Genomic DNA, 55,880 nt, shown 5'->3' with positions numbered 1-55,880 from the left:
CCCATCAATTCGCTCGACTTGCATGTATTAGGCACGCCGCCAGCGTTCGTCCTGAGCCAGGATCAAACTCTCCAATAAAGTAGTGTTTGACTTGCTCATAGTTGTTTCGTTTTTGTACTATTATATAGTACGTTTTTGTTAATCGAAATTAACGTTGGCACGCTTGGTTTTGTTTAGTTTTCAAAGATCATATTGGAGCGGGTGAAGGGAATCGAACCCTCATCATCAGCTTGGAAGGCTGAGGTTTTACCACTAAACTACACCCGCGAAAGTGTCTCGACTGGTCGGGAAGACAGGATTCGAACCTGCGACCCCTTGGTCCCAAACCAAGTGCTCTACCAAGCTGAGCTACTTCCCGTCAATGGCGCGCCCGAGAGGAGTCGAACCCCTAACCTTTTGATCCGTAGTCAAACGCTCTATCCAATTGAGCTACGGGCGCAAATATTATTTTTAAGTTGTTGTTCCGAAGAAGCAACTTTTATATCATAACATTTCACATTCTAAAAGTCAACAACTTTTTTGAAATGTTTTTTTGGTGCGGCCGAGAGGACTTGAACCTCCACGGGGTCGCCCCCACTAGGCCCTCAACCTAGCGCGTCTGCCATTCCGCCACGACCGCGAAACATATGAAAGTTATTTTACTTTCGCAAAAAACTTTGGTGCGGGTGAAGGGACTTGAACCCCCACGTCACAAGGACACTAGATCCTAAGTCTAGCGCGTCTGCCAATTCCGCCACACCCGCATGGTGTGTAAATGGTGAGCCATGAAGGATTCGAACCTTCGACCCTCTGATTAAAAGTCAGATGCTCTACCAACTGAGCTAATGGCTCATTTTATATAGTACATAAAATGAATAAAAATGGCTGGGCTAGCTGGATTCGAACCAACGCATGTCGCAGTCAAAGTGCGATGCCTTACCGCTTGGCTATAGCCCATTAATATCCTTTCACTCTCAAAAGTGACAAGAGTTAAATAATATCATATCAAAACGGTTATCACAAGTGGAAATTGTTGCCAATAAATATAATGGCGGTCCGGACGGGACTCGAACCCGCGACCTCCTGCGTGACAGGCAGGCATTCTAACCAACTGAACTACCGGACCAAGTTTTTTTCGCGAAGCGAAAATAAACAACCTTGCTTTTGATCTTAATCTTGAAAACGAAGCGAAAATAAACACCCTTGCTTTTGATCTTAATCTTGAAAACGAAGTGAAAATAAACAACCTCACTCTACATCTTTAAAACCAAAGCAATAATAAATAATCTCACACTGCTTATCATCACATATCATTTCAGAAAGAAATAGGAGGCGAGCCACAAGTGCGCCCACTTCCTACCCTCTAAGATATACAATGACCCGTACGGGATTCGAACCCGTGTTACCGCCGTGAAAGGGCGGTGTCTTAACCGCTTGACCAACGGGCCATATTTTTATATGGCGGAGAAGGAGGGATTTGAACCCTCGCGCCGCTCGCGCGACCTACACCCTTAGCAGGGGCGCCTCTTCAGCCACTTGAGTACTTCCCCATATGGCTCCGCAGGTAGGACTCGAACCTACGACCGATCGGTTAACAGCCGATAGCTCTACCACTGAGCTACTGCGGAATAAATATTACAGACTTTCTTTATTATATTGATTGAGATAAGTCATGTCAAGACTCATAATCAATAATTTAAAGTAAGTTATTTCACCATCAGCGACGGCTTTTATAATTTAACATAGCCTCCTTGTCATAGTCAACCCCTATCAACAAGAGAGATTTTACCAGCACATTTACCGCAAACCAAGCGAGATGTATCCACTCGTCTTTTCCTCTTATACTCTTGACCACAACTAGTACATTTATAAATCAAACTAGCTTTTTGAGGTTTAGGTTTCTCAATTAATGGGGTACAGAACCTAGGAGCATCAACTTTGATAAGAAGATCTTTAAAATCTTTATCACCATGTTTATATCCTTTACCTTCTATATGAAGATGGTAATGACATAACTCATGTTTAATAATCCCGACCATTTCCTCAAGACCGTGTTCAACATAGTACTTCGGGTTAATATCAATATTGTGACTTCCAAGCATATACCTTCCACCTGTTGTTCTTAATCTTTTGTTAAAGGTTGCTTTATGATTGAATTTCTTGTTAAAAAGACTTAAAGAAAGATCTTCTACTAATTTCTGAAGTTTTAAATCATCCACGATAAATCCCCCGTTTTAAAATGGAACATAGCACTCGTCCATTGCATACATTATAAACACCTATACACCATTATAATGGTTAAGGAGGTATGAGCAAATGCCATCATGGTTACAAAATCAAATGCAACGTGCCTTTTTAGAAAAAAATCGTTATCAAATCAAGTTACTTAATCAATGTTGGTTTTTCTATAGAGAAAAAGAGGCAAATTCATAATAGTATGACCCCTTCAACAAACCATAAAATATGTAGCCCCTCTTCAAACAGAAGCTACCTTTATAGTAATTGAGGGGTCGTCATTTCATACTAACAGAACTATATTAAAGGCGTTTTCTGAAAGATTGTTGCTAAGTGGCTTAATATTAAATTATAGAAACATATCAAATAGCAACAATCCTTAGTAATTAATTGTTTAACATTGTCAGAGCCACTCTACCTTTTTTTGTATCAACTTCATCTACCCAAACGGTTACAACATCACCAACAGAGACAATATCTAACGGATGTTTGACAAATGTATTGCTTAATTTGGATATATGCACTAGTCCATCCTGTTTCACACCAATATCTACGAAAGCACCGAAATCGACTACATTCCTTACAGTGCCTTGTAGTTCCATTCCTTGCTTAAGATCTTCTAATTTAAGAATATCCTTTTTTAGCAAAGGCTTTGAAATTTCATCCCGAGGATCCCTCTCAGGTCTAACCAACGCATCACAAATATCCTTTAACGTTAGCTCACCTATAGAAAGTACTTCAGATACCTCTTTAAGATTTAAACTTTTTACCTTTTCATTTAATTCCGCAGACCCTAAATCTGCATCAGATGCATTTAATTGTTTTAGCAGCTTTTTCACTTCAGCATACCGCTCTGGGTGAATTCCTGTTCGATCAAGGAGCTGATCTCCATCTGCCACTCTTAAGAAACCAATACACTGCTCATAAGTTTTAGCACCTAGCCTAGGTATATCTTTAAGCTGTTTTCTATTTGTAAACCTTCCTAGCTCATCTCTTTTCTTCACAATATTATTTGCAACCGATTTACTTAAGCCCGCTACATATTGTAATAAAGAAGATGAAGCTGTGTTCACATTAACACCAACTTGATTTACAACTGTTTCTACAACAAATGTTAAAGAATCATTAAGCTTTTTTTGTGAAACATCATGCTGATATTGTCCTACCCCTACTGATTTCGGATCAATTTTCACTAACTCAGCTAATGGATCTTGTAATCTCCTTGCGATAGATACAGCACTTCTTTCCTCTACTTGTAGATCCGGAAACTCTTCTCTCGCTAAATCTGATGCCGAATAAACACTTGCTCCCGCTTCGTTAACAATTAAATAGGACACTTCTTCTTTTACTTCTTTCAAAATGTCTGCAATAAATTGTTCTGTTTCTCTTGATGCTGTTCCATTCCCAATCGCTACAACTTCTATTTGATAATCCTTTAATATAGCTACAACCGTCTCTTTTGCTTTTTCTTTTTTATTAACAGGTGGGTGTGGATAGATGACATCAATATGTAGCATTTTGCCTGTTTCATCAGCTACTGCCAATTTACAACCCGTTCGATAGGCAGGATCGACTCCTAAGACCATTCTTCCTTTTAATGGCGGTTGAAGTAACAAATTTCTTAAATTCTCTGAAAAAATGTGAATGGCACGATCTTCTGCTTTTTCTGATAATTCTTTTCTAATCTCTCTTTCTATCGATGGTTGAATCAATCTTTTATAGGCATCATCAATCGTTTCTATTAGAACATCCCTTACAATTGTTACATTGTTTTTTAATTCTTCTTTTATAAGGTAATCAACAACCTGATCATGTGGTGGTTTGACAGATATTCTTAAAATATCTTCCTTCTCCCCACGATTAATCGCAAGTATACGATGAGGTACTATCTTCTGAATGGGTTCTTCATAATCATAGTACATTTCAAAAACATTCTTTTCGTCTTTTTCCTCATCTTTCGCTGCAGAAGCGATGAATCCCCTTTTGAAGGTAATATCTCTTATCCATTGACGATATTTTGGCTCATCAGATATTTGTTCAGCTATAATATCTTTCGCTCCCTGGATCGCATCGTCAACAGAATTCACTTCTTTTTCTTCGTTGATGAACTCAAGCGCCTTCTTTTGTAAATCTCCTTGTTGAGGAAGTGAAGTAATCCATTCAGCGAGTGGCTCTAGACCCTTTTCTTTTGCAACTGTTGCTTTTGTTCTTCGTTTTTGTTTATACGGTCTATATAAATCTTCAACCTGCTGAAGCTTAAGTGATTTTTGAATTTCTTCTGAAAGCTCTTTTGTTAGCTTTCCTTGTTCTTCTATTAACCGCAACACTTCCTCTTTACGATTTTCTAGATTTTGTATGTATGTCCATTTATCAGATATATCACGAATTTGCACTTCATCAAGTGCTCCCGTTTGTTCTTTTCGATAACGTGCAATGAACGGTACTGTGTTACCGTCTTCTAGTAACTTAATTACACTAGCAACTTGCTTACCATTAATGGAAAGCTCTTTGCTAACTTGTTGCACCATTTTCTCTTGTTTTTCTATCATCTATAATCCTCCAAGTCAAAATTCCTTTTTAAAACTAACCAATGCATATTCAGTTTCCTTCATCATACATTCTAACATTTTACCAAATTTTAGCGCTCTATTAAAACAGTTACACAAACTCAATTTGTTTCTAAGGTTTATCCCCTTATGAAAGGCTTATGTTGAACGAATGTTGCTATGAAACTAAAATTTTGATTGAAAGCAGTGTTTTTTCACTATTATTGTACTATTTTATGAAGAAAAGATGCCACTAGACATAATACATTATTAATTGCATCGGGTATCTAAAAGCAACAAAGTTTGCGAAAACAGCCTTATGAAATGACCATTTTTCAAACAAAAAAGTCGATCAACTATTTTAAGAAATTAAAACAGTTGACCGACTATATAAGTCAAATCATCTTTTCGTGATAATGTAAATTCATCTAATAATCTTGATAAGTCTTCTACCGATTCGCCATTTCTTAAAAGCGATTTAATGGCGGGTAAAACTAATCCGTCTGTATGAATAATAAATTTAGAGCCCTCTTCATAAGAGTACGTATGAGTGCGATATTTTTGTGGTTTTCCTGATAAGTAGCCTAGTAGAGGTAGTGGATAGATAAATGATCCAGAAGGTGTACAGAGTATAAATCGAATATTTCCTACAGAACTGTACGTGAACTGCTTGCTTTTGAAAAAGAATTTCAATATAGAAACGGTTGCTCCACGTTTATCCTTCAATTCTTTATTACATAGGTCAATTAATACGTCTACATCTTCCGCATGATTATTTTCGACTAATGTACTAATTGCCGAAGAGGAATCATTTGCTCGTTCTCCACTACCTAAGCCATCAGCTAATGCACAGATATAATAATCGTCAGTTGCTTTTATGTAAAAACTGTCACCACAACATATTTTACCTTCTTTCGAAAGTTGAAAAGCCAATGTATCAATATTTTTATTTGATTCTTTTACTATCATTGTTTCATCTCCGATGGCATGTCTTTCGCTAGAGCCTCTCTTAGCTTTTGGATGGCTCTCCTTTGCAATCTCGACACATGCATCTGAGAGATACCCAGTTGTTCTCCAGTTTCCTTCTGACTTCTATTTTGTATAAAAGTACATTCAATAATTTCCATTTCTCTTTCTGATAAGACGTGTAAAACACTTTGCAACATAAGCTTTTGATTCACATTTTCAAATCCTTGATCTTGAGTACCAACAATATCAAGGATCGTCACAGTACTTCCATCTGAATCTGCTTCTATAGAATGGTCTACAGATAAAGCCTGATAGCTTTTACCCATTTCCATAGTTTCTAACACTTCTTCTTCTGTAACCCCTATATATTCAGCAATCTCTTGAACTTGAGGTGATCTTTCATTTTCATTTGTTAGGATATCAACAGCTGCCTTAATTTTTGGACCAAGTTCTTTAATCCTTCTCGGGACATGTACACTCCAAGTTTTATCCCTTAAAAATCGCTTGATTTCACCAATTATTGTAGGAATAGCAAATGCCTCAAAAGGTTTTCCAATAGTAGGGTCAAACCTTCTTATTGCACCTAACAAACCAATCATTCCAACCTGCCTAAGATCTTCGTGAAAGCTTTTCCCTTTAGAATACTTTTTAGCTAACGTTTCAACTAAACCAGTATAATGTTCAACAAGCGCTAATTGGGCACTTTTACTTTCCGTCTTCTGGAACTCAATTATAAGCTCACTTACTTGTTCTTTAGTTAGCTTCATGCTTTGAGATGGTTGTGCCATTTTCTATTCGCTCCCCGCTTAAATACTTAATCATGAAGACCGTTACACCTGAATTAACTAGGACACGGACTTCATCCATGAGCGTTTCCATCAAATAGAGACCTAACCCTCCCTCTGGTAACTGATCAACAGGACTTTGAGAGGAATATGGACCAAGATCATTTTTAGTTTTTTCGAAATCAAAGCTTTTCCCATTATCAGCAATCATGACTTCAAGGCGATCATCATAAAGACCAAACCCAATAACAACTTCGCCTTCTTCATTGTTTTTATAAGCATGCTGAACAGCATTTGTACACGCTTCACTCGTTGCAATTTTTAAATCCTCAATCTCATCATAAGAATAACCCATTCTACTCGCAATTCCTGAAAGTGTTAATCGAATGATACCCACAAACTCTGGCTTAGCCGGAACCTTCATTTCTATATAATCTACTAGTTGCTTCATTGTAACCCACCCTCTAATTTTGGAGATATATCAATGATGTCACTTAGTCCTGTTATACTAAACAATCGTTCCAAGCGATCTGTTAATTCCACTAAATTTAAACTACCATTATTTTTTCTTACATTTTTCAACAACCCTACAAATACTCCTAATCCCGTGCTATCCATATAGGAAACATTCTTTAAATTAACAGTAATATGAGGATTCTCTTCTTCCGCAAGTGGAATTAAAGCTTCTCTTAACTTTGGTGCAGTATAAGCATCTATTTCTCCAGCTACCATAACAATCGTTTTGTCATCTTCTTTATTTATTTCTATTTTCATATTCATCCGACATCACCTCTAAAGATCATTTATGCTAATAAATACCCAGTATTAATACTTATTAAACCAATCTTTTAATAATTATTAATGTGAAATCATCTTTTAGTTGAAGATCTTGAATTTTTTCAAAATATCGGTAGATCTTTTCAACAATTTCTTGTGAGGAAAGATCCTTATATTTCATAATAAGATCGGTAATTGCTGACCTCTCTACAAAGCCATCTTCTGTTCGGGACTCAGTTACTCCATCGGATAGCAGGACAACCATGTCTCCAACCTCAACCTTTTGTTGATATTGTATGTATTGAACATTATGATCTACACCAAGCACAAGTCCTTTAGTCATTAAATCCTCAAAGTGGTCTGTTTTTGAATGATAATAAAAACCAGGCTCATGTCCTGCTGAAGCATATGTGAAAATATGATCTACAACATTATACATTCCGTAGAACATGGTAATAAACATGCTGGGATCTACATTACGTTCAACAACTCTATTTAGATTTTCTAATATTTGATTAGGATTTTTACGTGATTCAGGAAAACTATCCATCGCATACTTAATCATAGACATACATAACGCTGCAGGTATACCCTTTCCAATAACATCAGCAACAGCAATACTGACACCTTGTTCATCATGAACAAAATGATGATAATCACCATTCATTTGTTTAGATGGCACACTTACTGCACCTATATCCAGTGCATCTATGCTTGGAACAGTCGTTTCTAACAGTGTTTTTTGTACATTTGCCGCAATTTCAATTTCAGATCTTATTTCTAATTGTTGATCACGTAAGCTTTGGTGTTCTTGGTAAGCTAAACCATACCCCATCATTACTTCAAGAAGAAAGTCTAAGGAAGAAAGAACTTCAGTTTGTATGTCAGGAAAGAGTTCCTGTAGAACTTTTCTATGTGCACTAATAATTTCTTCTGGTGGTATTTGATGCTCTATCGTTTTTCTACTAAACTTTTGTCCCTGATATAAAGCGGTTTCTGTTTGTTCATTTAAATAATTTCTTAACAGATCACGATATTTTGTCTCTAGAAAATCGCGAAATTCCATTTATGTCCTCCCCTATCGAAGCCACTTCACAGCTTGGATATTTGTCCCTTCACCCACTGTGGAAGTAATATCAAATCCATCCATTAAACGCTTAACACCTGGCAATCCAGCACCTAAGCCACCGGACGTTGAAAATCCATCCTCCATTACTCTTCGGATGTCAGAAATTCCTGGTCCATTATCAAGAGCTACTACTTTCAACCCTTTTTTACCAAGGTCATTTACGCGTTCTATTCGCATTTCACCTTGTCCTGCATATAGATATATATTACGAGCTAATTCGGAAATAGCAGTTGTAATTCTCGCTTGATCAACTGTGCCAAATCCAAGCTCTTTTGCAACATTTCGACCAAGTTGTCGAGCTGCAACTATGTCCCATTCAGTGACAATTTTAACACAGGATTGGTTTTCCATGGTTACTCCCCCAACTCCTGTTGTAATGTTTCAAGACCTTTTTCTAAATCCAATGCTGTTTTGACATCCTCAAGCTGAATGCCTAATTCAATTAACGTAATGGCTACAGCTGGCTGAATTCCCGTTAATACTACTTTTGCCCCCATCAGCCTTGACATACTAATAACATCTCCAAGTACCTTAGCAATAAACGAGTCTATAACATCAACAGAGGTCAAATCAATCACTACACCATTTGCTCCGGTTTCATGTATTTTATGCAAAAGATCTTCTTGAAATTGAAGGGCCGTTTGATCATCTAATTCCCATTGAATTGAAATGAGCAAACAATTATGTAATTTTAAAATTGGTATTCTAGGATTCATATGCTATACCTCCATTGACACAATTTGTCGATTGGTCATTTCTAATGCTGATTCGATTCCCTTTTGAAGACTATTCTTCGTAATCACTTGACTTAAGTCAATTCCAAGATTAACAATTGTTTGTGCAATTTCTGGTCTAATTCCAACTAGCAAGCATTTTGCACCGACAAGTCTTACTGCTTCAGAGGCTTGAATAATATGATGAGCAACCATTGTATCCACGACAGGCACACCAGTAATATCAATTAACACGACCTCTGCACGATGCTTCACTACACCTTGAAGAAGGTTTTCCATAATACGTTTTGCTCGCTCTGTATCAATCGTTCCCACAAGGGGCATAACCGTTATATTTTCAAATACAGGTATTAATGGTGCGGAGAGCTCCTGTAAAGCAATCTTTTGTAAAGATACTGTTCTTTCCCATGAAGATGCATATTGATAGAGTACCTCACTATTTATTGGTGAAATCCACTTATCAAAAGACCATACTAAGCTCATTTTTTCCTCTTCTGTATCTTCAACAGTCATTTCAAAAAACAAAAGTTTATTGAATTCAGATAAACTTGTGGAAATATATCGTAATGACCACCCTTGTTGAACAATTCGTTGAGAGAAATCAGATATTTTACTAGTAATCTCTTTATCTTCACCTCTAAAAGAACTAAATAATAAATTAATATATTCATTACACGTATTTGTATACACTTGATCTGAAATAACAGAGGAAACTTTTGGATCATCTAAAGCTTTCATTGTATCTGTCCATTTAGTTAGCAGATCTTCTCTGTTGTTTTGTATAAACGTTAAAAATGGATTTGACGATGTATTCATCTTGCTTTACTCCTCCTTAATATCATTCAAACTCTTATCTTCTTTTATTATACCGATTCTATTGCACAAAAAAAAGGAATTCAAAAGGAATACAACAACGCACGCCATTTAATACAGATATATAAATGGTGGTATTCATTAAACTAACTTGAAAAATAATAAGTTCAACTAATAAAAAAAGTTGCTTTTTCAGCAACCTTTTTTGTTTTTTATGTTATTTTTTAGTTAGTTGTTATTAGTTAAAAATCAATAAGTCCTAAACTTATTTGCAAGGCTTCATCCACTTTATCCATCATCTCATCATCTAGATGAGTGATTTTATCAGTTAACCTTTGCTTGTCAATTGTTCGTATCTGTTCGAGCAGGATAACCGAATCCCTTTCAAACCCGTAACGCTTTGCATCGATCTCAACATGAGTTGGCAATTTTGCTTTTTGAATTTGGGCCGTAATTGCCGCTATTATAACTGTAGGACTAAAGCGGTTTCCGATATCATTTTGGATAATTAATACAGGACGTACGCCACCTTGCTCCGAACCTACAACTGGGGATAAATCAGCAAAATACACGTCGCCTCGTTTAACAATCAAATGATTAACCCCCGCTTACTAAGCGTTCAACGGTATGGTCAGCCTCAGATTCTGCCAAAAATGCTTCGGATGCAATGTTAAGATTAATTTTCGCCATTTCCATGTAACCACGTCTCATAGATTCGCGAATCTGGCGCTTTTTACGCTCACGAATGTACATTTTAGTTGCTTGATAAATAAGCTCGTTTCTGTTTCCGTTCTCCTGTTTTACTAGTCCATCTAATTCTGATACTAATGCTTGAGGTAACTGAATTAAGATTTCTGTTGTCGCGCTGGATTCAGACACAAACACACACCTCCACCAAACTTACCACCTATTATTCATTCCAACTTTAATAATAACATCTACAGCTCGAGAAGCAAAGTCTTTTCCTTAGAAACATAAGGCTCTTAGACCAAATCTTCATAAACTAAAGCCCAATGATACATTTAATTCTTGAATAAGATTCATACATTCCCACTTTAAGATCATCAGATTACTGCAAGTTCCATTTTTTAAACAATCTTATTAGCCGAAACATTACCCTTCAATATTATCGTCATGTAAAGGGTAATTATTCATAAACATGATTTTATTTCTCAAGTTAACAATGTTTGGATAGAAAAGCACAAGCGCCTTGGTCAGCCTCGACAAGCATAAGACGATTTGACATGGAAGGCGTTCTTGGCCTTCAAAGGTAAATTGGCTTATGACCTCGAGGGGCTAGGTGCTGGAGCTAGACACCAAAATATGTGCAGAATTTTTATACTTTCTGATCTTATAAGTAAAGCACAAACGCCTAAATAGATTTAAGATACATATATGATCACAGGAAACTAGGCACTTCTGCAAAACAACAAACTGTTTCACAACCGCTTAATATTTATCTTTTTAAAATAGGATTAACCTTTTCAATTATACTCATATTTTCCAAAAAAATACGCGGAACTCGTGAAGTTATCATACACGGAACTTCATAATTGATTGTATCAAGATAATTCGCAACATCATCAATGGAAATGATCTGGTCATGTTGTTGACCAATTAACGTCACTTGCGTACCTATAGGCAGATGATGAGGAAGTTTTACCATACATTGATCCATACAGATTCTTCCTACTAATGGTACTCTTTTATTCTCCACCAACACTTCAAAATCCTTCAAGTGCCTCGCCCAACCGTCAGCATATCCAATTGGGATTGTTCCAATCCATTCATCATCTTTAGCTTCGTATGTTGCACCATAACTTACCTTTTCACCTTTTGTTATCTTTTTAACATGAACCAGCTTTGACTGTAATGAGAATGCTTCTTGTAGTTCATATGGTAACTTTTTCTTCATTTCTATTGATGGAGTTAAACCATACATTGATATACCTAATCGTATGGCATTATATAATTTCCGTTGATATTTTAATGCAGTAGCACTATTCGCACAATGCACAACAAGCTTTTGATGTGGAACACTCGCTAATAGTGTTTCAAACTTTCCATATTGTTCATCAAAATATCCAGAATCTGTTTCGTCCGCAGTTGCAAAATGAGTGAATATCCCATCTATAACAAAGTGAGGTGATTGATTGGCATGAACAAACATACTCTTTAATTCAGCTTCATCTCTTACACCTAAACGTCCCATTCCAGTATCTAACTTAATGTGAAAATGTAGCTCCTCATTCGTAATATATCTTTCAGCGTCCTTTAGCCAATCGATCGAAAAAACTGTTAAAGTGACATTATATTGAATGGCCACATTAACATCACTTGGACGTGTTGCTCCCATGACTAAAATTGGCGCATTAATCTCTGCATTTCTTAGTGAAATCGCCTCATCTAAAAAGGCTACAGCTAGCATTGTTGCACCAGCATCAATAGCTGCTTTAGCAACCTGTTCAGCTCCATGACCATAGCCATTTGCCTTTACAACAGCAATAATATCTATCTCGTCACCAATATGCCGTTTCATTGATACAACATTTTGTTTTATCGCATCTAAATTTACTTCTACCCATGTATCTCGGTAAAACCCAGACTGCATCCTAATCCACTTCCTCATCCTGCTTACTATTGAAATAATTATCTCGACTATACTATAGAATTGTCAAATGGTGACGCAAAAAAATAATGAGTAATTGGATACATGACTGGTTGAGTTCAGTAGATAAATGCTGCTTCCTTTATTAAACCATCAAAAAAAGGGTGGATTGTACCACCCCATTTTTCTTGTTATTTTGCTGTTTGACCTTGTACTGACTTAGCTACCATTAGCAATTCATCTGTTGTTAAATCTTCAGATGCTAACATATAATCAACTCCATCATGTGTCCATGTTAGAGATGTGTCAGACATTGCACCAATAGTGAATCCTAAATCAGCTGGTGTACCATTTACATATGTTGAAGTTGAAGCTGAAGCCGGTGTAGCAATTTCAGCACTTTCTTGGATGAGAGTAAATGACTTTTCTCCATCAAATGTTAAAATTACTCTTTTACCATTTTCAGTATCAATCTCTGTTTCCTTTACTAATTTAACTCCGTTAGGCTGTTCTAATGGATATTTCACAGCGAATGGCTCACGATCACCTGTTGCCATAGTTGGAACTTCGATTTGTGCACTAGACATGTTTTTCTCAACATCAAATGAGTTATCATCAAATGAAGCGTTGAATTCAAAGCTAGAAAATTCTACTACAACAAGTGGATTGCGATCTGTATCCATGACTTTTACCATAGAAGGAGCTAAGCTCTTTTTATCAAAAGTGATTTCCTGGATAGGGAGCATTTTGTTATTTTGATAATTTGTTTTTGTTTCAAAAACATATTGATTTTCAGCTGAACTAAACTTCGCCTCTGCTCCATCTTTTAAGATATCCTTTACTAAAGACTCATAAAGATAAGCTTGGCTACTGTTTTGTGGCCAGTCACTTTGGAAACGGAAACTTTTATTAAGTGCTGGAGTTAAAACAAAAACACCTTCATCATTTCGCAAAATCATTTGGCTTTGTTCTTTTTGAGAATTTTTAAGGTTCACACGATAATATGTTGGTCCCTTATGCCAAATTTCAATTTCATATTCCTGTGGTTCACTTCCCGTTTGAAGAGTCATTTTCCCCTTCGCTTTATACCCAGACATTTCTTCAATCTTCTTTTCTAACGCTTGAACGACATCAGCTTGTGATTTCTCACCGCACCCAGCTAGAGCAACTACTGCTAAAAGCCCTACTAAAAATAACACAAAGCTTTTTTTCAACTTTTTCAACCCCTTTGCTTCATATAACGTTAAAAAGGAAGATCGTTATTGCTAGACTCATCTCATTTAGCTACATCTTTCTATTAAATTATTAAAAAGACAAAAGAAATAGATGATTCTTAAAACAACAACTTGTCTTCCCTATCGCATTACCAAATATATGAGACAAACTTTCCAAATATGCAGACTAGCTTTAAAATTTACTAATATTACCCGAGGATCCTTATTATTTAGCTCTGTTAGACTTTGTTGTTGATTTCCGTTACAGGCATTCACTTTAGAAACACCTAAAACTTATGCGCTGAATTTTTCGTGTTTAACATATAAATCGCTAGGAGAAAAAGGCTTGGACTTGAACTTGAGAAGAATAGCCGAAATGTAAAGGTAGAGTTTGCAGAGGGAAATAAGATCATTCATGTTAAAATAAGCATTTATTATACGATAAAGAGCCACCCATAAAGTATCGATAAATATGAGTGGCTAATGCCTTTAAACGATCTTATTGCTCTAAAATTACTTGCGCAGCAGCATATTGCCGAGTATGTGTGATGGTAACATGTGTAGAGACTTCTTCCTGCTTGTCATTTAAAATTTTAATAACAGGCTTTCCTTTGTCATCATTTATTACTTCTATATCTTGAAAGCTTATTTCCTCTCCTATTCCTGTCCCTAAGGCTTTGGAGTATGCCTCTTTTACAGCAAATCTTCCTGCTAAAAATTCAACTTTTCGTTCTTTTGAAAGAGAAGCGAATTTTTCTATTTCATTTAAAGTCAAAATTCGTTTGATAAATCCCGGTTGCCGATCAACGATCCTTCTTATTCGATCAAGTTCAATAATGTCTAAACCAATCCCCATAATCATTATGTAAACAACACCTTCCAATAAGCCTTTTATAGTACTATTTTATACAACTTGTACATATTCATGTTAGTATAAAGTGAGATTTCCACAATGTGATTTTACTCGTGGTAAAAATCACACTTTATAGCTTCTTAATAATTAGATAATAAATAGAGAAAATAATGAAAAGGAGCAAAAAGTTATGTTTACTAGAACAGAAAGTTTCCAATCCTTTCTTCGATTATATCCAGTCGTTTCGGTCATAGTCGGTATTCATCTATTTTTTTGGTTGTTATTTCAAATCCCTCTTCCTTCTATACAAATATCTTTACGTTTATTAGAAGGATATAACACTGGGATTGCATATGGTGAATATTGGAGATTAATTACGCCGATCTTTCTTCACATTAGTTTTGGTCATGTTTTCTTTAATACCATTTCACTTATCTTATTCGCACCAGCATTAGAAAGATTTTTAAAAAAGACAAAATTCATTATTTTATATGTAGGTGCGGGCATCATTGCTAATATTGCGACCTTTCTCTTCGAACCATTACAATATGTTCATATCGGGGCATCTGGAGCTATTTTCGGGTTATTTGGTACATATCTATTCATGGTTTACTTTAGAAAGGGAACAATTGATAAAGCGAACTCACAAATCATTATTAGCATTTTAGTCATAGGCTTAATCATGACTTTTCTCAATACAAATATAAATGTCATTGCCCATATTTTCGGATTTATCGGAGGATTTATTTTAGCACCATTATTTATTAAAAAGAGAACTCACTTTGTCCATGAAACAACTTATACTTCAACAAGAAGCTCAACACCATTTCAATGGAAATTGGGGAAATGGACCTTTAAGGGAGTTTTTTGGGTGATTTTCTTCATGATCATTTTAATAGGGGTTTTATCTCGATTTCTTTAAATCATTGTGAAAAATAGAAGCGGATATTGACATTATCATCCCTTCAGCTTCCACTCGCTGATAGTCCCAATCTAGACACTAAAAGCATATTTTAAACAAAACCAGACACTTAGAGATTGTGTCTGGTTTTGTTTTCTGAGGAATAAGAATACCAAGATAATAACTTTTCCACATCTTGATCATCCATATCTTTAATTGAAAAGCTTTTCCCGACTATGCCGGATTTTATTGATACTCTAAACGTTTTTAGTGATTTTTTTTCCTGAAAAAAGGTTTTCGTATGATTAATAGATTGAATTCTGTTTCTCCGAACTAAAATTGTCGACTTTGAAACAAATCGATAAGCTAATTGCAACTGATTGTCTACGATATACCACCCTGTATCTTTAAAGGTTTGATATCCCCAAAGAATTCCAACTAGCAGTAATAGTATTGACAACAGCCCCCACGGAAAAAGAAGATAACTTACTGGTACAATGACGATCAACGCTAAGAGAGCTTTTCTTATTATATATCTACTCATTGAGCGTTTAGGCAAAGAATACACTTCTTCATTTAGCTTAAAATTAGGAAGATATGTATCTAAAAGATTCATCAAATCTTTTTTTTGAATAACAGGAAATACAATGGTAGAAGATCCTCCATCATCACCCGCTGTCCCTCCTGCACTTTCAATATACACAGTTGAGTAGCCTAATAATTGTCTTAAGGGATTTTGCACAACTTTAATTGCTTGGATACGAGTTAACGGAATAGATATTTGCCTTTTTTCAAAAATTCCTCTAGAAATTTTAATTTCATCATCAATCTTAGTTACAGTGAAAAATGCATATTTTAAAAGAACACCGATCACACTTAATACCCATGCAATGAAAAAGCCAAAAAACACTAATATCGCGTATAGCGTAAAGCTAGCATTTGCTAGAAAATCAAAGCGATCTAACAACTTTTCATAAGGTATAAACTCATCAAATTGCGATAGAAATGCCGCTACTGCAGAAATGATTACGCCAATACCACTTGAAGTAGATGCCGCCACAAATAATTCCTTAGGTTTTATTTTATAGGAAGGATAATCCGGCTTTTCGATTAATTCATCTTCTTCTATAGGCTCTTCAGTTAGTTGATGCTTATAAGAAGCAAGAGCTTGTTCAATCGCTTCAGCTTCACTTTTACTTATTGCTGTTAAAACTGCTTCTGCCTCCATACCACCACCAGCAGTTTCTATTTGTACCTTTACTAAACGAAAGATTTGTTGAATAATACCGGCACTGCTATTAATTGATTGAATTCTTTCGATTGGAATATAGCGCTTCTTCTTTACAATAACACCATACTCAATTCTAAATTCTCCATCTTCAATCCAGTAGGTGAACTTTAACCATCCTAGCACACTAACAATGACAATGATTAAAACTAAACAAATACCACCAATGATAAAATATAAATTAAATGACTCCTCTACAACGACAAAAAAGAAAACAATGGCAGGTATGATATATGATTTAATCATTTTCACAAACGATAGGATCATTCCTACAGGATGAATTCGCTTTGGCTTAAACATCATCATCAGTCACCCTAGCTAGCTTCGAGATATAATCCCTCAGAACATCAGCTTCTTCAATCTCTAATGCAGGTATTTCATGTTTAGTAGCAGCAGTAGAAATCTCTATGGAAGCTAATTTATGTTTCCTTAATAAAGGTCCTTGATGTGTATCAACATGCTGCACTCTCACCATGGGTATTAATACTCGTTTAATGATGAAGAGCCCATATTGAAGATCAATTTCATGTTCATGAACCTCATATCTCCACATACGATGTTTAAGTTTTGGAATAATAACGATCGTCACAACTGAGTAAACACACCATAGTAGAGCCGAAGCTATCGTAATCCAGTAGGAAAACCCAAGGAAGTATACACCAACTCCCCCAGCAATAATAATAAGTAAAAATATACTTGCAGAAATCACTGCACTTATTCTCCAAACCTTCAGTGCCTGCAAGCTAATCTGATTTTTCGGTAATTCTCTCACAATTCTCCCCCCCATATCTTATATCAAAACAAATGGAAACCAAATCAGTTATACACGTAATACATGGATCATGAATTTACTACGTTAGATTAACCACTGGATAAAAGGAACCAATACTTTTCATAGATAATTAATGAAATAATTGCTCAATCCAAGTTAAGACGATAGCTTTACACTTTATATTTTCTCATCGTACAAAAAGAAAATAATCCCATTTGATTATAGCATACTGGAATTATTTTCATGATTTTAATATAAATTTTTAACATGTAGTTTGTGCTGAAATTTTCAAATAACATATAAAATAATCATTACTTACACTATTTAATTGATATGAAAAGAGGCCTTATCGATCCATTCTATTTCTGAATATCTTTTAAGATCATGAACTAATTGAAACAGTGCATTGTCTTTTTGCTTCGCTTCAATCATACAATCAAGTTCCTTCGTTTCACCTTTAACTGTATTCAAAAATTCCATAAACATCTCAACATCAATATAATCCGCATGGGCTCGGAATTCCTTCTCGCTTTTAGGGCTAGAAATATGCATTTTTACAGGCAAAGAAGAATTCTTCCATGTATTCAAAATTCTTTTCCAATGAGGTTCCCAATTTAAGTCTTCGTAATATGCTAGATGATGATGATAATCAAATATTTGCGGCACACCTAGTTTTTCACACAAATAGAGAGCATCATTTACATGAAATGTAGTATCATCATTTTCAAGCATTAACATTCGTTGAATAGAAACGGGGATTAGTCCCCAATTATGAATAAACTGTTCTAGTGCTTTTTCCTTGTTATCATACGCTCCTCCAATATGTAACACACAACGATGCTCAGGATTGACATTCATTCCTTTTAATAGTAATTCATGCATTCGCAATGTTTTTAACGACATTTTAAAAATATCTGGCTGCTGAGAATTTAATACAACAAAATGATCGGGATGAAAACCTACTCGCATCGGGTGATCTGCAATAAATTCAGCAATATCCATTAATGGATCCTCCAAATTATTCATATACTTCCAATCATGAAGTTCATCATGATTGGCTAGTGGAATAAGCTTAGAGCTAAACCGGAAAAATTTAATATCATTTGCTTCATTATGCCTTAACAACCTTAAGCAATTTTGCAGGTTCGACTTCGCAATTTTTTCGAGCTTTGCTATTGCTGCTTCGCGATCCTTTATTTTACTAAATTGAGCAAAAGTCATGGTTTGAGAAGGAGAACAGTTTTGAAGATTCATACTCATCGCTACATACCCTAATCGAACGACCGTCATTAAACATCACCTCTACATGTAGTTTCACCAACTGTAATGATTTCAATAAGATATTTTCTACATAAGAAAAGCACAAGCGCCTTGGTCAGCCCCGACAAGCATAAGACGATTTGACATGGAAGGCGTTCTTGGCCTTCCATGGCAAATTGGCTTATGACCTCGAGGGGCTAGGCGCTGGAGCTAGACATCCAAACTACGTACAAAACATATAAATTCTGATATATTAAGAAAACAAACAAAAAAATCGAACCCATAACTGGATTCGATTTTTGTTACTATTTCGGATTAGAGTAGCGACGTTTGCTGCTACTTTGGCCACCGCTACCGCTCTTAGCTCTATCGCGGTTACCGTATGAACGATTTTTTTGTCCACTACCGCCACCACTACTACGGTTATCGCCTCTTCTTCTATTGTTAGATGAAGATGAAGAACGACCTTTGTTTTTCGATCTATACATAGGTGCTTCTTCTGTAAGTTTAATTTCTACAGAATTTGGCTCTTTTGTCATATATTTAATAGCTGCTGCAACAACAACTTGTGCATCAAACTCTTCTAACAATTCTTCAGCAGTACGCTTGTAGAAAGCAAGGTTATCACTTTCAACGATAGAACGGATCTTTTCAACTGTCATTTGTTGTTGACTTTCAATTGCTTCATCAACAGTTGGTGGTTTCATACGATCCATTTTGCGATTTGTTGTACGCTCGATATTTTTAACAATGTCAATTTCTCTTGGAGTAACAAAAGTCATTGCCATACCTGTTTTACCAGCACGCCCTGTACGACCGATACGGTGAACATAGCTTTCTGGATCTTGAGGCACATCAAAGTTATAAACATGAGTAACACCAGAAATATCAAGTCCACGTGCAGCAACATCTGTAGCAACTAGTACTTCAATTGTGCCTTCTTTGAACTTGCGTAGAGTTGACATACGTTTTGCTTGAGTTAAGTCACCATGAATTCCTTCAGCAGTATAACCTCTTAAAGTTAATGCTTCAGATAACTCATCAACACGACGTTTTGTACGACCAAAAACAATGGCAAGCTCTGGAGATTGAATATCAAGCAATCTTGTTAATACGTCAAATTTCTTTCTTTCATGTGTTTCTAAGTAGTATTGAGTGATGTTTGGAACTGTCATTTCTTTTGCTTTCACTTTAACTAGCTCAGGGTCTTTCATGAATTTCTCAGCAATTCGGCGAATTGGATCTGGCATTGTTGCAGAGAAAAGTAATGTTTGACGATCACTTGGAACGTTAGAAAGGATTGATTCGATATCCTCAATAAAGCCCATGTTTAACATTTCATCTGCTTCATCTAAAACCATAGTATGAACTGCGTTTAATTTCACAGTTTTACGATTAATATGGTCTAATAAACGTCCCGGAGTACCAACAATAATATGTGGATTCTTCTTTAATGAACGCATTTGACGGTTAATATCTTGCCCACCGTAAATTGGAAGCACGCGAGAGCGCTTATGGTAACCGATTTTGTACAATTCTTCAGATACTTGGATTGCAAGCTCACGTGTTGGTGCTACAACGACAGCCTGAATACTGTTACTGTTTACGTCGATTTTCTCAATAAGTGGAATACCAAATGCAGCTGTTTTACCTGTACCAGTTTGCGCTTGTCCAATTACATCCTTGTTTTGTAGACCAAGTGGAATTGTTTGAGCCTGTATTGGTGATGGCTCTTCAAACCCCATTTTACTTATTGATTCCATTAATGACGAACTTAAACCTAATTCTTGAAACGTTAATGTCAATGTTTTCATACTCCTTCTATATATCGTTTGCTGTAAATATTTACAGACCTTATAGGTAATTTTATTATCGTCTTCATCATGAAACGATGTTTATCCAATCCTTATAAGCTATTGGCATGAAGCCTAAGAAGCTACAAGTAAATTATCAACTGTTGTGTCATCATGAAAAACAGTCAGATGTAAGAAACCGTTCTGATTTATTGTTTACAATACGGCTATGGCTTAAAGATGCCAACATCTAAATGAAGGAAAAACTGAGTATCGCCGAAACCCTTATATACGTTAGCATAGCGAACGAAGTACGACTAAACACATGGCAAAATCATTTTTATTTAATGCATATGCAACATCTTTAGCGTTTCTTCGTCTCCATTTCCTTCACACAAAAAATACCCTTCAACAACCAAGGGCAGCAGTTTACCTTATTTAAAGCCCGCAAACACTTTAAATGTAATCATACCACTACCACTAGCTTATTTCAACTTATTGTAAGATATATTCCTGTCCTCAAAAGACCAAAATCACTTACGAGAAGCATGTAAGCTCTTACTTTTACAGAATATTTATTTAGTGACTTGGATTCACATGTTTTACCTCATGATTATGGTCATGTAAGAAATCCTCTACAAGTTTCTTTAAATGTTCATAATCCTCTCCATGACAAACAAGATGCTTCGAGCATGGAAGTAAGCGTAATTCTTTCATCTTAGACGGAATCTTGTTATACAGGTAGTGAGCGCTTTTCACTGGTACAATACCATCACACTCACCCTGTACAATAAGCACAGGTAACGTTATTTTTTCTAAATAAGGCTTCATTACTTTAACTAACTTTTGAAATTCCAATGTTGAGCTTAGAGGAGTTTGAGCAATCTTTTTCTTATAGCGATTAAATAATTCATTTTCATAAATACTTCCCTTTACTAAATCTTTCATCATATCTTTAAGGTCAACCATAATCTGCTTCGGATTAACATAGTAAGCAGCAGCACTTAACAAAATCAACTTGCTCACATTGTAATTCGCAGCGAGATAAGAAGCGATGATTCCACCCATTGAAAAACCAATGATGTATACTTCATCAACTTCTTCCATCAGTTTAAGAAGCTCCCTTTCAGCATGTGAAACCCAGTCATTATATGTATGCCCTTTTAACGTGAGAGTTACTCCATGTCCCGGAAGGGTTGGAACTCTAATTACCCAATTTGTCGTTTCCTTTATATAATTCGCTAATGGCTCAACTTCGTATGGGGCCCCAGTAAAGCCATGTATAAAGAGACATCCTTTCAACATTTCTCCCTCCTTTACTAAAAGCGTATTCCACAAATTACAAACAAGTCACTGAGAAAAATGTAAAGCTTCTTACTCGGAAGAATTGCAGTTAGAAAAAGCCTGTAGTTGGGCTTTTTCATTAATCTTCCCTAGGAAAAATGCCTGGAACGGAAAACAACAACAAAGTTTAACATAGCCTTTATACAAAGGCTTTATTAATGACCTTAAATCAATCCGTCCACAACCTCTTCTAATTTCATTCCTCGAGATGCTTTTACAAGAACTACATCATTTTTGTTCATCACCGATTCTAGATGTTGTATTAATTGTTGTTTATCTTCAAAATGATGCACAAAATCTGCAGATTGATTCTCCCTTGCACCAATAGATATTTCCTTCCCAAGTTTTCCATAAGTTAAAATATGAGGTATGACATCTTTGTTTATCGATCGACCTACTTGACGATGAAATTCCTTTTCTTCGTTTCCTAATTCCAACATATCTCCGAGCACAACAAATTTGTTATCAAAACCTCTTAAATCTTCTAGTAAAGTGATAGCAGCTTGCATTGAAGTAGGACTTGCATTATATGCATCATTTATAATTGAAAAACCCTTCTTCGATTTAAGTAACTCTAAACGCATACCTGTAACCTTAATTGATTGAAATCCTTTTTTAATAGCATCTTTCTGTACATTAAAAGCTTCAGCCACTGCATATGCTGCTAATGCATTACTAACATTATGCTTACCTAAAACAGGGATGAAATAATCCTCTTCTTTAACTTTAAAAGAGGTTCCTGTTAATTCTTGACTTATATTTGTTGCATAGTAATCATTTTGACTATTTTCTCCGAAAGTCATTTTTGCCTTTTGAATCGTTGGTACTTTTTCTTGCAAAAGTGGTTCATCACCATGATATATTAACAAACCATCTTCTTTAAGTCCTTCTGCTATCTCAAGCTTCGCTTCTGCAATAGCATCTCTAGAACCTAAATCAAGCAAATGGGCCTCACCAATATTAGTAATAACCGCAACATCAGGATGTGCCATTTTAGAAAGGAGTTCAATTTCCCCTCGACCACTCATTCCCATCTCTAAGATAGCAACTTCCGTTTCTTCTTTCATGCTCAAAATCGTTAATGGCAAACCAATATGATTATTAAAATTACCCTTTGTTTTATGTACTTTAAACGTGGTTTCTAAAACTGCAGCGACCATATCCTTTGTTGTCGTTTTACCATTACTTCCTGTAATACCAACTACTTTTACATCTAATTGTTCATTATAATTCTTTGCAAGTGATTGAAGAGCAAGAAGTGTATCTTCAACGAAAATTACAGGTACCTCATTTGGCGGATTAACTTCGGATTTCTCCCAAATGACCGCAGCTGCTCCATTTTTTATCGCTTTTTCTACAAATTCATGTCCATTATAAACATCACCGACTAATGGAAAAAACAAATTACCCCCTTCAACCTGGCGAGAATCTGTAGTTACTCCTGATATGGATATGTTTCTTTGCTCGTCATTTAATCCAGAACCATTTACCATTTTTTCTATATGAGCTAATGTTTTCTTTATCATATGTAATGCTCCTTTCCTTTTAAAAAATCATCATTACTACACAATGGACTAAAAAGAGGAACTGATTTTAATGCATTCAGTTCCTCTTCTAGTCAGATCTTACATAACGTTCATTTCCTGTCACTTGCAGTAAACTTCATTGAAAAGCTTTATTAATCTAAAAACCAAGATTTATTTTTTTAAATAATTAAACCGTATGTTTAATTTTCTGTTTTTGCTCAAACCGTTCTAAAGCAAGCTTAACAAGCTTTTCTATTAATTGAGGGTATTCCAAGCCTGTATGCTTCCACATTAATGGGAACATACTAAATGGTGTGAACCCAGGCATCGTATTTACTTCATTAATCAATGCCTTTCCATCTTGTGTTAAGAAAAAGTCAGCACGTACTAAGCCAGATCCATCAATTGCTTTAAATGAAGTGATCGCCATCTCTTCAATCAATTTATACTCCGCTTCTGTAATATTTCCCGGAATTATTAAGTCCGTGTCACCATCTTCATATTTTGCTTTATAATCATAGAATGCTTTTTTAGGAGCTATTTCTCCAACAACAGAACAAATTGGATCATCATTTCCTATCACTGCAATCTCAATTTCTCGTCCTGAAATACCTTCTTCAATAATAATTTTTCGGTCATATTCAAAAGCTTCTTTTATAGCAGCTTCTAAACCTTGTCGATCATCACATTTATTTATACCAACACTAGACCCTAAATTAGCAGGCTTTACAAAACAAGGATAACCTAGTGAATTTTCAACTTCCTCATACACTTCTAGTGGTGATTCATCATAATCCTTTTTAATAAAATGTACATATTTAGCTTGCGCAAGGCCGGCTTGTGCGAATAAATTTTTCATCACAACCTTATCCATTCCTGCAGCAGATGCAAGTACACCATTCCCAACATAAGGGATATTCATTAATTCAAGTAATCCTTGAACTGTTCCATCTTCACCATTTGGTCCATGAAGTAATGGAAAAATCACATCAATTTTTTCGGAATTCTCCACTTTTGTTGGAAACAAATCTGCGTTTAAAGAAACTGGCGAAATCAAATTTCCACTGTTTTCTAATTTTAATGTATTAACTTCCTTAACAGGCTCTTGTATTGCTTGACCTCTTATCCATTCACCGTTTTCTTTAATATATATTGGATGAATATCGAATTTACTCATATCTAACGCATTTATAACCGCAAGGGCTGTTTGCAGAGAAACATTATGTTCCGCAGACTTCCCACCATATATTAGACCTAATTTCATTTTCATGTAGGTTTCCTCCTCAGTACTTTCATCATTCCTATTTTATCACTTTAGTGCAAAATTGTTATTAATGATTCATTTATTTCTTAATAAATTTCCATCCTTTTCTAGAAAGGCTGGTTTCGTAAACTTTGTTGCTTTTAAATACTTGATGGAAACAGCACTATATAAAGTCTAGTGGCATCTTTTCTAATAGAATAGTACCTTTTATGCGATGTAAACACTGTTTCTAATAAAGAATTATGTCAATTAGCAACAATCTTTCAGAAAAGAGCCTCTAGAAAAATCATAAAATATACTAATGAGGAATTTTGTATAGTGAAAACTCATATAACTTTCTTAATGTCTAGCGCTCTTTATAAGTCTCATTATTTCTTTTTGGCAACAAACGTGAAAACCTCACAATTCGAAAAATCTTCCTCATTCTCCACTTGATAATCACCAATAACTGTTACCTCGCTAAAACCAATTCTTTCAAGAATTAATTTAAATTCCTTCATACCAAACCAAATAAACGAATGAAGCTTTCGTTCCTTTGCTTTCAACTCTCCATCTTGCCAATTTTCAATTGAAAGCAAGTAACTTGCTGTTTGCTGAAAAAAATCAATTTCACGAATAGAGGATTCTAATATAGTTAGTTTTTCATTTTCACCATGTATCTTTTCTTCACTTTTGTTTACAAAGAGTTCCTTCTGAATGAATAGATCAACAATCATTTCTCCATCAACTTTCAAAGAATCATAAAGGCTTTTCAAAGCTTTAATTGCTTTTTTTCTTTCAGACATCGTCAACACCCCTCCAACTGGAATGAAAATGACATCATATAATAAAGGGAGTTTGAGCCTGTTAATTGATGCTTTATAGATGGAACCATTATCATTTTTCTCTACCAAGACATTGTTTTTAGGTGTTGTTTCCTCACCTTCTAAGAGTATTAATTTATCTACTTTATAATCACTGGCTTGAAGTAATTGCTGTTGATGGTTTATAACCACCTCTAATAATCTACCGCGTATTTTCTTTATCTTCTGTTCATAAAATTCAAAAGGAGCATTCTCTCCTTTTGTACTTAGTAACTCATTACTGTTTTTCATCACGAACCAACGAAAATCAACGATCATCTTTATCTCTCCTAAATAACATTCATATGTATCCATTTTCTCTCTTATTCATGAAAATTATGTAAATATTATTCAAGACAAAAGTGTCTTGCTGTTCCAATGATGATTTGTAAAATTTAAAAAAGTTATTGTTTTCAAACGATACAAAACAAACTACACTAAAAAAGGTATAGAAGTCATTGCTATTACTTTATTTAATCTTTCCAAAACCTAAAAGGATGTGGATTTCAATGAAACGAATTAGTGTTTTTTGTGGATCAAGTACTGGTGCATCTCCTTTATATGCTGAATCAGCTAAGCGTCTTGGTACACAGATAGCAAAAGAAGGATTAACACTTGTATATGGTGGTTCCAAAGTTGGAATCATGGGCGTTGTTGCAAATGCAGCCTTAGATGCTGGCGGCGAGGTGATTGGTGTTATACCTAAAATGTTAATGGAACGTGAAATAGCACATACAGAAATTTCAGAATTAATTGTTGTTAATACAATGCATGAACGAAAAGCAAAAATGGAAGAGCTCTCAGATGGATTTGTTGTTTTACCAGGTGGACCTGGCACAATGGAGGAATTCTTCGAAGTATACACATGGGCACAATTAGGTGAACATAAAAAACCAATTGGTATCTTGAATAGCAATCATTATTATGATAAATTACTTACCTTTTTTGACCATATGATTCAAGAACAATTTCTTAAACCTGAATATCATTCAATGATTATTGTTGAGGAAGACCCAAAGCCATTGATTGAAAAGTTCTTCACTTATGATCCTCCTCCACTAACTAAATGGATTACACGTCAACAAACTTAATCAAGATAGACCACCTTTTCGCTTCTCGCCATTAAGAATTGCTTATGAATGGAAGGCAAGAATACCTTCTATTCATAGCCTATTTTTATTCTAGGATTAAATAACCTTGGAGCTTTCTCTTTCTCTGTACCTAAGCTACCTAGCTACAGCAGTCTAATACATCTCCAAACCCCAAGGTGCTTTCATTATCTTCAACTGTACCGTAGTTTGTAAAAACGGATCGCATTGTTTATTGTTACTTTAAAAACAGAGTAAACTGGGATAACGATTAAGATTCCAATGAATCCATACATGCTTCCTGCTGCGAGTAATAGTAGGATAATAGTCAATGGATGCAATTTCAAACGATTTCCTATTACTAAAGGGGAAACTAAATTACCCTCTAATTGTTGCACGATGAGTAGGACAATACCAATTTTAACAAGCATAAAAGGATCGTACATTAACCCAACAAATAGAGCAGGTAACACACCTAACAATGGCCCTAAGATTGGGACAATCGCTGTGATCACAACAAACAGAGCTAATACTAATGCATAATCAAGTCCAATAATTAAATAACCAATATACATTAATACTCCATTGACACACGCAACAATCATTTGCCCAACAATATAAGTAGATAGAGTTGTATGAATATCTGATAAAATTCGTTTACCTTCTTTTTCATGATTTTCTGGGATAAATTTTAATAAGTATGGTGAAAAGCGATCATCATCCTTTAATAAATAAAACAAAATGAAAGGAACAATAATTAACACCGTAGCAAAATTTGCTATGGCTGAAAGAACATCTACAATATGACTGCTTAGATTTTCAACAGAATCGGTTAAATATGAAAAGACAGTTTCCCTTACATTCTCAGTTTCTAGAAAAGGAATATTATTTTCATTAATGTATTTCTCTGTTTTGCCAACAGATTCTTCGAATGTACTAGGTAACTCAGTGGTGATTTGATTAATCTGAGTTTGCACAACATCACCCATCGAATAAACTAAACCCGTTAATCCTCCTACAATCAAACCAAACACTAAAAATATACTAACAGGCCTGTTAATAAAGCGCGGTTTCTCTACAAATAAAACAACTGGACGAATGAGATAATAAAAAAACCCTGCTATTAATATCGGAAGGAATAACGTCTCAATTAATGTTAAAATTGGTTCAACTAAATAATCGAGTTTACCTAATAAAAGCAAAACGATTAACACTAAAATAGCCGCTGTTAAATATTTAAAAAACGAATGTTTAATCCACATTTATTTTCTCCTTTCATCTATGTATACTCATCCTTTTCCCTTCTCTTTTACACTTGAACCATTTATTTCAAATCGATTATTTTGCGGGAAATAATTTGTCAAAATATGACGAAGTATTTATAACCTCTACTTGAACGATTAAATTTTTTTTAATTGCTTTTCATAAATGGAATATAGAAATGAATTTGATGAACACTACTAGTAGAGGGGTGAGTATGATGAATCGAGGAATTTGGACAGCTCTTTCTGGTATTGGCATTGCTCAAGGTTTAAAGGTGTTTACAAATAAAAAAGTAAATAACGAATGGGATTGGCGACCAATATTTCAAACAGGTGGTATGCCTAGCTCTCATTCTGCCGGGGTTTCTGCATTAGCTACGTATGTAGCGACAAAAAAAGGATTTAATTCTACCGATACAGCACTAGCCGTTATTTTTGGGATTATCGTTATGTATGATGCTCAAGGAATAAGAAGACACACTGGAGAAATCGCTAAAATAGTAAATGATATTGATGCAGATATTGAAGTGTTGTCTGGTCATATGCCTGGACTTTTTCATGTAAAACAAGAAAAAGAATTAAATGAATTGCTAGGGCATCAACCTGCAGAGGTTGCTGGAGGAGCATTACTAGGCATTTTAATAGGTCTTGTAAGCTCAGCACTTGAAAAGTAAGTATATCTCTATAAAAGGCCACAACACAGCGGAATATTTTGTTTAGCTTGTAGAAAAATAATGGTAAGCCCTTCAGACTGATTGAAACACTTGCTTTTCTAAAGTAAGTCTTTGTTCAATACGTGTGCTAAAAAATGCGCACCATAACAAAGTACAAATTGAAAAAGCAAACGTTTATAAACAGTCTGAAAAGGGTCAGCCTGATATTATTCACCTTTAACTGCTGTCACGCAAACAGCTAATTCCGGGCGAATCCGTTTAAATTGCACCTTTATATCTAAAAAACCACACGTTGTTAAATCATTAAAAATCTGTTTGGCAAACATCCTAGTTTTTGCAGAGCTTGCATTTTCTTCTCGAGGCTGCATAGTTATCGCAATTTTACCTTTTGGTTTTAAAGAATCGTAAAGATTAGCCAATCCTTTCTCTGGATGATCCCAAATTGTGTAGTTATTCACTGTCATGATTTTATTGTATGTACAAGGATTTAAGTTAACTTTTTCTACATCACCTATCATTAGGTGTACTTTTTGATTTTTGATATCATGATCTAATCTTTTCGCTGCTTGTTTCTGCATCGTTTCTGAAACATCAATACCATCAATCATAATGTTTTTATGTTGCTTCAAGATTTTCTCCATACTCATTCCACTACCATATCCAATTTCAAGGACTACATCATGATCTTTTATCCCTAACGACGAGATGGTCCAAGAATTTAATTTCCTATTCTCCAAAGCCATAATCTTTCCAGCAATCACTCCTAAAAATCCATCAGGTTTACTAAATTGCTTCTTAAAGGATTTAATCATTTTTCCCACCTCATTCATTATCATATAAATAGCACTTTTTTGATAAAAGTAAACCTATTAGGTGGATTTTTAACATTTAGGAAGAATGATATAAACAGATTCATGTGGCACTTTGCAAATGTACTTGATATAACCAAGATTATAGTTATAAAGGAGAAATGAAAGAAAACAACGAATAAGTATAGAGGAAATTCGGTACTCTAAAAAAATGCTTTTGAAGTCATCACAGGGGATGTTGTTACTTATAACAGGCATTCATTACTATCCCTACCACTATTTAAAGTCTGCTAAAAAGGCAAAGTTATCATATCAAGAGGTTTGGAGAGATTGTTATGGAGGATATATATTTACAAGCTGCGGCAATTGTAGTTGCTGTTATTTCAGTTTTAATTGCTATTTTTCAATTTATGCTTTTCTTAGGTTTACCATTGGCAGACTACAGCTGGGGCGGTAAATATCAAGGTGTACTACCGAAAAGAATGCGATACCTAAGCTTGCCCTCAGCATTGCTATTACTTTCATTTGGTTTTATTTTTTTAATTCATACTAGAATTTTTTCATTTGAGTTCGATTTACCTACGAACTTTTTTGTGTGGACGATTACTATTTTTATGGGGTTAAATACTTTGGGAAATCTAGCTTCAAAAAGTACAAAAGAAAGAATAGTGATGACCCCTTTAGCTTGTACAATGTTTATATCTTGCTTATTTGTTTTAATTTTTAGCAAGTAATTTTTTTGTGGTCTAAGAGGCTAGGACAAAATTTTAAAAAACATCGAAAATAACGAATAACCCGAAATAGTAGGCATTAATTAAACATCACCTAATAATTCGGATTTATCGTTAGCTTAAATACTTATATCCCGGTTTCCCTAGAGAAGCCAACTAAACTTATTAAACTACGCAGATTAAATGGAACATAAAATTTTAAGGCTCTGTTAAACTTTTTGGTTGATTTCCGTTACAGGCATTCGCTTTCCCGGGAAAAAAGTATCTTTTTTCCTAGGTCCGGAAGCCTCCTCGGCGCAAGCGCCTGTGGGGTCTCCCTTCGACACGCTTCTCTAAGCAGGAGTCTCATGCCTTTCACTCCAATCAACCAAGTGCTAAAAATCAACCATAAGCTTTAACATAGCCAATCTTAAATACATTCTTTTAATGCACTTGCACTAATTTAATATGTTCAATATGATGTTTTCCATGCCATGAATAAAGTGCAGTATTTATCATCAATGACATTTCTTTTTTACTTTCCGGATGATAGAAAGTTTGATTAAAATCATTGAATGACATTGATCTTAACAAGTAAGACCAACGCTTGTGAAGGGAATGAAGTAAATCAAGAGAGAACTCAACTGGTTGAAGTGTAGAATCAGGTAACTCAGCCCATATTTTCTCATCATACGGTTTTATTGTTGGCTTATCTTCTGTAAGAGCTAATTTAAAACGGATATAGCTATTCATATGGCTATCGGCCAAATGGTGAACAATTTGTCTTGCTGTCCAGCCCCCAGGTCTATAGGAGGTATCAATTAAAGATTCTGATAAAGCATCAAGTGCTTTTGTTAATTGACCTGGCATTTGTTCAATATCATTTATCCATTGATTAATATCTTCTTTACTGATTTGCTTTGGAACAACAAACTCACCAATTGGATACTGAAGATTTTTTCTCAATATGTTCACTCCCCTAAAAACTGTTTTGGATCTTCATTGCCAACATTTGTGTTGAGGGTTAAAGATGTAGTATCATTCGAACTGTTTTTAGCATATGACCATCAAATAAATCATCATATTCTGTTTCAATAACAAATCCTCTAGCTTTATAAAAAGATAGGCCACTTTCATTTTCTTTCTCAACATTTACATATACTTTTTTCACATTTGGAAATAGCTTTATCCCTTCATCTAATAGGGCTGTGCCGATCCCTTTTTCTTGATACTCTTTATATAAATAAATTGCGCCTAACTCTACCTTAGATTCATTTTTTAAAGGTATAAAATTAACAAACCCAATAATTTCTCCGTCTATTTCAGCTACTAAAAATACCGTGTTTAACAGACGTTTTTCTAGCATTTCATCAGAATATGCCGTATGTATAAAGTTCTCTTGTATTTCGACAGGAATGATTCCCTCGTAGGTAGTGTTCCAACTAGTTTTTGCAACACGTTGAACACTTTGAATATCTTGTTTTGTCATACTACGAACATTTATATTCACTTTATCAACCTCATTTAAAACAGTTTTATATTACAAATTATAACATTTATTCTTCTAACTTTGTTAAACTTTGTTATAGATTAACATGACAGTTCGAGCTTTAACATAGCTATTCTTGTAGATGTGAACATTCTTTAAAATCGAACAAAACACTACTTAGTAACATTTATCATAGGATTAAATTGTTTAGAGATATTTCTAAATCTATTTGAGTTTATGTCGAACATAATGGAGAAAAGCTAAAATTAAAGTGTTTACAAAACAGTGGATAACTATATGATTTTGGGGATAACTTGTGGATAACCAGGTTAGTTATCCACCATTATGATCTATAGAACACGAACTTCACTAGTTTTAATGCATTCATTATCTTCTAAAATGTTTATATTCTTGTGGATAGAATCCACGATAAGTGGAGCATCATAATCCATTGAAGCCACATGATATGAATTTTCTAAAACAATTTGTTTTTTATTCTTTGAAGTAACATTGTTCAATATAAAGTCTGAGTTTGAAGGAGATACAACATTATCAATTGCAGATTTAAAGATGACAGCAGGACAAGTAACTTGTTCAACTTTTTTCTTTGTGTCTTCCATTAGAGATAACAATTGCTGTATTGCGTTTAGCGGAACTTTATCATAAGTAATTTCAAACACGGAATCCTTTTTTATATCTGGAGAATCCTCATCAATAAATCTTGGTGTTTTGCTATCTATTAAATCCTGATAAGCAACTTCTGTAACTGCCGCATTTATAAGAAATACCCCATTAATATGTTGATTTCTTGCTGCAAGTTGCAATGTTAAAGCCCCACCCATAGATTGACCTACAATATACACAGTAGAGCAAGAAGTTTTTAATTGTTCATACGCTGTTTGTAAATCAGAAATCCAATCATTATACGTACAATCTTCCATCTCCAGATAATACGTTCCATGTCCTGATAACCTTGGAATCGATATTGTGTAACCATAAGTAGATAATTGTTCACCTATAAATTGCATACTCTGTGGCGTTCCATTAAATCCATGACATAGCAAGATTCCTATATGATTTCCAGAGAAGTATATGCTTTCCGCTCCATTGATCACAGGATAATGATTACTTTTCATCTTACTTCCCCCTATTCTTTTTGAAACATTTATTTGAATATAATTAATATAATAATTCTTATGAGTTTACTTGGTTTTATTTTACATCATATTTTCTTACAAGACAATACCACTTTAATACAAAATAAAAAAAGCTAAAAGTCGTTAAACCTTAGCCCTATCATATAGCAAATGGGATTTATTTTTTTCCACGAGAGCTATTAGTTGAAACTAGACAACCTTACATGCATGTGAATGTTTATACTTCTTAGTTCAATAATACATGAGGCTGGGACATAAGTATTAAAGCTAACGATAAACCCGAATTATTAGGTGATTATTTCAATTAATCATTCTCCTAATGATTCGGGTTTTTATTTGCTGTCTTCAATTATAATTTTTGATTTTGTATACTTATTCTAAGAACTAGTGGAATGGAGCGGAAGACAATCGACTCCTACGGGAATAGAGGAAAGGCTAAGACCCCGCAGGCATGCCGAGGAGGCTTAGCTTCCTCCCCGTGGAAAGCGAGTGTCTGCAGCGCAATGGAACGAACTTATTTCTTTCAGCTTAACTGAATTTAGACTTATTCGTCTTTTTGTATGACTCCTTTAATCATGCCCCAGCCTCTCTCATTTACTTCATGAATAAACAGGATAACCAGTATATCTAAAATCTTTACCAATTTTGTTTATTTCCAGTTCCTCAAGTTCTATAGCATTTGCCATTTTTTCGATCCCTTCACCTGCAAAAAAACTAGGTGATTGTTTTCCACCAATTAATTTAGGAGCAACATATAACACAAGCTTGTCCACCAATTGTTCATTAAGGAAAGATGCATTCACTTCTCCTCCACCTTCAATTAGTACAGATGCAACATTTTGCTCGCCTAAAATATTCAATGTATCTTGTAAATCAACGCGATTTTTTCCTTTTGTGACAAATACTTTCACACCTAGATTTTCTAACTCTCGCTTCACTTCATGATTGAAATTTTCCGATGTAAATATCCATGTGTCAGCTTTTTGATCTGTAAGTACTTTACTCTTTAGAGGTATACGTAGTGTGCTATCTAAAATAATTCTAAGGGGGTTTCGACCATTAGGTATTCTTGTGGTCAACTCAGGATCATCTTTTATTACCGTATGAACACCTACCAAGATGCCTGTGTTTTCATTTCGTAAATGATGAACATCAAGACGTGCTTCTTCAGAAGTAATCCATTTGCTGTCCCATGTATAAGAGGAAATTTTCCCATCTAAAGTTGTTGCTGCTTTTAATGTCATAAACGGCTGTTTTTTCACAATAAACTTATTGAAAACTTCGTTCATTTTTCTTGACTCTTCTTCACAAACTCCAACAATAACTTCAATATTTGCTTTCTCTAAAATGCTTACACCATTTCCCGCTACAATAGGGTTAGGATCAAGGGTGGCAATGATGACTTTTTTTATCCCTGCTGCCACTAGTGCTTCAGCACAAGGACCTGTTCGACCGTGATGTGAACAAGGCTCAAGAGTGACATAAATTGTTCCCCCCTTCGCTAGCTCACCAGCCATGCGTAATGCATGAATTTCTGCATGAGGTCCTCCAGCTTTTAAATGGGCACCAACACCAACAATTCGATGATCATTCACTATAACTGCACCAACAAGTGGATTAGGATCTGTTTGTCCTTTCATTGCCTTTGCATTGTCTAAAGCGAGTCTCATATAAAATTCATGTTCACTCAAATTGGATATCCTCCTCGGAAATGTCCTGCTTTCTCCATTTTAGTTTCAAGATAGTGTTTATTATACATTGAAATATCCCCCCATAAAGAAACCCTTCCAGAAACATTTGCACCAGATTTTTTTAATGCTTCTAACTTATTAGGGTTGTTTGTTATTAATGTAACTGGTAACTCACGAAGGAATTTCAATACTCTAATTGGTTCATCATAATTACGGCTATCATCTTCAAATCCTAAATATTCATTCGCCTCAACAGTATCTAGACCTTCTTCTTGTAGAAGATATGCCATCGCTTTGCTAAATAAACCTATACCTCTACCTTCATGATTTGCAAGATAAAAAATCGCTCCAGATCCATGCTCAGAAATCATTTTCATCGAATTTTTCAATTGAAATCCACAGTCACAACGTTTACTTCCAAAAATATCACCAGTATGACAAATACTATGCATGCGGATCAAAGCTTCTTCACTAGTTTCAAAGTCACCATAAGTTAATACACTTGATTGCTGACTATTTGCTAAATTTGCTGTTGCTAAGCTCTTTATTAAAAGATCCTTTTGTTCCTCTAAAGGAAGGTCCAAAGAATTCTCCACCTCTAACCAACTGTACCAGTTAAAATTCACTGTTTCTCCATCTAATTGAACTGGTAATTTAATAGGGCCAACAATAAATGTATGACCTGAATCATGAGAAATACCATTTATCTTCTTTTTCAAAGCTATCAATGATGGTTGTTCAGTTGCTTCTATCATTATTTTTCCTCCTAATATATTTGTTAAATGATCTATTATAAAAAAAGTTTAAATTTTATGGTTACTTATTGTAAGTAAGTTTAAATTCGCTAGTTCAATAAGTCAATTTTCTATGCTTATTTTCTCTAAAAAAATGATACAGCTAAATGTAGTAATATCCCATAACACAAAATTTGGCTATTATTTATATATGCGATACAAATTTTCTTGAAACTAGCATATATCAATACCTTTAATTTATATATAATTAGGGTAAAATAGGAATCGAGGTGATATTAATGGAACACGTAAAAACTGAAGAGAAATTCAAAGATTTAATAAATAGTAATGAACCCGTTGTTTTAAAATTCTTTACAGATTGGTGTCCTGATTGTAAAAGAATGGACATGTTTTTACCAACTGTTTTTGAAGAAGTGGAAAATGTCTCAATGTATGAAATTAATAAAGATGATTTACCCGAAATTGCTGAAAAATACAATGTAATGGGTATTCCAAGCTTACTAGTTTTTAAGAACGGTGAAAAACAAGCACATTTACATAGCGCAAATGCAAAAACACCTGATCAAGTAATCGAATTTCTTACTAACTCAATAAAATAATTAAAAAGAGAGACTGGGACATAATTAAAGAAGTCATACAAAAAGACGAATAAATCTAAATTCAGTTAAGCTGAAAGAAATAAGTTCGTTCCATTGCGCTGCAGACACTCGCGTTCCAGGGGAGGAAGCTGAGCCTCCTGATATGAACGAAACTGTCAAGGCCCCCACTCAACTATAGGATTTGGTTTATTTTTGGGAAGCTTTAAGTAGAGAAGCTCTTTTTGGCTTCTTTGCTTTGTTGTCTAATAGTCTTCTGACTAGAGTATCTCCTTCTTTAGCTTACCAACCCAACCTCAATTCTTAGAATGGCTGTCAAGTGCTCTCCTTGACTGCTATTCTAAGAATTGAGAGACTGTTTTAAGCTAAGGAAGAAAGTGAGCATCTATCATTCCTCCAAAATTAGTTAGGTGAATAGATGGTAAGAACACGGCACGAAGGCAAAAATCTCTACTGCGGTTAGTATCCTGATATTCGTGGGTTATCACATTTTATCTTTCCGTATAAAGGACTTATCCACTAACTCGGCGCGTGCGTTAACCTATTGAAGATTAGCACAGAGGAGGCAAGTGGGTTTTCCTTTCCGGTATTACTCTTTGCCTTCGAGTCCTATTCTCATCGATCTATTTTAAAATTCAACCTCGTAACTATAGTCATATCTTTTTTATATTTCACTTAGTCATTCCGTAGTCATCCATTTTTACATGGTAACCCAGTCCTAGAAGCCTCTTTTACTTCTTGTGTAATCGCCCAAATAAAGCCTGCCAACTCTCTTGCCACTGCGGTAACTACTTTTCCGCCTTCTTTCCCTTTAGATAATAGTCGGTAGTATCTTTGATGGAGCCTGTTTTGAGCTTTCCAAGATATCGCTTGAATTGTTGGATCTAGTCCATTTTGTCGTCTCTTTAACTCTCCTTTGACTGCGGGTTTATATCGATAACTCCATGCAGACTCAATTAATAAGCGTCTAACATGGCGATTTCCTGTTTTCGTAATCTCGCCTTGACTTCTTCTATCACCACTAGAGGATTCACTCGGAATAAGTCCAACATAGGCCATAAACTTTTTAGCAGTTGGGAAACGTTTAAAAGAACCTATTTCTGCCACAAGACTTGTCGCAGTTATAAGGGCAACACCCCTTAATGATTGTAAAGCTTGAATCGTTGGTGCATGGATACCTTCAGTTGCTTCTACTTTAATTTCCTTTTCAAGTCTTAAAATACGTTGTTCTAACTCTTTTATTTGATGATAATACTCTTGAAACACCATTGTTAAAGATGACTTTTCAAATTTCAATGCATTCAGCCACTCACGATACCTTTTTGTCCATCTATTTACTCCAGCTGGTGGTTTAATATTATGACGTAATAAAAATTTAGTTAAACGATGTTTAGCTCTTAACTCATCTTCTTTTGCATCTTCACGTGCTCTAACAAGATCCCGAAGAGCTTCATCTTCTGAATTTGGAACATATATAGAAGTTAACTCACCCGAACGATATAAATGAGCGAGTCGTATGGAATCTCTACGGTCAGTTTTTATTCGCTCACCTGGTCTTTGTGGAATTAGAGATGGTGCAATCACTTCACAATGAACTCCCAAAGTAGTTAACAATCTATATAATGGGTACCCAGTTGGACCAGCTTCATAACAAAATCTTAGAGTGTGAGTCTCCCCAAGTTTTTTGACTAACTTCCTCATTGCTTCTGGTGTGTGAGGAATCATACCATAGTATCTTGGTTCTTCACGACCCTCTTCAGCAATAGCAACTGCAATTTTATCTTTTGACACGTCTAAACCTACGTATTTTATGGTATCCTTCATAATAACTAGCTCCTTCCGTAATGTAGCTCTGATTTGGTTTTTTGTTTACTGTTCATAAACATTATGACCAAAGTAACCTACGAATTTACGAGTAAGGAGCTAGTTTCGTTCATGATAACTCGGCAAGCCTGTGGGGTCTCAGCCTTTCCTCAATTCTAAGTAGGTGCCCTAGTGTCTTCCGCTCCATTCCACTAAGTTCTTAAAAATAGTATTCAAAATCAAAAAAACTATTAAAGACGGCAAATAAAAACCCGAACTATTGGGCGAATGTTTAATTGACATATCACCTTATAATTCGGGTTTATCATTAGTTTAAACACTTCTGTCTCAGCCTCTTTTTTTGATACTTCTTTCACTTACACTACTTATATATAGAATTTCACCTGATTTGCCACAAATCCCCTTGTTACAATACTCAAGATATTCCTTTTCCGTCCCTTTCCTTTCATCGTTAATCTACATTTGTAAGTATTTTCTTTTGCTTTTATTTCATTACTCTATGTATAATACCTTTACATGATTAAAGACCTATTACAAAAGAACTAAACTCACTGGGGGAAATATAAATGAATGTACATAATTTTTCAGCTGTTGCAATGAATGGACAGGAAAAATCATTAGAAGATTATAAAGGTAAAGTGTTATTAATTGTTAACACAGCTGGGCGCTGTGGATTTACCTACCAATACGAAGACTTACAAAAACTATATGATCGATATAAAGATAAAGGATTTGTTATATTAGGATTTCCTTGTAATCAATTCGATCATCAAGAGCCTGACGAGAACGAACAAATTCAAGCGAACTGTCTATTAAATTATGGAGTTAACTTTCCATTATTCCAGAAAACAAATGTCCGTGATGAAAACGTTCATCCATTATTTGATTATCTTTCACAACAAAAAGCATTCCAAGGATTTAATAAATTTCACCCTGTCGCAAAAATCTTAATACCTTTACTAAACGAAAAACACCCTGAATATTTAACAGATGATCATTCAATCAAATGGAATTTCACAAAATTCCTTATTGATCCTAATGGTGAAGTGATTCAAAGGTTTGAATGTACAACAGATCCAATCGATATGGAACAAGATATTGAAAAATTATTAGAAACGGTTACGGTCTAAAATAAATGAGGATCTGTTCCTCAGCAGCACTTTAATACGCCGAGGAACAGACCCCTAAAAACATCTTAGAATTCAAACCATTTGTTAGCAATTGTTTGTTTATACCAATAGAAGCTGTCTTTTTTCGTCCGCTTTTGTGTTATATAGTCAACATATACAATACCAAATCTCTTACTATATCCTTCTGCCCATTCAAAGTTATCGAGAAGTGACCATGTAAGATAGCCTTTAATATTTACACCTGCATCAATACTTCTGCTTAATGCCGTTAAATGTTGTTTTAAATATTTCGTTCGAGCTGCATCCTTTACTCTTCCATCAACTGGTTCATCATTATAACATGATCCATTTTCAGTAATATATATTGGAACATTGCCATAACGATCGTTAATATATGTTAAAACTTTATAAAAGCCCTCTGGATATACCGGCCAATCGATATCTGTACGCTCATATCCCATCTCAACATATTCCCAATCAAATAAACCTTCATCTTCTTTATAACGTGCTACATGACCTGTATAATAGTTTATTCCTAAGAAATCAATTGGCTGATGAATAGCTTCAAGATCACCATCTTCTATGTTCAATTCAACACCCTTTTTCTTAAACCAATCTACCATAAACTGAGGATATTCTCCTTTAAAAACAGGGTCCATAAACCATTCTATAAAGTAAGCATTCTCTCTACGACATGCATCGATATCTTCTTGTTTATTTGAATAAGGCTCTAACCATGTTGTGTTTGGTGCAAAACCTATCTCTCCCTCAATGTCTAATTCTCTAAATTTCTTAACTGTTTTCCCATGTGCAACTAATAAATGATGAGAGATTTGTGTTGCTAATTGTAAATCTGTATATCCTGGAGCATGTGCACCTATATAATTTGAAAGAAATGAAATACACCATGGTTCATTCAATGTAATCCAATACTTTATTTTCCCTTTAAATTCGTTGAACATGGTTTCTGCATAATTGACAAAAGCATCAATTGTTTCACGATTATCCCAACCACCTTCATCCTGCAGTGCTTGTGGTAAATCCCAGTGATACAAAGTACACATTGGTTCAATACCACTTTCAATTAACTTATCAACTAGATCATGATAATACGCTAAACCCTTTGGATTTATTTCACCTGTTCCATTCGGGAAAATTCGTGGCCAGGAAACTGAAAAGCGGTACATATCAATTCCTAAGTCTTTCATTATTTCTATATCTTCTTCATAACGATGATAACTGTCACAGGCAACGTCCCCATTGTCTCCTCCAACTACTTTTCCTGGAGTATGTGAAAATGTATCCCATATCGACAGCCCACGACCATCTTTAAAAGCAGCACCTTCAATTTGATATGATGCCGTTGCAGATCCCCATTTCATATCTTTTGGAAATTGTATTATCGCCATATGTAAATCCTCCACTATTTTAGTTTGGTTAACTCGTTTATCGACTTTCATTCACGAAGTCAAAAGCTTCTTTAAAGATTCCACCTGATCTTTGACACTCATTTTTCGTAGAGTATCCTATTTACTTTTCATCTGTTTCTAGATCCATTCTAAGTTTTTATAAAGTTAAAAACCTTTTAAACGCTTTATCTGAAAGATGTGGTAAAAATTCATGTCCAAACTCATGATATAGCAGCATCTCTTTTTCTGAGGTGATTTTGTTATATGCTGCAAACTGTGAAGAAGGTGGGCAGATTTCATCAATCATCCCTGTAACCCATAAAGTTTTAGCTTTAATTCGGTCAGCGAAATTTTGAATATCTATATATCCTAGCTTCGTAAATATTTCTTCTTCTCGTTCATGGTGAGGATCAAAATGACGAAAATATTCGGCTATTTCGGCATATGCCGAATTGTTCATATCCATATCCCATACTCTTTTGTAATCAGATAAAAACGGATAAATCGCTACTAAGTTTTTGATCCTTGGCTCTAGTGCAGCACATACTGTCGCCAATGCCCCTCCTTGAGAGATACCGAAAGCACCAATTCTATCTGGATCAACACCATCCATAGACATAAGGACTTTCACTGTTTGAACAGTATCTAGAAAAACTTGTCGATAGTATAAAGAATCACTATTTGGATCATCTAGGCCTCTAATTATATGTCCACGAAGTGTATTTCCTTTAACAACTAAGTTATCTTCAGACAAACCACCTTGCCCTCTGCAATCTAACGCTAAAACTGTAAAGCCATGTGATGCATATGCAATTTTATCAAGCCAATCTCCACTATCTACTGAATATCCATGAAACATAACAACTCCTGGACCGCTACCATTCATCTTCTTTGGTCTAACTAACTTACAATGAACCTTTGCTCCTCCAACTCCTTTAAAATACAAGTGAAAACATTCTACCTCGTTTGTTTGAAGATCAGCTGGTACTAATTCATAATCTAAAGATCGTTGACCAAGCTCATTTAGACCTCTTTCCCAATATTGATCAAAATCAGTTGGTTTAGGGCTACTCCCCATATATTCCTTTAATTGTGATAAAGGCATATCAATATTCATCATTTTCCTCCTAGTATTTTTTTTGGGTCCACTAAAGATATATTTAATTTAAAACCTATAACATTCTTACTACTTCTTATCGTCATTGAATTATTGATTTTTATTGGTATGGAAGAAACTTAAAATTAGTGAGAACAACCAATAAAAAACAAGAAAAGCGCAAAGTTCTGCACTTTTCTTGTTTCAAAGTCTATTTACTCACCTACAATTTTATCGTAAGCTTCATTCCATTCTGCATTGATTTCCTTCATGATATCCTCAAATGATTCATCACGATTTCCAATTGCAGCTTCTACGATTCTCTTAGGAGTATCTTCTAACCATAAACCAACTTCTGCTTCTTTGTCGATTTTATCAAGTAATCCTTCTTGACCTTCTTTAGCAGGAGTTAACAATTCAAATGTCACACCTTGTTCTTCGTATTTCTTTAGATCTTCTGGTAGTGGAACGTCTTTTGCAGCACTAATACCACCAGCTTGTTCTACTGAATAACCTGAATCATGGATAAACCAGTCAACCCAAGCTAAAGCCGCATCTTTATTGTCACTGTTTTTGTTCACACCCATTTGGAAGTCAGCACCTAATGGAAAAATCACTTTATCTGCATTTGTTGGGAATGGCATATAACCAATGTCATCTGGATTTTCAGCAACGCCTTTGATTTGATCAATTGCCCATGATCCTAATACCATCGTCGCAATTTCACCTTTACCCATCATTGCTTTTGAAGACTCCCAATCCGTTGTTAATGGATCAGCTTCAATTAAATCTTTGTTCGCTACATCATACATAAGATTCCATAATTCATATTGAGGTTTTCCTTCAACGAAAGGATCTTTTTCATTCACCATTGTTTGATTGTAATACGCAGGATCTCCAGCTACAGTAGTAAATGCGCCTTCCCACTGAGTTAACGGCCATCCAGCTGCATAGTTTGAGTACAATGGCACTGCATCTGTATTTTCTTTAATTTTTTCTAATGCTGCTATAAATTCATCCATTGTTCTTGGTGTTTCTGTTACACCAGCTTCTTCATATACTTTTTTGTTATAAACAACACCTGTGTAAGTAACAGCAATCGGAATACCATAAACAGTACCATCAACCGCTCTCTCTTCTACACCCATGTATTTTGGACCCATTTCATCAAGTTTTCCAAGTGGCTCAAAGAAATTTGGAAGATCTTCGATTGGAACTTGAGTTGGAAGTAATAAAACATCACCATAATCTTCTGTATTCATACGTGGTGTAATTTGACCACCATAATCAGTTAACGCTTCAAAATTCACTTCTACGTTCGGATATTTCTTCTGAAATTCTTTTTCATATTCAGGGAAAACTGTGTCAACGATATCTGTTCTTTGAGAAATGAACGTGATTTCCCCTTCAATTTCTTCTGGATCTTTATCTTTCCAACTAGTATTCGCTTCATTATTAGTTGAACCATTATCAGTTGTTTCTTTTTCTGTTTTAGAAGAACAACCCGTAAGAGCAGCAAGAACAACTAGAACCACAACCATAAGTAGACTTAATAATCTCTGTCTTTTCATTTAACTTCCCCCTTATTACTGTTAAGTTATCGTGTAGCTTACAAACCCATTGTAAGATGATAACGCTTACTTGTCAACAATATTTGGAATATTATTTTTAATTACCCTTTTCTTTTTCTAACCCATTCATATAATCCCCTTACTTTTTGTTAAGAAAGATCATTTACTTTCCTTTTTTATGTTTGTTTTCTATAAAAATTGGAAAATACATTTTCATTTCGATATTATCTTCATATAATTGAACATTTTCACTATTTTTTTCTTTTTTTGAATTAAATAACATACGTTTTTACAAACATGCTATAATCTAAAAAAGTAATATTACCTATTCGATAACTTTATCAAAAGACATCTATAACTCTGAACTAATTAAAGTTTATTAAACTCACAAACGGTTAGGATTTTACTTTAGAGCTTTCAAAATCGGAAAACATTTAGACGTTATTGAAGCTTGATGTTGATTCTTCACACAATATTGGTGGTTGATTGGTCGGAGCGAATCTCATTAATGCAAGATCCATAGGAAGAATGATTCTACACGTTTCTTTCCTCGTAAATGTATTCTTGTATCGTTTTAACAGCAATATGTTTTACTAGAACAAAATCTTAATTATAGAGGTGAATCTTCATGCCAATAAAATTTAATAGGGAAACGATGGAATTTCATTTGTTTAATGAAAATATTAGCTATCTATTCAGAGTGTTAGAAAAAAGCAACTATTTAGAGCATTTATATTATGGAAAAAAAATAAACCACCGACACTCATTTCACCATTTAATCGAAAGGGACGTGCGTCCTTCGAGTAATATGTTTGAAAATGACCACACATCATCTTTAGAACATATTAAACAAGAATATCCTAGTTATGGATCAACAGATTTTAGGTATCCTGCTCATATGATTAAAAATAACTTAGGTAGTCACATCACAGACTTCCAATATGAAAGCTACAAAATTTTCAAAGGCAAATCTCAGCTTGAAAACCTTCCTGCTACATATGTAGAAGATCTTGAGGAAGCTGACACACTTGAAATCACTTTATATGACACGATAATTAAAACAAAATTGATTTTAAGTTATACCATTTATGCAGATCGAAATGTTATTACTAGAAATGCACGATTTATTAATGAAAATGATGATGCTGTTTATATCAATAACGCTATGAGCACTAGTATTGATTTACCAGACGATCAATATGAAATGGTTCACCTTAATGGTGCTTGGGCTCGTGAAACACATATGGACACACAGAAATTATCTAAAGGTGTTCAATCAATCTATAGCACTAGAGGTGCAAGTAGTCATGTTCACAATCCATTTCTAGCTCTAAAACGATTTGATGCAAATGAACATTCTGGAGAAGCCATTGGTTTTAGCTTAGTTTATAGTGGCAATTTCATAGGGCAGGTTGAAGTAGATACATACGGTATTAGTCGAGTCATGATGGGGATTAATCCGTTTCAATTCACATGGAAATTAACACCACAAGAAACCTTTCAAACTCCTGAATGTGTGATGGTATATTCAGAGAATGGTTTAAATGGATTAAGCCAAACATATCACGATTTATATCGTAAGCGTTTAGCTAGAGGGAAATGGCGTGATCAAATTCGTCCTATTTTAATTAATAATTGGGAAGCAACTTACTTCAATTTTGATGAAGAAAAAATCCTTAATATCGTAAAATCCTCTAGAGATTTAGGAATTGAATTGTTTGTTCTTGATGATGGTTGGTTTGGAAAGCGTGACGATGATTCTAGTTCTCTAGGTGACTGGTTTGAATATGATCAGAAACTTCCTAACGGAATAAACGGATTATCTGAAAAAGTTGAAGCTCTCGGGATGAAATTTGGTTTGTGGTTTGAACCTGAAATGGTTAGTAAAGGAACAAAGTTATTTGATGAACATCCTGATTGGATCATCTCCTCCCCTAACAGACGTGCATCACATGGGAGAAATCAATTTGTTTTAGATTTTTCTAGAAAAGAAGTTGTTGATCATATTTTTATGCTAATGGATAACATCATTGGTAAATCAAAAATTTCCTATATTAAGTGGGATATGAATCGATACATCACTGAGGCATATTCTCAAAAATTAGAGATTGATCAACAAGGTGAAGTATTTCACCGCTATATATTAGGGGTCTATGATCTATACGAAAGACTCATTGCCAAATATCCTGACATTCTTTTCGAATCATGTGCAGGTGGTGGTGCACGCTTTGATCCAGGAATGTTGTTTTACGCACCCCAAACTTGGGCCAGTGATAACACAGATGCTGTTGAGAGATTGAAAATTCAGTATGGTGCATCAATGGTATATCCACTTAGCTCAATTGGCAGTCATGTTTCAGCAGTACCTAATCATCAAGTTGGTCGAATGACACCGCTTGAGACGAGAGCAAATGTTGCTTACTTTGGTACATTCGGTTATGAATTAGACGTTACACAATTGTCTGATGCAGAAAAGTCAGCTGTAAAACAACAGGTATTCTTTTTTAAAGAAAAAAGAGAGTTAATTCACAATGGTACATTTTTTAGAATGCAAAATCCTTTTGAATCAAATGAAACATCATGGATGGTCGTTTCTACAGATCAATCAGAAGCGATTGTTGGTTACTATAAAGTACTAGCTAAACCTAACGATAAGTATTCAAGAGTGAAATTACAAGGCCTAGATCCTAATAAGCTCTACACCATTAATAAAAGTGAAACAACTCATTATGGTGATGAATTAATGAATATTGGAATAATCTTAGCAGAAGATTACACAGATCGCGCTTCTGAATATTGGTCAAGAGAACATCCTCATGATTATTCTGCTAGAATATTTGTTTTGGAAGAACACAAAAGATAAATGACTAAGTTTGAATGGATAGTTAAAGTCTCCTACTTATTTTTCGAGTAGGAGACTTTTCTTTTTTCGCTAAAATATTTGTCATCTTAAAATAATTATTCTCTTCTTATTAAGATCGCATCTTTTTAGAGACTATCTATTTGACTAAGAGTAAACATTACCCTGCAGCAACTGTACCATTTTGCCTTTGACCAAGCTCTTGGTCTACAAGCAATAATGCTGATGGATTATTTTCTGCTAATTTCAATCGTTCTACAATGGTTAGTGATTGTGCTTCTTCATCAATTTGTTCTCTTAAAAAATCTTGAACGATTACTGTTGTTTGAGGATCCACTTGTTTAATATAATCATAGGCCTGTCGATACGAATTTGTAACAAACTGCTCGTGTTCAAGAACCCTTTGGAATGTCTCAAGAGGTGTTCCAAAATTACTCGGCTGAGCTGGTACTTCACTAAGTTTAACTACCCCATCTTTTCCAGACAAATAATCGATCAAGGTTAACATATGTGTACGCTCTTCCTCAGATTGTAATCTTAGCCATTTTGCCATACCAGTAAAGTTCTTTCTATCCATATATGCTGACATGGCCAAATATAAAGTTGTAGAAATGTGTTCAATTTGAATTAAATTATTAATAAGCTGTTGCACTTCTTCTTTTACCATTTCTTCCACTCCCAATCAAACTATTTTTTAAGTACATAATAGGTTATGACCTATAGAAATTTTTGTTCTTAAAAAGAGGAAAAACACAAATAAACATGGGATCAACAGAGAAGTTAAAAACCGAAAAGAGTTAAAAATAAGTGTTCATGCACCACGTTTAATTCTAAAATATAAGATAAGTTTGAATAACAAGAAAAACTATTCCTGTCACTATTAAATGTTGTAATACTTTTACTGAATTTTTGAGCCGTTTTTAACAAAAAGAAAAGGATAGAATAGATGTAATAGTGCAGTAGCAGCCCATCAAGATCACCTTATCAACTTTTATATAACTGCCACAGAAACAAATAAAAGGCTCTAATACATTATGTATTAGAGCCTCAGTTTATTTATTCTACTGTTACACTTTTAGCTAAATTTCTAGGCTTATCAACATCACAATCGCGGTGTAATGCTGCGTAGTAAGAAATTAATTGTAAAGCTACAACAGATACTAATGGTGATAGTTGTTCATGAACACTTGGAAGAACAAAACGATCGTCTTCTTCTTCAAGTCCTTTCATAGAAATGATACAAGGATTTGCCCCACGTGCTACTACCTCTTTTACATTTCCACGAATGCTTAAGTTCACATGCTCTTGAGTTGCAAGAGCGATAATAGGTGTGCCATTTTCAATCAGTGCAATCGTACCATGCTTTAATTCTCCACCTGCAAAGCCTTCAGCTTGAATGTATGATATTTCTTTAAGCTTCAATGCTCCTTCTAATCCTACATAGTAATCAACAGAACGGCCAATGAAGAATGCATTACGAGTTGTTGCAAAGAAATCTCTTGCAATCTCTTCCATTTCCTCTTTTTGATCACATAGAACTTCCATTGCATTAGCTACAATTCCTAGCTCTTTTGTCAAATCAAATTCTAGTGAACGACCTTTACCTTCTGCTGCAACTGCGGCAAGAATTGATAGAACTGATAGCTGAGCCGTGTATGCTTTTGTTGATGCAACAGCAATCTCTGGTCCAGCATGTAATAACATTGTATAATCCGCTTCACGGGATAATGTTGATCCCTGAACGTTTGTAATTGTTAATGCTTTATGACCAAGCTCTTTAATCTGTACTAGTACGGCACGACTATCTGCTGTTTCTCCACTTTGTGAAATAAAGATAAACAGTGGGTTAGGCGATAGTAAAGGCATGTTATATGAAAATTCACTTGCAATATGAACTTCAACAGGAATTTTAGCCCAGTTTTCAATAAACTGTTTACCAATTAATCCTGCATGGTAGCTAGTTCCAGCTGCAATGATATAGATACGATCTGCAGCATTAACAGCAGCAACAATATCTGAATCAACTGTGATTTCATCTTGATTATTACGATATTTATCGATAATTTTTCTTGTAACTAAAGGTTGCTCATCAATTTCTTTTAACATGTAGTGAGGATATGTGCCCTTTTCAATATCACTAGCATCAATTTCTGCTTTGTAAGGTGCACGTTCAATTACATTACCTTGTAAATCTTTAATAGTTACCGTTTCACGTTCAACGAAAACCATCTCTTTATCCATAATCTCAACATATTGATCAGTTACTTGCAGCATAGCCATTGCATCTGAAGCAACAACATTAAAGCTACCATCACCTAAACCAACTAGAAGAGGACTTTTGTTTTTTGCTACATAAATCATGTCAGGATTTTGCTCATCTAATAATGCAATAGCATAAGAGCCTTTTAAGATTGATAACGTTTGACGGAACGCTTCCTCAACCTCTAATCCTTCTTTTACAAATTTATCAATAACTTGGACAATTATTTCCGTATCTGTTTCACTTTTAAGCGCTACATCTTGTAAATGCTCACGTTTTAAGATCGCATAATTTTCAATTACACCATTATGAACAATGGTGAATCTGCTCGTGTTACTTTGATGTGGATGTGCATTTACCTGACTAGGTACACCATGTGTTGCCCATCTTGTATGGCCAATACCAGTTGATGCTGCCACTTCTACATCTACACTTTTACGTAGCTCAGCGATACGACCTTTTTCTTTGAAGATATGCACGCCATCTTGATTCATTGCTGCAATTCCTGCAGAGTCATATCCACGATACTCTAATTTCTCTAATCCTTTTAATAAAATTTCCTTAGAGTCATTTTGTCCAATATATCCTACTATTCCGCACATATTTGTTTCCTCCCATAGAGTGTTTCATGGGACAGTTGTCATTTAAAATTTCGGAGACATCCCTGTCCCCTCACACATGTTTTTTGTATTTGGAAGGCTACACTTTTCCCTTTGTTCAAAAAGTTACCTCTTTGGTTTAAGGAAAAGTTTACGGTTGTAACCAATCAACCGGGAGGCATCCGCCGAAATTTCGATAACCTCCATCCTCGTCAACTAAGTTTTTTTCGACCACTTAGTTCAGGCGCTTTATGAAGTTTTGACTACCTACTATGCTCCTTTTTTATAAATTTTAACACAAAGTTAATATTACAATATGGAGAAATAAAACGTCAATCTATTTTTTCCATTTGTTTAACAATCTTAGTATCGATTGTTTGCTAACATTATATGCATGAGTTCATTTCTTGTTAATACCTATACAATCGTTATAAACTCTATCTTTAGGCAGATCATTTCCTAAACAATAAAAAAAAGCGGGTTTCCCCGCCGAAAGTTTTTTACTCTAATCCCATTTCTTCTTTGACCACTTCTACAATTCGTTCTACATAATCACGACATTGTTCTTCAGTCTGAGCTTCTGCCATAACGCGAACTAATGGTTCTGTTCCTGATGGTCTTACCAAGATACGTCCATTTCCATTCATCTCTTGCTCTACAGCTGTAATAACTTCTTTTACTTTTTCATTTTCAGTCACATTATATTTATCAGTTACTCGAACATTTATAAGTAATTGAGGAAATTTTTTCATTTCATTGGCAAGTTCTGATAATTTCTTTCCAGTTAACTTCATAATATTAACAAGCTGTAATCCTGAAAGTAATCCATCTCCTGTTGTATTGTAATCCAAGAAAATAATATGTCCTGACTGCTCTCCTCCAAGATTGTAGTCATTTTTCCTCATTTCTTCTACAACATATCGATCACCTACAGCCGTAGCAACGCTGTTAATTTCATGCGCTTCTAAACCTTTATAGAAACCAAGATTACTCATGACAGTCGATACAACTGTATTTTTCTTAAGTCTACCTTCACTATTTAAATACTTGGCACAAATATACATAATTTGATCTCCGTCAACAATTGCACCATTTTCATCTATTGCGATCATACGATCACCATCACCGTCAAAAGCTAAACCTATATCAGCATTCTTTTCTTTTAAAAATGTTGATAATGCCTCTGGGTGTGTTGAACCTACACCATCATTAATATTTAATCCATTTGGTGATGTACCCATAGTTGAAACATCAGCATCCAAGTCTGCAAATAAGTGTGTAGCTAATGATGAGGTTGCACCGTGTGCACAATCAAGTGCAACATGAATTCCTGTAAAGTCTTCATCAACTGTTTGCTTCAAGAATTGAAGATACTTTTGTCCACCTTCAAAATAGTCATTAACTTGTCCTAAATTTTCCCCTACAGGTCTCGGTAATGTATCTACCTCTTGATCCATCAACGCTTCAATTTCAAGTTCTTGCTCATCAGAAAGTTTAAATCCGTCTGGACCAAAGTATTTAATTCCATTATCTTCGACAGGGTTATGAGATGCTGAAATCATCACACCAGCTTCTGCACCAAGTGCTTTTGTCAAATACGCCACACCAGGTGTTGAGATAACACCTAATCGCATTACTTCTGCACCAATTGATAGAAGACCAGCTACTAATGCTCCTTCTAACATATGGCCTGAAATACGAGTATCTCGACCGATTAGAACTTTAGGGCGCTCCTTATCCTTTGTTAACACATATCCACCAAATCGACCTATTTTAAAAGCTAATTCAGGTGTTAATTCACTATTGGCAACTCCTCGTACTCCATCTGTACCAAAATACTTTCCCATTGGTTTCGCTCCTTTTATCCTATCTGCCTTATGAGGCTGTAGAAATTTTCACTTTAACTTTTTCTTGTTCTAATAGCCAGGTAATATTTTGAGGACCATTTACTTGCACAGCTACCTCATGCTCCCCATCACTTAAATCTGCCAAATTTATATAAAGTTCAATATCATCACTCGTTACATCTTTGAGCACACTTGGTGCTCCAAAAATTTTCACATCGATCGCACCGGAATCTGGATCGAGAAAATCAAATCTCTTTCCACTAGACATTCCAACCTCTTTGATCGTTTGGCTGGAAAGTGATTTTTCCTCTTGTTCATCTATATCTACCTTTATCTTTATAGTTTCAGGAGATACCTTATTCACACCTTCTGGCTTAGGAATATCAACTTCTAAAACAGTATCTTCTGTCAATTTAGATAAGTCAACCTTAATTCCATCAATAAACTCAAGATTTTCTAACACATCTAAAGGGCCGTAAACAGTTACTTGCTTTGGATCTGGTTCAAGACTTAAAATGCTCAATCCCTTTTTAAGTTCACCTTCTCTAATAATCTTAAAAGGTAATTCTTTACTTGGGCTCTTTATCGGTACAGTCACTTTAACAACTGAAGGCTCAACTTCTACAGGAAGAATAACTCCCTCACGATCATAAATAGTAATCCTCGCATCCGATTCTACTGTTTCTTTTGCATTTTCTAAGTTTATGGTTGCTTTTACAGCAGATATCCTTTCAATGAGTTCTTTGGAAGCAGTGACATTTATACTATTTGGATTAACAATTGGCTGATCTGGTTCATATCCTTCTTCAAGTTTATCATCGTTTAGAAAATCAACTTCTACAGGAAAGCTCTTTGTTACCTTTTCTTCAATTGAGACCGTTATGAACGCAGGATTAATCCTTGCCGATAAATCTTGTGAAAGATTTTTATGTCTCAATTTTACTTGATGAGTCCCTATAGATAGGTTAGTCAAGTCTGCATATATCTCGAAATCTTTTTGCTTACTTGCCTTAGTTATTGATCCTGTTGCTCCTTCTAACGTAACATTAACCGTTTCAGGTACACCTGTTACAACAAGGTTTTCTTGATCGAAGTATGTAGTAACTGGCACTTCTGTTACCGTATTCTGATCAGTAGAAGATGAATTCCCTCCTAGTAGTGGTGGTGGCTGACTCGTCGAAGGAGAATTAGATTCTATATTAACAGACGCATAAAGCATTAGTGCTAAAAATAAAGCGATAAACCTCATTACCCATGGACTTTCTATTAGTTTATCCATTCTTCTTTCCCCTCCATTGCCAACGGTTTGAGGAAGCAGTTTTTGTTGAGGCATTTAACTCTTTTTGTAAAATATTTCTTAGTTCATCTTGAGTTAAATTCCTATGTAGCTCACTATTTCTTGCAGCAGATACACTTCCTGTTTCTTCAGAAACAATAATTGTTAAGCTGTCAGTTACTTCACTAACCCCTAACGCTGCTCTGTGACGTGTACCTAGTTCCTTAGATATAAAAGGGCTTTCCGATAATGGAAGATAACACGCTGCTGCTGCAATTTGGTTTTTCTGAATAATCACTGCACCATCATGAAGTGGCGTATTAGGGATAAATATATTAATTAGCAATTCAGATGAAATCCGAGAACCTAGAGATATTCCAGTTTCTATGTAATCACTCATCCCAGTTTCTTTCTCGATTGTCATCAGTGCACCAATACGGCGTTTAGCCATATAGTCTGTTGCCTTCACAATCGCTTCGACAGCTACCTCTGGATCTTCCTCTCCAGGTAAGCCACCTCTAGTAAATAATCGACCTCTTCCTAGCTGTTCTAATGCTCTTCGCAGCTCTGGTTGGAATATAATAATAATCGCCAAAAATCCCCATGTTATCGCTTGATCCATTAACCATTGTAATGTGCTCAAGCCCATGTATTGACTTAACATACGGACGACAATAATGACTGTAATTCCTTTCAGAAGCTGTACGGCCTTTGTTCCCCTCACTACCATAATTAGTTTATAGATAACATACCAAACAAGGAGAATATCAACAGCTATACCAAGGTAATGTAATACCGGTATATCCTCATATCCCATTCACTCGTCCTCCATGAGTTTTAATCTACTCTTCATAGAAATTCTAAACTATAATGTCCTAAATACGTATTAAGTTTAAAATAACTACTCTATTATATCACTTCGTCTTAAATCATGTAAAAAGGTCACCAAAATGATGACCTTAAGAAAAACGCAAAGCGCTTAGCCTTAGGTGAAAAAAGAGTATTTTTCCCCCACCGTGCTTAATGAAAAATACTAACTACATCCTTTGAAGTTGACTTGATATGATACCATAGCCACTCAAATAACTCATTAACTTCATTTATATCACCGGTAACTTGACCTGCAGAAGCTACGTATTTTTCTCCGTTTATTATTTCACCGTTTATGACAGTAACATCTCCATTAATTGTACCTTCTATAGAAAGAGTCCCATTCTTTACTGTTACATCTCCCTCAACAACTTCACCTTCTGGAACAGTCACCCGACTATTTTCTACAACTAGATTGGACTGCTTAGATACACTAAAGTGCTGATCTTCATTCCACGCAGAAAATAGGCTCCCTGTCATCAAGAGCAAAAATAAGGATGCAGCAGATAATAAAGGATGACCCTTAAACCACCTATTCCACGATACCGTTCTTTTTTCTTTAGGAAGTCTATTCATGATAGCTGAAGTAAAATCAGATGGAGCTTCAATATGAGATGTACTTTGAACAAGTGCTACAGCTTTTTCAAGTTCATGAAAATGATGATAACATTTCTCACATATATGAAGATGATCTTTCACTCTAGTTTCATCTTCCTCTGACAATTCTTGATCCATATATTTGTGTAAAAGCTGGATAAACTCATTAGAACAGCTCATCTTTACTCACCTCTTTATAAATGCCTTAATTGTTTTCTTAAAGCTTCTCTTCCCCTATGAATACGGGTTTTAACAGTACCAACAGGAATGTCCAAAATCTCGCTAATCTCAATCAGTGAGAGTTCATCAATATACTTTAAGACAATAACCGTTCTGTACTTGTCAGGAAGTTTCAAAATTTCCTTCTGAATCGTTTGCTGTAGCTCCAATGTCTCTAGTTCTTCTTCTGGTAATGCTTCATTTGAAGCAACTTGAGAATACATTGTTAATCCCTCTGTACCAGAAACTTCTGCATCTAAATAATAATCTGGTTTCTTTTTTCGAATTCTATCAATACAAAGGTTTGTTGCAATACGGTATAGCCATGTAGAAAACTTTTTATTCATATCATATGTATGAATATTAACATATGATCGAATAAAGGCTTCTTGAGCAATATCCTCAGCTTCATGTGCATTACCTAGCATTCGAAAACATAATTGATATATCTTGTCTTTATACAGATCAACAATCTCTGCAAAGGCATTCTGATCACCTTTTTTTACTTGTTTAATTCTTTTCTTTACAATCGTTTCCATTTATTTATACCTCCGCACTCTGCGGGTCTCTTTTATACGATTAAGGTTACCGTTTGGTTTCATTTTTTTCATATAAAATTATTTTAACAAATTTTGGTTAACCTATGGAGAAAAGTTTGAAAGAAAGTCTAATAAATAATAATTTTTTTTGAGTAATGTAGCAATATATATTTTTTTCATTAGAAATTAAGAAAAACAAATCCTATATACTATGTTCCCTACTTATCATTTTTTAATATAAAACTAAAAAACGATAAACTAATGTTTATCGTTTGTATATAAAAGTTTATATTCATTTTTGGTGGAGCCTAGCGGGATCGAACCGCTGACCTCCTGCGTGCAAGGCAGGCGCTCTCCCAGCTGAGCTAAGGCCCCAGAATCACTCTGGAGCGGAAGACGGGATTCGAACCCGCGACCCCCACCTTGGCAAGGTGGTGTTCTACCACTGAACTACTTCCGCGCAAAAATGAGCCATGAAGGATTCGAACCTTCGACCCTCTGATTAAAAGTCAGATGCTCTACCAACTGAGCTAATGGCTCTAAATGGCTGGGCTAGCTGGATTCGAACCAACGCATGTCGCAGTCAAAGTGCGATGCCTTACCGCTTGGCTATAGCCCAATAATTTTCATTATGTATCTCTTCAATATCTTACCCGTATATCGTGAAATTATTCACAACATAGATAATGAGAAAAGAAAAAAACAACTAATGAATTGTATGTTTCACAATTCTTTCATCGTTTATCATAAGGTTTATTTAAAAGTGGTGGAGGGGGGCAGATTCGAACTGCCGAACCCTAAGGAGCGGATTTACAGTCCGCCGCGTTTAGCCACTTCGCTACCCCTCCATATTTGTGAAACAGTGCCGGCGAGAGGACTTGAACCCCCAACCTACTGATTACAAGTCAGTTGCTCTACCAGTTGAGCTACACCGGCGTGTAGTTTTAATAATTATTTCATTAGATATCTTAGAGTTTCATTTACTCTCAGTAATTATATCGAGGATAAAAGATGTTTTAGATATTAAAGAAAATGGTCAGATATTTTCGCTACGCGAAAAATCTTTGGTGGAGGATGACGGGATCGAACCGCCGACCCTCTGCTTGTAAGGCAGATGCTCTCCCAGCTGAGCTAATCCTCCGAAAATTTATTGTAGGAAAATTATTAATGTAAGTTATTTTCGCTGTGCGAAAAAACTTTGGTGACCCATACGGGATTCGAACCCGTGTTACCGCCGTGAAAGGGCGGTGTCTTAACCGCTTGACCAATGGGCCGTTCATATAGTTGGAAGTAAGATTTTCATAAGCTTCCAACCGGGCTCGAACCGGTGACCTCTTCCTTACCATGGAAGTACTCTACCAACTGAGCTATGGAAGCAATGGCTCCGCAGGTAGGACTCGAACCTACGACCGATCGGTTAACAGCCGATAGCTCTACCACTGAGCTACTGCGGAATAATATACAAAGCCTGGCAACGTCCTACTCTCACAGGGGGAAACCCCCAACTACCATCGGCGCTGAAGAGCTTAACTTCCGTGTTCGGCATGGGAACGGGTGTGGCCTCTTCGCCATCATTACCAGACATTTGTGACAAAAATAATTATACTAGTTATGAAGAATTTTTCAAGTCTTTTTCAAAACTTATATATTCCTTCAAAACTAGATAACGATTTAAACAATTCACTTCACTGACGTTCGCTTATTTGTCCAGCTCCAGAAGCCAAATCCTACGGTAATTTCACTCTCTCGGACGAAGTCAAAGAACGACTTCTTCTCGATCGCTCCAATTCCCTATGGATTTAAGCTAAGCTTCTTCTGCTTTTCTATTTAGGTTAAGTCCTCGATCGATTAGTATCTGTCAGCTCCACACGTCACCGCGCTTCCACCTCAGACCTATCAACCTGATCATCTTTCAGGGAT

At 35.2% G+C, this 55,880-nt stretch carries 48 protein-coding genes, 21 tRNA genes, 3 rRNA genes and 1 pseudogene; 8 read left to right on the top strand and 65 right to left on the bottom strand.

Annotated elements, in window-relative coordinates:
• The 13 genes from LC076_RS22675 to LC076_RS22615 all read right to left on the bottom strand — a co-directional run.
• Positions 1-78 (bottom strand): 16S ribosomal RNA (locus tag LC076_RS22675); the annotation flags it as partial.
• Between the two features lie 115 nt (positions 79-193).
• Positions 194-267, bottom strand: a tRNA-Gly gene (locus tag LC076_RS22670).
• A gap of 14 nt (positions 268-281) precedes the next feature.
• Positions 282-358 (bottom strand) — tRNA-Pro (locus tag LC076_RS22665).
• 4 nt (positions 359-362) lie between these two features.
• Positions 363-439, bottom strand: a tRNA-Arg gene (locus tag LC076_RS22660).
• Positions 440-533: 94 nt separating this feature from the next.
• A tRNA-Leu gene (locus LC076_RS22655) sits at positions 534-619 on the bottom strand.
• 38 nt (positions 620-657) lie between these two features.
• Positions 658-743 (bottom strand) — tRNA-Leu (locus tag LC076_RS22650).
• Between the two features lie 12 nt (positions 744-755).
• Positions 756-831: transfer RNA gene (locus LC076_RS22645), tRNA-Lys, on the bottom strand.
• A gap of 30 nt (positions 832-861) precedes the next feature.
• A tRNA-Gln gene (locus LC076_RS22640) sits at positions 862-936 on the bottom strand.
• 92 nt (positions 937-1,028) lie between these two features.
• Positions 1,029-1,105 (bottom strand) — tRNA-Asp (locus LC076_RS22635).
• A gap of 250 nt (positions 1,106-1,355) precedes the next feature.
• Positions 1,356-1,427, bottom strand: a tRNA-Glu gene (locus tag LC076_RS22630).
• A gap of 11 nt (positions 1,428-1,438) precedes the next feature.
• Positions 1,439-1,529 (bottom strand) — tRNA-Ser (locus tag LC076_RS22625).
• Positions 1,530-1,532: 3 nt separating this feature from the next.
• Positions 1,533-1,607: transfer RNA gene (locus tag LC076_RS22620), tRNA-Asn, on the bottom strand.
• A gap of 132 nt (positions 1,608-1,739) precedes the next feature.
• Positions 1,740-2,198, bottom strand: a complete 459-nt coding sequence (locus LC076_RS22615; protein WP_226671392.1) for a SprT family protein — start codon at positions 2,196-2,198, stop codon at positions 1,740-1,742.
• Positions 2,199-2,295: 97 nt separating this feature from the next.
• Here LC076_RS22615 and cmpA point away from each other — a divergent pair, with 97 nt between their 5' ends.
• Positions 2,296-2,412: a cortex morphogenetic protein CmpA gene (gene cmpA / locus LC076_RS22610; RefSeq protein ID WP_146950745.1), complete on the top strand. Its 117-nt coding sequence runs from the start codon at positions 2,296-2,298 to the stop codon at positions 2,410-2,412.
• Positions 2,413-2,600: 188 nt separating this feature from the next.
• On the opposite strand, the gene LC076_RS22605 is transcribed toward cmpA, so the two are convergent.
• From LC076_RS22605 to acpS, 14 genes are all read right to left on the bottom strand, one after another.
• A complete protein-coding gene (locus tag LC076_RS22605) occupies positions 2,601-4,760 on the bottom strand; it encodes a Tex family protein (protein WP_413466025.1) in 2,160 nt (719 codons plus the stop codon).
• A 369-nt stretch (positions 4,761-5,129) separates the two neighbouring features.
• Positions 5,130-5,729: a PP2C family serine/threonine-protein phosphatase gene (locus tag LC076_RS22600; RefSeq protein ID WP_226671390.1), complete on the bottom strand. Its 600-nt coding sequence runs from the start codon at positions 5,727-5,729 to the stop codon at positions 5,130-5,132.
• Positions 5,726-6,517: an RNA polymerase sigma factor SigB gene (gene sigB, locus LC076_RS22595; protein WP_226671389.1), complete on the bottom strand. Its 792-nt coding sequence runs from the start codon at positions 6,515-6,517 to the stop codon at positions 5,726-5,728. The genes LC076_RS22600 and sigB overlap by 4 nt, the downstream gene beginning before the upstream one ends.
• Positions 6,483-6,965, bottom strand: coding sequence for an anti-sigma B factor RsbW (gene rsbW / locus LC076_RS22590; protein WP_226671388.1), 483 nt, complete (start codon positions 6,963-6,965; stop codon positions 6,483-6,485). Before rsbW ends, sigB begins: the two co-directional genes overlap by 35 nt.
• Complete coding sequence (locus LC076_RS22585) at positions 6,962-7,294, bottom strand: anti-sigma factor antagonist (RefSeq protein WP_226671387.1); 333 nt, start codon at positions 7,292-7,294, stop codon at positions 6,962-6,964. Before LC076_RS22585 ends, rsbW begins: the two co-directional genes overlap by 4 nt.
• 55 nt (positions 7,295-7,349) lie before the next feature.
• On the bottom strand, positions 7,350-8,357 hold the full coding sequence (locus LC076_RS22580; protein ID WP_226671386.1) for a PP2C family protein-serine/threonine phosphatase: 1,008 nt from the start codon (positions 8,355-8,357) through the stop codon (positions 7,350-7,352).
• Between the two features lie 12 nt (positions 8,358-8,369).
• The gene (locus tag LC076_RS22575) at positions 8,370-8,771 is read right to left on the bottom strand and encodes an anti-sigma regulatory factor (RefSeq protein WP_226671385.1); all 402 of its coding nucleotides are present in this window, start codon (positions 8,769-8,771) and stop codon (positions 8,370-8,372) included.
• A 2-nt stretch (positions 8,772-8,773) separates the two neighbouring features.
• The gene (locus tag LC076_RS22570) at positions 8,774-9,136 is read right to left on the bottom strand and encodes an STAS domain-containing protein (protein WP_226671384.1); all 363 of its coding nucleotides are present in this window, start codon (positions 9,134-9,136) and stop codon (positions 8,774-8,776) included.
• 3 nt (positions 9,137-9,139) lie between these two features.
• Positions 9,140-9,970, bottom strand: a complete 831-nt coding sequence (locus LC076_RS22565; protein ID WP_226671383.1) for an STAS domain-containing protein — start codon at positions 9,968-9,970, stop codon at positions 9,140-9,142.
• A 239-nt stretch (positions 9,971-10,209) separates the two neighbouring features.
• Positions 10,210-10,560 carry a type II toxin-antitoxin system endoribonuclease NdoA gene (gene ndoA / locus LC076_RS22560; RefSeq protein ID WP_026562078.1) on the bottom strand — a complete coding sequence of 117 codons (351 nt, stop codon included), beginning with the start codon at positions 10,558-10,560 and terminating at the stop codon, positions 10,210-10,212.
• A 4-nt stretch (positions 10,561-10,564) separates the two neighbouring features.
• The gene (locus LC076_RS22555; RefSeq protein ID WP_026562079.1) at positions 10,565-10,846 is read right to left on the bottom strand and encodes a CopG family ribbon-helix-helix protein; all 282 of its coding nucleotides are present in this window, start codon (positions 10,844-10,846) and stop codon (positions 10,565-10,567) included.
• Between the two features lie 577 nt (positions 10,847-11,423).
• Positions 11,424-12,578 carry an alanine racemase gene (gene alr, locus LC076_RS22550; protein ID WP_226671382.1) on the bottom strand — a complete coding sequence of 385 codons (1,155 nt, stop codon included), beginning with the start codon at positions 12,576-12,578 and terminating at the stop codon, positions 11,424-11,426.
• A gap of 188 nt (positions 12,579-12,766) precedes the next feature.
• Complete coding sequence (locus LC076_RS22545; protein ID WP_226671381.1) at positions 12,767-13,789, bottom strand: LolA family protein; 1,023 nt, start codon at positions 13,787-13,789, stop codon at positions 12,767-12,769.
• A gap of 499 nt (positions 13,790-14,288) precedes the next feature.
• Positions 14,289-14,651 carry a holo-ACP synthase gene (gene acpS, locus LC076_RS22540; protein ID WP_226671380.1) on the bottom strand — a complete coding sequence of 121 codons (363 nt, stop codon included), beginning with the start codon at positions 14,649-14,651 and terminating at the stop codon, positions 14,289-14,291.
• Positions 14,652-14,832: 181 nt separating this feature from the next.
• On the opposite strand from acpS, the pseudogene LC076_RS22535 reads away from it, so the two are divergent.
• Positions 14,833-15,417 (top strand): annotated as a pseudogene (locus LC076_RS22535) (rhomboid family intramembrane serine protease); the annotation flags it as partial.
• A gap of 256 nt (positions 15,418-15,673) precedes the next feature.
• Here the strand turns inward: LC076_RS22535 and LC076_RS22530 are convergent.
• From LC076_RS22530 to LC076_RS22495, 8 genes are all read right to left on the bottom strand, one after another.
• A complete protein-coding gene (locus LC076_RS22530) occupies positions 15,674-17,131 on the bottom strand; it encodes a PH domain-containing protein (RefSeq protein ID WP_226671378.1) in 1,458 nt (485 codons plus the stop codon).
• The gene (locus LC076_RS22525) at positions 17,124-17,603 is read right to left on the bottom strand and encodes a PH domain-containing protein (protein ID WP_226671377.1); all 480 of its coding nucleotides are present in this window, start codon (positions 17,601-17,603) and stop codon (positions 17,124-17,126) included. The genes LC076_RS22530 and LC076_RS22525 overlap by 8 nt, the downstream gene beginning before the upstream one ends.
• Before the next feature lie 324 nt (positions 17,604-17,927).
• Positions 17,928-18,893, bottom strand: coding sequence for a UV DNA damage repair endonuclease UvsE (gene uvsE / locus LC076_RS22520; RefSeq protein ID WP_226671376.1), 966 nt, complete (start codon positions 18,891-18,893; stop codon positions 17,928-17,930).
• Positions 18,894-19,168: 275 nt separating this feature from the next.
• Complete coding sequence (locus tag LC076_RS22515; RefSeq protein ID WP_319005581.1) at positions 19,169-20,668, bottom strand: DEAD/DEAH box helicase; 1,500 nt, start codon at positions 20,666-20,668, stop codon at positions 19,169-19,171.
• A 567-nt stretch (positions 20,669-21,235) separates the two neighbouring features.
• Complete coding sequence (locus LC076_RS22510; RefSeq protein ID WP_226671395.1) at positions 21,236-21,958, bottom strand: alpha/beta hydrolase; 723 nt, start codon at positions 21,956-21,958, stop codon at positions 21,236-21,238.
• Positions 21,959-22,164: 206 nt separating this feature from the next.
• A complete protein-coding gene (locus tag LC076_RS22505; protein WP_226671374.1) occupies positions 22,165-23,526 on the bottom strand; it encodes a UDP-N-acetylmuramoyl-tripeptide--D-alanyl-D-alanine ligase in 1,362 nt (453 codons plus the stop codon).
• Positions 23,527-23,713: 187 nt separating this feature from the next.
• Positions 23,714-24,796 carry a D-alanine--D-alanine ligase gene (locus LC076_RS22500; RefSeq protein ID WP_226671373.1) on the bottom strand — a complete coding sequence of 361 codons (1,083 nt, stop codon included), beginning with the start codon at positions 24,794-24,796 and terminating at the stop codon, positions 23,714-23,716.
• 362 nt (positions 24,797-25,158) lie between these two features.
• Entirely contained in the window at positions 25,159-25,911 is a 753-nt protein-coding gene (locus LC076_RS22495; RefSeq protein ID WP_226671372.1) for a hypothetical protein, read from the bottom strand.
• A 230-nt stretch (positions 25,912-26,141) separates the two neighbouring features.
• Here LC076_RS22495 and LC076_RS22490 point away from each other — a divergent pair, with 230 nt between their 5' ends.
• Positions 26,142-26,723 (top strand): TIGR00730 family Rossman fold protein, encoded by a 582-nt coding sequence (locus LC076_RS22490; RefSeq protein ID WP_226671371.1) that lies wholly within the window; start codon positions 26,142-26,144, stop codon positions 26,721-26,723.
• Positions 26,724-26,914: 191 nt separating this feature from the next.
• Here LC076_RS22490 and LC076_RS22485 read toward each other — a convergent pair whose 3' ends face one another.
• Positions 26,915-27,982: an AI-2E family transporter gene (locus tag LC076_RS22485; RefSeq protein WP_226671370.1), complete on the bottom strand. Its 1,068-nt coding sequence runs from the start codon at positions 27,980-27,982 to the stop codon at positions 26,915-26,917.
• 218 nt (positions 27,983-28,200) lie between these two features.
• On the opposite strand from LC076_RS22485, the gene LC076_RS22480 reads away from it, so the two are divergent.
• Positions 28,201-28,656 carry a divergent PAP2 family protein gene (locus LC076_RS22480; protein WP_264191657.1) on the top strand — a complete coding sequence of 152 codons (456 nt, stop codon included), beginning with the start codon at positions 28,201-28,203 and terminating at the stop codon, positions 28,654-28,656.
• 206 nt (positions 28,657-28,862) lie between these two features.
• On the opposite strand, the gene LC076_RS22475 is transcribed toward LC076_RS22480, so the two are convergent.
• Complete coding sequence (locus LC076_RS22475; protein WP_226671369.1) at positions 28,863-29,468, bottom strand: class I SAM-dependent methyltransferase; 606 nt, start codon at positions 29,466-29,468, stop codon at positions 28,863-28,865.
• A 332-nt stretch (positions 29,469-29,800) separates the two neighbouring features.
• Here LC076_RS22475 and LC076_RS22470 point away from each other — a divergent pair, with 332 nt between their 5' ends.
• On the top strand, positions 29,801-30,199 hold the full coding sequence (locus LC076_RS22470; protein WP_226671368.1) for a hypothetical protein: 399 nt from the start codon (positions 29,801-29,803) through the stop codon (positions 30,197-30,199).
• A 420-nt stretch (positions 30,200-30,619) separates the two neighbouring features.
• On the opposite strand, the gene LC076_RS22465 is transcribed toward LC076_RS22470, so the two are convergent.
• From LC076_RS22465 to LC076_RS22445, 5 genes are all read right to left on the bottom strand, one after another.
• Positions 30,620-31,141, bottom strand: coding sequence for a YfiT family bacillithiol transferase (locus LC076_RS22465; RefSeq protein ID WP_264191656.1), 522 nt, complete (start codon positions 31,139-31,141; stop codon positions 30,620-30,622).
• Between the two features lie 58 nt (positions 31,142-31,199).
• Positions 31,200-31,664: a GNAT family N-acetyltransferase gene (locus LC076_RS22460; protein WP_264191661.1), complete on the bottom strand. Its 465-nt coding sequence runs from the start codon at positions 31,662-31,664 to the stop codon at positions 31,200-31,202.
• Between the two features lie 350 nt (positions 31,665-32,014).
• Complete coding sequence (locus LC076_RS22455) at positions 32,015-32,800, bottom strand: alpha/beta hydrolase (RefSeq protein WP_226671366.1); 786 nt, start codon at positions 32,798-32,800, stop codon at positions 32,015-32,017.
• 620 nt (positions 32,801-33,420) lie between these two features.
• Entirely contained in the window at positions 33,421-34,512 is a 1,092-nt protein-coding gene (gene ribD / locus LC076_RS22450) for a bifunctional diaminohydroxyphosphoribosylaminopyrimidine deaminase/5-amino-6-(5-phosphoribosylamino)uracil reductase RibD (protein ID WP_226671365.1), read from the bottom strand.
• A complete protein-coding gene (locus LC076_RS22445; protein WP_226671364.1) occupies positions 34,509-35,267 on the bottom strand; it encodes a GTP cyclohydrolase II in 759 nt (252 codons plus the stop codon). The genes ribD and LC076_RS22445 overlap by 4 nt, the downstream gene beginning before the upstream one ends.
• A gap of 278 nt (positions 35,268-35,545) precedes the next feature.
• Here LC076_RS22445 and LC076_RS22440 point away from each other — a divergent pair, with 278 nt between their 5' ends.
• A complete protein-coding gene (locus LC076_RS22440) occupies positions 35,546-35,866 on the top strand; it encodes a thioredoxin family protein (protein ID WP_226671363.1) in 321 nt (106 codons plus the stop codon).
• A gap of 687 nt (positions 35,867-36,553) precedes the next feature.
• Here LC076_RS22440 and LC076_RS22435 read toward each other — a convergent pair.
• Positions 36,554-37,687: an IS110 family transposase gene (locus LC076_RS22435; protein WP_226671362.1), complete on the bottom strand. Its 1,134-nt coding sequence runs from the start codon at positions 37,685-37,687 to the stop codon at positions 36,554-36,556.
• Between the two features lie 566 nt (positions 37,688-38,253).
• Here LC076_RS22435 and LC076_RS22430 point away from each other — a divergent pair.
• The gene (locus tag LC076_RS22430) at positions 38,254-38,817 is read left to right on the top strand and encodes a glutathione peroxidase (protein WP_226671361.1); all 564 of its coding nucleotides are present in this window, start codon (positions 38,254-38,256) and stop codon (positions 38,815-38,817) included.
• A 65-nt stretch (positions 38,818-38,882) separates the two neighbouring features.
• On the opposite strand, the gene LC076_RS22425 is transcribed toward LC076_RS22430, so the two are convergent.
• The 3 genes from LC076_RS22425 to LC076_RS22415 form a co-directional block, all read right to left on the bottom strand.
• The gene (locus tag LC076_RS22425; protein ID WP_226671360.1) at positions 38,883-40,226 is read right to left on the bottom strand and encodes a GH1 family beta-glucosidase; all 1,344 of its coding nucleotides are present in this window, start codon (positions 40,224-40,226) and stop codon (positions 38,883-38,885) included.
• Positions 40,227-40,383: 157 nt separating this feature from the next.
• Positions 40,384-41,343: an acetylxylan esterase gene (locus LC076_RS22420; RefSeq protein ID WP_226671359.1), complete on the bottom strand. Its 960-nt coding sequence runs from the start codon at positions 41,341-41,343 to the stop codon at positions 40,384-40,386.
• A gap of 194 nt (positions 41,344-41,537) precedes the next feature.
• Positions 41,538-42,893: an ABC transporter substrate-binding protein gene (locus LC076_RS22415; RefSeq protein WP_226671358.1), complete on the bottom strand. Its 1,356-nt coding sequence runs from the start codon at positions 42,891-42,893 to the stop codon at positions 41,538-41,540.
• 628 nt (positions 42,894-43,521) lie between these two features.
• Here LC076_RS22415 and LC076_RS22410 point away from each other — a divergent pair.
• Positions 43,522-45,756, top strand: a complete 2,235-nt coding sequence (locus LC076_RS22410) for an alpha-galactosidase (protein WP_226671357.1) — start codon at positions 43,522-43,524, stop codon at positions 45,754-45,756.
• Positions 45,757-45,913: 157 nt separating this feature from the next.
• On the opposite strand, the gene LC076_RS22405 is transcribed toward LC076_RS22410, so the two are convergent.
• The 19 genes from LC076_RS22405 to LC076_RS22315 all read right to left on the bottom strand — a co-directional run.
• Positions 45,914-46,420: a ferritin gene (locus LC076_RS22405; RefSeq protein WP_226671356.1), complete on the bottom strand. Its 507-nt coding sequence runs from the start codon at positions 46,418-46,420 to the stop codon at positions 45,914-45,916.
• A 389-nt stretch (positions 46,421-46,809) separates the two neighbouring features.
• Positions 46,810-48,615, bottom strand: coding sequence for a glutamine--fructose-6-phosphate transaminase (isomerizing) (glmS, locus tag LC076_RS22400; protein ID WP_226671355.1), 1,806 nt, complete (start codon positions 48,613-48,615; stop codon positions 46,810-46,812).
• A 497-nt stretch (positions 48,616-49,112) separates the two neighbouring features.
• On the bottom strand, positions 49,113-50,459 hold the full coding sequence (gene glmM, locus LC076_RS22395) for a phosphoglucosamine mutase (protein WP_226671354.1): 1,347 nt from the start codon (positions 50,457-50,459) through the stop codon (positions 49,113-49,115).
• Positions 50,460-50,487: 28 nt separating this feature from the next.
• Entirely contained in the window at positions 50,488-51,738 is a 1,251-nt protein-coding gene (locus LC076_RS22390) for a YbbR-like domain-containing protein (RefSeq protein ID WP_226671353.1), read from the bottom strand.
• On the bottom strand, positions 51,731-52,552 hold the full coding sequence (gene cdaA / locus LC076_RS22385) for a diadenylate cyclase CdaA (protein ID WP_226671352.1): 822 nt from the start codon (positions 52,550-52,552) through the stop codon (positions 51,731-51,733). Before cdaA ends, LC076_RS22390 begins: the two co-directional genes overlap by 8 nt.
• Positions 52,553-52,755: 203 nt before the next feature.
• On the bottom strand, positions 52,756-53,382 hold the full coding sequence (locus LC076_RS22380; RefSeq protein WP_226671351.1) for an anti-sigma factor family protein: 627 nt from the start codon (positions 53,380-53,382) through the stop codon (positions 52,756-52,758).
• A 14-nt stretch (positions 53,383-53,396) separates the two neighbouring features.
• A complete protein-coding gene (sigW, locus tag LC076_RS22375) occupies positions 53,397-53,960 on the bottom strand; it encodes an RNA polymerase sigma factor SigW (protein WP_226671350.1) in 564 nt (187 codons plus the stop codon).
• Between the two features lie 299 nt (positions 53,961-54,259).
• Positions 54,260-54,335: transfer RNA gene (locus tag LC076_RS22370), tRNA-Ala, on the bottom strand.
• A gap of 10 nt (positions 54,336-54,345) precedes the next feature.
• Positions 54,346-54,420 (bottom strand) — tRNA-Gly (locus LC076_RS22365).
• Positions 54,421-54,427: 7 nt separating this feature from the next.
• Positions 54,428-54,500, bottom strand: a tRNA-Lys gene (locus tag LC076_RS22360).
• A 4-nt stretch (positions 54,501-54,504) separates the two neighbouring features.
• A tRNA-Gln gene (locus LC076_RS22355) sits at positions 54,505-54,579 on the bottom strand.
• 145 nt (positions 54,580-54,724) lie between these two features.
• A tRNA-Tyr gene (locus tag LC076_RS22350) sits at positions 54,725-54,808 on the bottom strand.
• Positions 54,809-54,823: 15 nt separating this feature from the next.
• A tRNA-Thr gene (locus LC076_RS22345) sits at positions 54,824-54,896 on the bottom strand.
• A 129-nt stretch (positions 54,897-55,025) separates the two neighbouring features.
• Positions 55,026-55,101 (bottom strand) — tRNA-Val (locus LC076_RS22340).
• 58 nt (positions 55,102-55,159) lie between these two features.
• Positions 55,160-55,234 (bottom strand) — tRNA-Glu (locus tag LC076_RS22335).
• Positions 55,235-55,264: 30 nt separating this feature from the next.
• Positions 55,265-55,337 (bottom strand) — tRNA-Thr (locus LC076_RS22330).
• A 2-nt stretch (positions 55,338-55,339) separates the two neighbouring features.
• Positions 55,340-55,414 (bottom strand) — tRNA-Asn (locus LC076_RS22325).
• A gap of 12 nt (positions 55,415-55,426) precedes the next feature.
• Positions 55,427-55,542: ribosomal RNA gene (rrf, locus tag LC076_RS22320) — 5S ribosomal RNA — on the bottom strand.
• A 246-nt stretch (positions 55,543-55,788) separates the two neighbouring features.
• Positions 55,789-55,880 (bottom strand): 23S ribosomal RNA (locus LC076_RS22315); the annotation flags it as partial.

Origin of the sequence: Metabacillus litoralis (assembly GCF_020524045.1) — a bacterium.
Classification (GTDB): Bacteria; Bacillota; Bacilli; order Bacillales; family Bacillaceae; genus Metabacillus; species Metabacillus litoralis_C.
The sequence above is the reverse complement of the archived record's forward strand: the minus strand, read 5'-3'. Positions and strand labels throughout refer to the sequence as shown.

Bases quoted from the DNA above. Each gene is read 5' to 3' on its own strand.
- cmpA (WP_146950745.1), top strand. From the start codon at position 2,296: ATGCCATCATGGTTACAAAATCAAATGCAACGTGCCTTTTTAGAAAAA.
- LC076_RS22600 (WP_226671390.1), bottom strand. From the start codon at position 5,729: ATGATAGTAAAAGAATCAAATAAAAATATTGATACATTGGCTTTTCAA.
- sigB (WP_226671389.1), bottom strand. From the start codon at position 6,517: ATGGCACAACCATCTCAAAGCATGAAGCTAACTAAAGAACAAGTAAGT.
- rsbW (WP_226671388.1), bottom strand. From the start codon at position 6,965: ATGAAGCAACTAGTAGATTATATAGAAATGAAGGTTCCGGCTAAGCCA.
- LC076_RS22585 (WP_226671387.1), bottom strand. From the start codon at position 7,294: ATGAATATGAAAATAGAAATAAATAAAGAAGATGACAAAACGATTGTT.
- LC076_RS22580 (WP_226671386.1), bottom strand. From the start codon at position 8,357: ATGGAATTTCGCGATTTTCTAGAGACAAAATATCGTGATCTGTTAAGA.
- LC076_RS22575 (WP_226671385.1), bottom strand. From the start codon at position 8,771: ATGGAAAACCAATCCTGTGTTAAAATTGTCACTGAATGGGACATAGTT.
- LC076_RS22570 (WP_226671384.1), bottom strand. From the start codon at position 9,136: ATGAATCCTAGAATACCAATTTTAAAATTACATAATTGTTTGCTCATT.
- LC076_RS22565 (WP_226671383.1), bottom strand. From the start codon at position 9,970: ATGAATACATCGTCAAATCCATTTTTAACGTTTATACAAAACAACAGA.
- alr (WP_226671382.1), bottom strand. From the start codon at position 12,578: ATGCAGTCTGGGTTTTACCGAGATACATGGGTAGAAGTAAATTTAGAT.
- acpS (WP_226671380.1), bottom strand. From the start codon at position 14,651: ATGATTATGGGGATTGGTTTAGACATTATTGAACTTGATCGAATAAGA.
- LC076_RS22530 (WP_226671378.1), bottom strand. From the start codon at position 17,131: ATGTTTAAGCCAAAGCGAATTCATCCTGTAGGAATGATCCTATCGTTT.
- uvsE (WP_226671376.1), bottom strand. From the start codon at position 18,893: ATGACGGTCGTTCGATTAGGGTATGTAGCGATGAGTATGAATCTTCAA.
- LC076_RS22505 (WP_226671374.1), bottom strand. From the start codon at position 23,526: ATGATAAAGAAAACATTAGCTCATATAGAAAAAATGGTAAATGGTTCT.
- LC076_RS22500 (WP_226671373.1), bottom strand. From the start codon at position 24,796: ATGAAAATGAAATTAGGTCTAATATATGGTGGGAAGTCTGCGGAACAT.
- LC076_RS22495 (WP_226671372.1), bottom strand. From the start codon at position 25,911: ATGATCGTTGATTTTCGTTGGTTCGTGATGAAAAACAGTAATGAGTTA.
- LC076_RS22490 (WP_226671371.1), top strand. From the start codon at position 26,142: ATGAAACGAATTAGTGTTTTTTGTGGATCAAGTACTGGTGCATCTCCT.
- LC076_RS22485 (WP_226671370.1), bottom strand. From the start codon at position 27,982: ATGTGGATTAAACATTCGTTTTTTAAATATTTAACAGCGGCTATTTTA.
- LC076_RS22480 (WP_264191657.1), top strand. From the start codon at position 28,201: ATGAATCGAGGAATTTGGACAGCTCTTTCTGGTATTGGCATTGCTCAA.
- LC076_RS22475 (WP_226671369.1), bottom strand. From the start codon at position 29,468: ATGATTAAATCCTTTAAGAAGCAATTTAGTAAACCTGATGGATTTTTA.
- LC076_RS22470 (WP_226671368.1), top strand. From the start codon at position 29,801: ATGGAGGATATATATTTACAAGCTGCGGCAATTGTAGTTGCTGTTATT.
- LC076_RS22460 (WP_264191661.1), bottom strand. From the start codon at position 31,664: ATGACAAAACAAGATATTCAAAGTGTTCAACGTGTTGCAAAAACTAGT.
- LC076_RS22455 (WP_226671366.1), bottom strand. From the start codon at position 32,800: ATGAAAAGTAATCATTATCCTGTGATCAATGGAGCGGAAAGCATATAC.
- LC076_RS22445 (WP_226671364.1), bottom strand. From the start codon at position 35,267: ATGATAGAAGCAACTGAACAACCATCATTGATAGCTTTGAAAAAGAAG.
- LC076_RS22440 (WP_226671363.1), top strand. From the start codon at position 35,546: ATGGAACACGTAAAAACTGAAGAGAAATTCAAAGATTTAATAAATAGT.
- LC076_RS22435 (WP_226671362.1), bottom strand. From the start codon at position 37,687: ATGAAGGATACCATAAAATACGTAGGTTTAGACGTGTCAAAAGATAAA.
- LC076_RS22430 (WP_226671361.1), top strand. From the start codon at position 38,254: ATGAATGTACATAATTTTTCAGCTGTTGCAATGAATGGACAGGAAAAA.
- LC076_RS22425 (WP_226671360.1), bottom strand. From the start codon at position 40,226: ATGGCGATAATACAATTTCCAAAAGATATGAAATGGGGATCTGCAACG.
- LC076_RS22420 (WP_226671359.1), bottom strand. From the start codon at position 41,343: ATGAATATTGATATGCCTTTATCACAATTAAAGGAATATATGGGGAGT.
- LC076_RS22415 (WP_226671358.1), bottom strand. From the start codon at position 42,893: ATGAAAAGACAGAGATTATTAAGTCTACTTATGGTTGTGGTTCTAGTT.
- LC076_RS22410 (WP_226671357.1), top strand. From the start codon at position 43,522: ATGCCAATAAAATTTAATAGGGAAACGATGGAATTTCATTTGTTTAAT.
- LC076_RS22405 (WP_226671356.1), bottom strand. From the start codon at position 46,420: ATGGTAAAAGAAGAAGTGCAACAGCTTATTAATAATTTAATTCAAATT.
- glmS (WP_226671355.1), bottom strand. From the start codon at position 48,615: ATGTGCGGAATAGTAGGATATATTGGACAAAATGACTCTAAGGAAATT.
- glmM (WP_226671354.1), bottom strand. From the start codon at position 50,459: ATGGGAAAGTATTTTGGTACAGATGGAGTACGAGGAGTTGCCAATAGT.
- LC076_RS22390 (WP_226671353.1), bottom strand. From the start codon at position 51,738: ATGGATAAACTAATAGAAAGTCCATGGGTAATGAGGTTTATCGCTTTA.
- cdaA (WP_226671352.1), bottom strand. From the start codon at position 52,552: ATGGGATATGAGGATATACCGGTATTACATTACCTTGGTATAGCTGTT.
- LC076_RS22380 (WP_226671351.1), bottom strand. From the start codon at position 53,382: ATGAGCTGTTCTAATGAGTTTATCCAGCTTTTACACAAATATATGGAT.
- sigW (WP_226671350.1), bottom strand. From the start codon at position 53,960: ATGGAAACGATTGTAAAGAAAAGAATTAAACAAGTAAAAAAAGGTGAT.